This window comes from Paenibacillus sp. CMAA1364 (assembly GCF_054373195.1).
This window is the reverse complement of the sequence record NZ_JBITNB010000005.1, coordinates 86,741-144,411: the sequence shown is the minus strand read 5'-3', so window position 1 is coordinate 144,411 and position 57,671 is coordinate 86,741. Positions and strand designations below refer to the sequence as shown.

Sequence of the window (57,671 nt, the reverse complement as noted above, 5' to 3'; positions counted from 1 at the left end):
AAGAAGTTGTGGATGTGCATGCTTTTCCTCCGTCATTAACGACAACGTTCCTATCATCTGTTGATCCTCCCCATACATAGGTACTGAATAACAAGCAGAACTTTTCAACATCCTATGAAAATGGTCTTCGCCAACTATCGCAATAGGTCGTTCGTATTGAAGACATAAATCAATCGAATTTGTGCCTGTGTCTTCACTAAATCGTACCCCTTCTGTAATGCCTAGCGATCTCACCTTATGCAGGAAGGACAGGTTACCTTTTATCGTCAATATGTATCCGTTGTTATCCGTAATAAATAGCACAACTTCATGATCAGCCATAGAGGATAAGAGTCTATCGATAAATAAGAGGATGATACCCATAACATCCTTGTACTTATATAATTGATCTTCTAACTCCACGTCTGTGAAGCATGTGTGAAACACTGGGGCTAGTATCGGATTAATGCCTATTTGCAAACATCGTTGCTTCGATTCCCAAATCATCGTCTCACCCTTTTTAATATCGTTCTCACAAGACACTGAGTATGAATCTAAAGTAATAGGTACAAAAACCTAATAAAATAATAAAAATGATGATATTGTATCCCTCATTGTACTCCCAAACTTACTTTTTCTCTACATTTTTATAAAAGTGGATTACATATACTTACATAGACATGTCACTTTTGCCAACTACATTGACACGCATAGTAATATGCGTTAAATTGTAGTTCAGAGGTGAGAACTGTGACCCGTAGCACGATTAGTTCGGAATTAATCCGTGGACATGTAGATACCATCATACTTCGTGTTCTAAGTGAGGGCGATAACTATGGATACGAAATCATAAAAACAATAGCGAACGATAGTCAGGGATATTATGAATTGAAGGAACCCTCGCTATACAGCAGTCTAAAGAGACTAGAAACACAACAATTCATCTCTTCTTATTGGGGTGATGAGAGTCAAGGTGGTAGACGTAAATATTACTCGGTAACACCGTCAGGTCTCGACACGTATGCAGCCAATATTGCTGCTTGGCGGATTGCAAAGCCTTTAATTGACCAACTTATAGAAAAGAAGGAGGATGTCTAATGATACGGTTACATCAGCACGTTGATTATTTATTCTCTAAATACAAAGATAATAAACAAACAAATGAACTGAAATACGAGATTACATCCAATCTTGAAGCTAAAGTATCGGATCTCATCGCTAATGGTATGCTAGAAGATCAAGCCATAACCATAGCTATCGACCATATGGATTCCATCGATGGACTTATTGATAGCAACCCGCAAGTCTATGTGCATAGACTTCAGTTAGAGCTAGTACAAATTGCCTTGATATACATCCTAATTGGATGGATACTTACGATTCCCCTAGGCATCATAGGTACAACAACCCTTTTCAACTTATCTATGATGGTGCTTGTCATTCTATGTGGGGTCGTGTTCTTACTGTTACATAGTAATAAGAACGCTCCATGGATGAATAAAGTTACTACTCTTTCAATAGAATATTTCCAACGATACAGACGAATAGCTTGGACCGTGTGGGGTCTGTTCATGATTGCAACATTCATGACTAACGTTGCACTTCGATTCGGAAGCCATATTTGGTTTATGAGGTCAATACACATCAATGGTCCTTATCAGTTTGCAGTCATTATTATTCCTTTTCTGTTGCCCCTGTTCTCCATCATCATCCCCTTACTATTCAACAAGGCCATTACGCTTATGTATAAATACGAAGTAGGTGACGTTTATGAAAAATAGAAATTTCATTATTGTCGGTTTGTTACTCCTTGGTATCATCATTTCTGTTCTCGTCTATGGGGTTATCAACCCCCGATTAGCTAAGAATGAAGAACAATATGCACAGGATCAGCAAGACCCGCTCACACATGATGTGACATCCATATTGAAATATCGTAATAAATACATGGGTAATGCTACAAATAACATACATCTGATGGGATCATTACCCTTAGCTAACATTGACAGGACATTTCAGCAGTTTCCTGATACATTCACCTTCGAAGTGCATTTCAAAGAGAATATATTAGCTATTGATAAAGGGCATCTTGAAAAATCCCTAATCTATAATGCTAGTGCTGCGTTCTCTTTAATCGACAACCTTGATGAAATTCATTTTATCTTCATGGAGGATTCTTATTCTGTTACGCGAAGTGCTGTTGCACAGTGGTATAACGTGGACTTATCTACACTTACAGACGAGCACACATGGAAACAACTCGTTCAAAGTAAGCTTAGTGATGAATCCTATGTCGCCGATGCCATGCGTACGGTGTTCCAATAACACATCGAGCAAATAGAAAGGGAGTTGTCCCATATGCAACCTTTTACGCAACAAGTTATTGAAATCATTCGAGATATTCCTAGGGGAAAGGTGATGACATTCGGTGGAGTGGCTACCTTTGCAGGGAGTCCGCGCGGTGCTAGACAGGTTGTGCGGATCCTTCACTCTATGAGCGATAAATATAACCTTCCTTGGCACAGGGTAATCAATGCCAAGGGAGAAATATCAATTCAAGACGATGAATCGAACTTTCTTCAGAGATCATTATTGGAGGACGAAGGAGTTGAATTCGATATGAACGGTCGCATCGATCTATCCATCTACCACTATATCATTAATATATCCCGGATTTCTTGCTCCGAGAATGTAGACAATGACTGCTCACCTGGCTGAATGACTTCATCAATGAGGTCTTTCTTTTTCTGCTGAAGCTCGTACATCTTCTCTTCCACGGTTCCTTGTGTCACCAGTCGAATGACTTGCACAACATTGGTCTGACCCATACGATGGGCACGATCCGTTGCCTGTTCTTCCACAGCAGGATTCCACCATAGATCATAAAGGATAACGGTATCTGCACCGGTTAGATTCAGCCCCGTTCCCCCAGCCTTTAATGAAATAAGGAATACATCTTCTTCTCCTTCATTGAATCGATTGCACAAATCTACACGCTCAGAGACAGGCGTTTTGCCGTCCAAATACATAAAGGATACATCCTGTTTATGAAGTTCCCGTCTAATCAAGCCAAGCATTTCGGTAAATTGGGAGAAGATCAATACTCTTTTGCCCGCATAACGACATTCTTCAATCGTCTCCAGAAGTTGTTCGAATTTAGCTGAACTACCTTTATAATCTGGCACGAACAGAGCAGGATGACAGCAGATCTGACGAAGTCTGGTTAGCCCTGCTAGAATCTTAATTCTATTCTTCTGGAAGCTATTCTCTTTAAGATGCTTCACGGTCTCATGCTTCAATTCAGCCAAGTAAGCTACATAGAGCTTCTTCTGATCGGGCAGTAAATTCGATATGTGTACCGTCTCGATCTTATCAGGTAGTTCCTTCAACACATCACTCTTAAGACGTCGTAGAATGAAGGGACGAATTCGCTTAGCTATGGCACCTCGAGTTAGATTAGCAAACGTCTTCTTATTCGAGAATAACTCAGGGAATACAACGTCAAAGATCGACCATAATTCTTCAATTGAATTCTCCACAGGTGTACCCGTTAGGGCAAAACGATGCCTTGCTTTGATCCTTTTCACAGCCTTCGCGGTCTGCGTATTATGATTCTTGAAAGTCTGCGCTTCATCCAAAATGAGCGTATGGAAAGTCGTCTCGATATACTCTCCCACATCTCTACGAAGCAGCGGATACGAGGTGATAATCACATCTAATCCAGATAAGTCTTCTAATACTCGACTTCGTTGCCCATGCGTACCATCAATGATGGTTGTGACCAGCATTGGAGCGAACTTCTTCAGTTCATTCCTCCAATTGTAGATCAGTGAGGCTGGTGCAATAATAAGTGCTGGCGTATTTCGCTTCCTAATCTCAGGTAATACCGAGACAATAAATGCAATACCCTGCAATGTCTTACCAAGCCCCATATCATCGGCTAATATCCCACCAAAACGATAGTGAGCCAACGTCTTCATCCATTGATACCCATATTGCTGATAGTCTCGAAGCACACCACTCAGCGATTGTGGAATGGGAAAGTCGAGTAGATCGGGGTTACGCATATTCTCAAGAAGTCTTCGGAATGACTTGCCCATACTCACAGTAGCACCTTTGTCCTGATAGTCCATTACTTGTAGTCCACTTACAACCGGTACTCGAATCTCAGAACCTACCATCTTCCCCGTACCTATGCCCATTTCATTCATGAAATGTAGCATTTTCTGAAACTTCTCACCTTCTAAAGGAGCTAAGGCACCATTTCGCAACCGGTAATATCTTCGCTTCTCTTCTAACGATTTCACAAGATCACGTATTTCATCCTCCGGGATTCCATCGATATCGAATTTAAATTCTAACCAATCATGTCTGGAATCCATATCTACAACAATCTTCGGAGCGTTTAGACCTGGGTGGATTCTCGCTTTCACAGCAGTCGTGGCATATACCTGTAGCAACTTCTCGAGTTGCGGGACAATATGGTATAAGAAGTGATACTCCGCATTCTCATCGGCTAAGAAGTATCCTCTTTCTGCCCTAGTAAAGGCGCTTTGTTCCATAAGATCAAGAATGCGTCTCTCCTGCTCACCATCTCGTACTAGTATCCATTGATCGCCTTGCTGCTCACGATTCTCTTCATTTAAGGGATCAATAATGATTCTCCCATATTCAAACTCCAATCCTGCCAGTAAGCGATCTTTCACACGGTCCAAATACAATTTAGCCTTGAGAGGCGTTCGTACCATTCGTTCAGAGACAACCTTTGCAATATGTACATGCCCAAGCTTCATCAAGCCCGGGATAACCTTGTCCATGTATGGATCGAGTTGCTCCAGTGGTATCCGGATATACGGTTCATTCGATTTCTCCATCATCAATTTTAGCTCCATAAGACGATTACAATCATGAACGGATAACTTCACAAGTCTACTCTGGCATACGATGACACCATAAGACTCCATAATCGTTATATCATCGAACCCATTTATATCTAAGTAATACCCTTCTGATGTAGAGTGATTGAACTCGAATTGAAGCGAAGGGCCTTCCTCTGATATATGGATCCCCTCTACGATTTGATCCCCTTGTACGAGTCTCACTTTAGGCGCCATCTCTAGTCGTTGCAATAACTTATCCCAATAGATTGGTGGAATCGTGATGCTTCGATTACTATAAATAGAAGATTGATCATGCATACCCTCATGGATATTCACAAGAAGTAGTTGTTGAATCACTTCATCATTCTCTGTAGTGAAACTGTGAAGGGATGGGTCGTAGGTGAAATGCTTAGAGAACGTATAAGGTTCGCCCCGTTCAATAGCTCCTAGAAACCGTCTAATGTTCTTCACAACAAACAATCGATTTATTCCAACCTTCATATCAATCCCGAACATGAACTTGTTAATTCTTGTAGCGATGGGTCTACAAGTGAACTCCATTTGAAGAGGTGTTCTTGCATCTAAATAGTTCCGAACACGGGTAGAACGGCGAGCTTTATCTGTAAATAGTTCCAATATGGAGCTAGCCAGTTGATTCTTATCACTCGTAGAATATTGGATAGCGTTCTGCTGAGTTTGCTGTAATTCATGGACCTTCTGTAGTACCGCCGCAATATGTTGGCAGTAGAGATCATATGAAGATAATGTGGGACACGTACACGCTGCATTGACTTCACCATGCATATCCGTTCTTATCGTTACCTGTTCACGGCTTTTACCTTGAACGATTGCTGTGTAGGATCCCTCTTCCAAATCCGTATATGTAAATGTAACTTTATTAGCTCTAACGTAGGCTGCTCCTTTATCAAAGGAGGTCTTTCCACACCATTGCTTAATGAGGTTCGGGGTCAACTCAACATCCATTGGTTATATCCTCCTGATGATAGAACATTATCTTAGTTCTAATGATAACAGATATTCAACCGGTCAACTGCAACTAGGTGAGAAGGGACGAGAAGTTTAATTGTGATTGCGTCTCGATTGGCATGTCTCCATTGGCATGTCTCGATTGAATAGTTGCATATTGTGTATCTACATTCAGCTAGTCTTCTCGGAAGTGATGTTTAGTTGCATATTGTGTATCTAAATACTGTATAACTGCCCCTTTTCACTATACATCCACTTTTAACTGTCTTTTGAGCAACTATTTCTCTCCCATCACCACTTCCAATCATAATAAGCACCATTTATGCAACTATTAGGACAAAGAAACAAGCTGACGTCGATGGAATGAACTGCTCCTATCATAGTAGACAGTAGAAATAACAAAACCTTCTACTACTATAATGATGGGAGCATATCAGAGTATCGATGCCAGCTATGCGTTAAGCCTGTCTTGTTCATAAACCTACCTAAATTACATTACCAATCATCTAGTTAACATAGACTCCCTTTATCTGCGAATAGGCTCAATTCGATACTCTTCGTTGCCAGCCTCTGTTGCTAGGTGTTCCGTATGAATCTCCCACCCCAAGGATAGGACGGATTCCAACCGATTCTTCTCGGCTGCCGTTAGTGCCACCATGACAGCTTCCTTACCCTCTTCTAATTCAAGTGTAGCTTCCTTACCTAGGGCAATAACAATCCAGCTACGGATACCACGAATGGTATTATATTTAATCTGATAACCATCCTGTACGGCCTGCTTGAATTCCTCTGGCTGTTCAAGATTGAATGTTGTCAGTTGCGTGTAATCAAATTCGAATTCACTCTTGTCAATTGGCAAGTCACCTTCCGACACTCTTCTTAGCAACTCTTCATCCGACCAGTTCAAAGCCCGTAAGGACTCTAGTAATAACGCATGCCATTGGGATAACTTCACACGATGTAAGACATCTGTCATAACTAACCCTCCTTCTTTGTTGTGTATATTGTATGGTGTCGGTATCTATCTATTCATCGCCATTAGCGAGTATAGACTCTGCAAAGTGGCAGGCGATAAAATGTCCCGGACTGACTTCCCGCAGATCTGGGTCATCCGCCTCGCATTGCTCTTGGGCATATGGACAGCGCGAACGGAATTGACATCCGCCAGACTTGAAGCCGGCAATCGCACCTTCACCCTTCATGACAATCCTTTCGCTAACCGCATGTGGATCAGGCTCGAGAATCGAAGAAAGTAATACCTTCGTATATGGATGACCGGGATGTTCATACAACTCATCACTTGGAGCAACTTCTACAAGATGCCCACTGTACATGACACCAATCCGATCTGAAATATGGCGCACCATCGATAAGTCATGAGCAATGAACAGATAGGTTAGCCCGAACTCCGACTGCAAATCTTCAAGCATGTTCACGACCTGCGCTTGAACAGATACGTCTAGGGCCGAGATTGGCTCGTCGCACACAACGAATTCCGGTCTTACCGATAGCGCTCTAGCGATTGAAATACGTTGACGCTGCCCTCCACTGAATTCATGGGGGAATCGATAGAGATGCTCCCGCTTCAACCCTACCCTTTCAAGCAACATAGCGACTGCCTCTTTACGTTCTTCACCTTGGTATAATCCATGAATCTTCATAGGTTCACTAATCAAATCGAGTACAGTAAGACTTGGATTCAACGATGAATAGGGGTCTTGAAATATCGACTGAATCCGTCTACGAAACGGCTTCAACTGCTTCTCCCCAAGCTTACTTAGTGGCTGTCCATCAAAGGATACTTCGCCATCCGTGTAATCATATAATCGTAGAAGGCAGCGTCCTACGGTGGACTTACCACTTCCAGATTCCCCTACTAATCCGAATGTCTCTCCCTTATGGATCTGGAAACTAACTCCATCTACAGCTTTATTCACCTCTGTGTCACGGCCCCAAATGTCCTTCCCTTTAGAAAAGTGTCTCTTAAGGTTTCTAACATCAACTAGAATCTTACTCTCACTCATTAGATCTCCCCCTTACATCCCCATCCACAGTCTGCTCATCTTGCAAAGTGTCCGCTAGCCAGCATGCTGAGCGATGACTAGGAGATAATTCGAAATGCGGTGGATGTTCAACGCATTGTGCGAAGGCATGGGGACAGCGTTCCATAAAGGGACAACCCGGGGGTGGATTTAACAGATCGGGCGGTGTGCCTTCTATGGGAATAAGTCGTTCGCGTGATTGTCCATCTCGTTTGGGGATAGAACGAAGCAAACCCTTCGTATATGGATGCTGTGCACGATAGAATATATCTTCCACCGTACCTTCTTCCATGATTAACCCGCCATACATCACAATCACACGGGTACACACCTGTGCAACCACACCCAAATCATGTGTAATCAGTGCTACTGCCGTATGCGTGTTCTCTTTTAACTCTTTGAAAAGATCTAGAATCTGCGCCTGTATCGTTACATCGAGTGCTGTCGTGGGCTCATCAGCGATTAACAGTTCCGGCTCACAAGACAGAGCCATAGCGATCATTACCCGCTGGCGCATGCCCCCACTGAATTCATGTGGATATTGCTGTAATCGCTGTTCGGGATTATGAATTCCGACCTGTTGTAACATGCTTGCTGCTTCGACAAGAGCTTGTTGCTTATTTAATCCTCTATGTCGGCGGATCACTTCGGTTAGTTGTTGGCCAATTCTCTTCACTGGGTTCAGTGAAGTCATAGGGTCCTGAAAGACCATCGCGATCTGATTGCCACGTATCTTTCTCCACTGCTTCTCGGATAAATTTCTAAGGTTCTGACCTCGAAATTGGATGTCTCCTCCGATAATTTCACCCGGTGGTGTAATTAACGACATAATGGCTTTGGCTGTAACACTCTTACCACTGCCGGATTCACCAACAATCCCAATCGTTTCGCCAGCATCAATGTGAAAGCTGACACCACGGACCGCCTGATTCTCTCCACCCTGCGTATAGAATGAAACCTTCAAATCATCGATAGTCAGTAGTCGTTCCGTCATCATGTCTTCACACTCCTATCTCTTGATCAACTTCGGTTCAAAGCCAATTCGTAAAATATCACCCAATACATTAAAACTAAGGACAGTAAGTAGAATCAATAATCCTGGGAATAGTGCTAAATAAGGCGCCTGAGCAATGTAGCCCTGCGCATTGTTCAACATACTACCCCAAGTCGCATTCGGAGGTTGGACTCCAAATCCAAGGAAACTTAGAGAGGACTCCATCATAATCCCAGATGCAATGTTATTCGTTGCCCCAACAATGATCACGGGCAATAATCCCGGAACAATATGTTTGATAATAATTCCGTAGGCACTTTGCCCGGAAGCTTTCGCATATAACACATACTCCCGCTCCTTGATGGCCATCGTCTCAGCTCGGATTACCCGAGCGATACTCATCCACATAAGCAAGGCTATAATAATGATAATGTTACCAACTTTCGGCTTCAAATACACGCTAAGTAGCAATAGAATGAGGAAAGAAGGAATCGACATTACAATATCGAGCATTCGCATTAATAGGTTATCTATCCAGCCACCGAAGTAACCACTAATCACACCAACCGCCACACCGATACCGGTTGCTATAATCATAGAAGCGAATCCTACTAACAGAGAAACACGACCGCCATACAAGGCTCTAGTGAAATAATCACGACCGTAATCATCGGTTCCGAACCAATGGTCTGCTCCGGGTGACGTAAGACGTTGGGTAATATCCAGTGCATTGGGATCATAACCCGATAAAAAGGCAAATATAGCTGCTAGTGAGAACACGATTAGAATCATGAGGGCAGCGACCCCCACTTTATTCGTAAATAGCTCACTTCCAACACTTTTCCACTTACTTCTATTCATGGGGTCACCTCGTTAGTTTGATTCGTGGATCGACAATGTTGTATAGAATATCCGCCGCCAGATTGCCTACGATAAGCATTAAGGAAGAGAATAAGGTAATGCCCATAATGACCGGGTAGTCCATTCCCCGAACTGCTGTCATTCCTAAAGATCCTATACCCGGCCATGAGAATACCGTCTCTGTCACGATGGCACCCGCTACCAACTCACCCATAGACATACCTAGTAGTGTGATGACAGGTAACAGCACATGCTTTAATACATGGCGGAACAGTATCGTTGTCTTATTGGATCCAAACGCATATTGTATCTGGACATAATCTTCTTTGAATTGCCCAATCGTGCTGGAGCGAATGTATCTAACATAGCTAGCTAGAAAGCTAAACGCTAGAACGCTACAAGGCAGAATACCGTGCCTTATGACATCTGTTGCGGATTGCACACCAATGGTGCGCATCCCCATGCTAGGTAGCACCTGTAACTTAATAGCGAATAAGTACATAAGAATGATAGCTAACCAGAATAAGGGGACTGAAATCCCAACATAAGCGATGAAATTGACCGATTTATCAATCCAACGGTTCCGATTGGCTCCAGCAAGAAGGCCCAATGGAATCGCGAGTATAACCGCAAGACCAATGGCGCTCCCCATTAACCCTGCCGTTGCGGGTAACCGCTCCAAGATCTGTTTCAGTACAGGTTGGTGATTCACAAGGGAATAACCGAAATTTCCCTGCACCACTTCTTTGATCCATATGAAATATTGAATGTATGCTGGCTTGTCCAGTCCGAGGTTATGGCGAATACGCTCAATATCTTCTGCGTGCATATTCGGTGTAACAAAGGAAAGCACCGGGTCCCCTGGTGCCAACTTGACCATCGTAAAGCATACAACCGATACAAAAAATAGCATCGGTATGGTTTGCAACAATCTTCGAAGGATGAGTTGTCTCATGTAGATGTTCTCCTAGCTCATTAGTAGCAAAGAAATAAGCTGAGCGAACCAGCTTATTTCTTTGCAGTACTTATTTAAGATAAATTTTGGATAAGTCTTCAAAAATAACGACCGGCTTCAATACTGCTTCTTCAATGCCACCGTAACCTTTGGATATTGCTACGATAGTCTTCGTGTAAGCTATCGGATAGATAGGAGCATCTTCTGCCACTAATTGTTGGGCTTTCTCATAAATAGCGCCCCGCTTCGTGGCATCCCCTTCACCGGCTCCTTCATTAAGTAGTTTATCCACTTCTTTATTCTCATAATGAGAGTAGTTGGAATTACCATCTGAAGAATACAAGATGCGGTAAGCATCGGGGTCATATCCCATAATATAACCTGTAACGGCTAGTTCATAGTCTGTCGTATTCAGATCAATTAACTTCTGTACAAACGCTGTAGAATCCATGTTCTGAAGTTCAACATCAACACCAATCGCCTTCAGCTTTTGTTGTACATACAGCGAGATAGCTTCCTGCGTCTTATTACCACTTTGAACAATAAATCTAAGCTTCAGATTAGTAATTCCCGCCGATTGTAGCAGTTCTTTAGCTTTATCCACGTCATTATCGAAAGATGCTACTTCATTCGTAAAGTATAGGGCATCTGGCGTTAAGAATGACTTCGCTGGATCTGCAAATTCACTAGAGGTGTATGCCGTTTGGATCAGTTCATCACGGCTTAGTGCTAAGGAAAGGGCCTGACGAACTTCCTTTTTAGCTAGAGCTCCTGTGTCACTGTTCGCGTTGAATAACAAATAGGATAGGCGTCCTTCACTATAAGGGAGAATCTCGAAGTTGTTCGTAGCTTCGATCGTTCCGACATCTTGCGGATCTAAATATTTAACGTGAATCTCTCCGCTCTGTAGAGCAAGATTAGCAGCATTTGTATCTTTTGCAATCCGATAAGTAACTGAATCCAAATGAGGCTTGCCACCAAAATATTGATCAAATCTCTCGAGTGTTAAGTATTCACCTGTTTTGTATTCTTTGAATTTGAAAGGTCCGGATCCAACCGGTTCAGCGTTCTTCGTACTCTTCTCCATATTCGCTTCATTCTCAAAGATATGTTTGGGAATTGGGAAGATCTGCACTAAGGTAGCTTCAAATGCAGGGCTGACTTGTGGAAGATGGAATTCTACCGTCTGCTCATCGACCTTAACCGCTTTAACGGGTTGATCATGAATCAATAGGTTCGATCTTAGAAAGCTGTTCTGCTTCTCATCCAAGATACTGTCGATTGTGAACACAACATCATCTGCCGTCAGCTTCTCTCCATCATGCCAAGTTAATCCATCCTTCAACTTCAACGTATAAGTTAGATTATCTTCCGAAAGGGTTAGACTATCTGCCAGATAGAATGTCTCCACACCGTTATTCACTTGAAACAATGGCGCATATAGCGATTGATCAATCGTTAGACTTACGCGATCACCAGCGTATAGTGGATTTAGGATGACCGGATCAGCTGCGACTCCGATAATCAGATTACCGCCATCTTTCGGCTCACTATTTGTAGTTGGTTCTTGAGATCCTGCTGGTTCTTGACCACCAGATGTCGTATTATTTCCACCAGAGCATGCACTAATCACTAACGTTAGTACCATTAAAGCAATCAATCCAGATAATCTTTTATGCATTTTCATTTCCTCCATGTCTATATTTATTCTGTTTGTCGATTATATATCGGAATACTCGGAGTTACAATAACCCTATCATTTTAATTATTCTATTGAAAAGAAGAAAACGATGTATTGTCGGTTACATACCGACTATACATCGCAAATTTTACATCATACATTAAGATATATTTTAGATACTTCTCTTAGTATCTCACATCATACTTACAATATTCATCCCCATGAACATTGCATTTCACTTCTCGCACGCTGACGCGTTTACCCATCATTTTCGTGAGAGCTCCCTCCAAGACGGGTAGTCCTTCACAGAAACAATCATAGAAGACATATATCATTCTCCATAATTGATTTAGATCAATTTAATATATTGTGTTCCACCTTATACTGAGAACAAGCAAGAAGATAACCTACAAGGAGGAATTACAATGAAAACAATGACTTTGCAATTAGAACAACTCACATGCCCAAGTTGCATTAAGAAGATAGAGAAGGCATTAGGTAACCAGGAAGGTATCCACGAAGTAAAGGTTCTATTCACATCCAGCAAGGTCAAAGTGCAGTACGATACGAGTGTTATTGCATCAGAAGCGATCTCTAAGATCGTCACTAAGCTAGGATTTCAGATTCTGAATACAAAATAAGGAGGAATATAGATGTCTAGAAAAAGAAAGGGACAGATTGTTATTATGTCAGGATTGCTCATCGTTGTATCTTTTCTATTGAAAGCTTGGAGACTCCCGGATATTGTCTCGGATAGTCTAATGATTACAGCCGCGATGATCGCTGGTTATCCCATCATGAAGAATGCTCTGCAAGCTATACGTTTTCGCATATTAGGGATCGAGGCACTTGTCACGGTCGCCGTCGTCGGTGCAATCCTAATACAGGAGTTCTGGGAAGCGGCAGCAGTTACCTTCCTGTTCATCTGCGGTTCCTATCTCGAAGCTAGAACGATCGAGAAGACGCGCTCTTCTTTACAAGCCTTGATTGATTTGACTCCTACAATGGCCTCTGTCATGCGTGATGGGATTGAAGTTAAAGTGTCGCCTGATGAAGTGATCCAAGGCGAAGTTGTGCTTGTACGTCCCGGCGAGAATATTCCAGTAGATGGTACTATTCTCAAAGGGAAGGCAACGGTTAACCAAGCTGCTATTACGGGTGAATCGGTTCCGGTTAGCATGGAGAAAGACAATACCGTGTTCAGCGGAACGGTTATTGAACATGGCTATTTGGAGATCATCGCAGATAAGGTAGGGGAAGATACGACATTTGCTCGCATTCTCAATATGGTGGAAGAAGCGCAAGAGTCCAAGGCACCTACGCAGAAGTTTATCGAAAAATTCGCAAGATACTATACGCCTGGTATTTTTATATTAGCCATTATCGTATACATCCTTACAAGAGATATTGAGTTGACCCTGACCTTGCTAGTCATTGCTTGTCCAGGGGCTATGGTCATCTCCGCCCCGGTCTCCATTGTAGCCGGAATCGGCAACGCTGCGAAGAATGGGATTCTATTTAAAGGTGGCGAGACAATAGAGAAGGCTTCTAAGATCGAAGTGGTTGCTTTTGACAAAACAGGTACACTCACCGTTGGCAAACCACAAGTCAATCAGATTCGTGCCTTTCATATGAATGAGAACGATCTTCTTCAATTGGTAGCCCGTGCAGAATACGCCTCAGAACACCATTTAGCCAAAGCAATCATAAACGAAGCCAATATCCGATTCGGATCTGTCATTACACCTGCCGAACAATTCGAAGCTATAGCTGGTAAAGGCGTACGTGCTGTTGTTGACGGGACGGAACTGGTTATCGGTAATCGTAAACTCATGTCAGACTATGACATTTCATACGATCAGGAAGTAACACAATATGTTATTCAAGAAGAAGATAAAGCACAGACTGTAGTGTATGTTGCTAATCACGAAGGCATTCTAGGGCTCATCTCTATTGCAGATGTGTTGCGATCCGATGCGTATAATCTTGTCGATCAATTGAAGAAGTCTGGCGTTCAAACCATCGTGATGCTAACCGGTGATAATGAACGCACAGCCGCAGCTGTCTGTCGTGAGCTTGGAATCGATATGTATTATGCCGAACTACTTCCAGAGGATAAAGTGATGAAATTAAAAGAACTTCAAGAGAAGTATGTCGTAGCTATGGTTGGTGATGGAGTGAACGATGCTCCTGCACTTGCAATCGCAGATGTAGGTATCGCTATGGGAGGATCAGGAACGGATGTCGCTATTGAAACGGCAGATGTTGTTCTCATGTCAGACCGTCTAGCCAAGCTAACATATGCCTTAGAAATTAGCCGTGCTACAATAAGCAATATGAAGCAGAATATTTACTTCGCGGTAGCCATCGTTATAATTCTATTACTAGGCGTATTAACAAGAAGTGTATTCATGGCTTCCGGAATGCTCGTGCATGAACTTAGTGTATTGTTGGTGATTATCAACGCTATTCGTCTAACACGGTTCAAAGGGATCACCGCCAACACACCCATCTCTTCAACACAGATTAGGGGGACTCAACATGGAGTGCAACCATCAAATGAATAATCAATCTTCGCTATGTATCAACAACGTGCCTATTCTAGATGATCTATCAGCGCAAGAGAAAGCCGAAGTGATGAATACATCCATTAGCAAGAAATATAAAAAAGGGGAGAATATATTCTCCCCTGGTCATTCGTCAGCTAATCTTTGGATTGTACATCAGGGTAGCGTCAAGATTTCTCGATTCTCATCTGCCGGTAAAGAACAAATTGTACGTATTCTTCGTCAAGGCGAGTTCACGGGCGAATTATCTCTATTCAGCCATACGATATTGAATAGTACCGCGGAAGCACTAGAGCCTACGGTGATCTGTCAGATACAAGGCACAGTTATAAAAGATCTTATGTTGCGTTCTCCTCAGATTGCAATTAAATTCCTTGAGAAATATACCGAGCGCATTGAAACCGCCGAAGATAAGCTTGAACAACTCATACTCTACGATGTTGAGCAACGCTTAGCACATATCCTATTGGAGATGCTTGAAGAACAAAAAACGGATCATATGGATCCGCCTTCAATTCAAACTCTTATTCTACCCATCAGTAAGAAGGATCTTGCGATTATGATTGGAACGACCCAAGAGTCTTTGAGCCGTAAACTGTCCTATTTCCAAGAACAAGGATGGATTCGCTTGGTAGGCCAACGTCAAATTACTATTCTAGATAAGGAAAGTCTTCAACGATTTAACGAAGATTCTGCAAATGGCCTTTCATGAGTGATCAACGAGTTCAACCTCGTTGGTCTTCTACTCGTTCTTGTTCGAATGCAATCTTCAAATCATCTTCTACGCTTCCATCCCACTGAGGAACACCCGTGCGGTAAGCTGCTCTCCCATTCAAATGACCCGCAACAGGCGAGGTAATAAATACGAATGCAATACCTAACAATAGCTTGATGCTCACGACATGAAGAAAGAACATAAAGTAGAGAAACGTGCCGACGAGCACACAGAGAATACCGAGCGTGGCACTCTTCGTTGCAGCGTGTGATCGTAAATAGAAGTCGGGCATTCGGACAATGCCCACAGCACTTAGTCCGCAGAATAATGCTCCTATTAATATCAATATTACAATCAATAACTCACCGATCATACTAAACATCTCCGTGTTCAATGACAACACCTCTTTCAATATATCTAGCCAATGCGGTTGTCCCAATAAACGTCAGAATACCGATTAATAGAATAATATCCATAAAAGCCTGTGTATGCAGTAACAAGGACAGTACGGCGATGATGGCCAGCACGTTAATTCCTATCGTATCCAATGCAGCGATCCGGTCAGAAGGTGATGGTCCTTTGAACAACCGATAGAAACAAGCTACTACCGCTAAAGACAGAATCACTAGACTCGTTATTAATAAGGCCTGAATCATGAGCGTGTCACCTCCATAATGGCTCGTTCAAACGTACACCTGATCTGTTCTGAGACCTCTTCTACATCCTTAATATCCATGGCATGAATATATAGTGTCTGTCCGTCTGAAGATACCTCTAGTGTCAGTGTTCCTGGAGTCAGACAGATCAGAGAAGATAATATCGTAATTTCCCAATCGGATTCAAGTGCTGTCGTATACGCGAATATTCCTGGCGTAATATTTAACTTAGGGCGCAGAATAGTTCTCATCACCATCAGACTAGATAAGATCAACTCTCGCATGAATATAGCTAACAGCTTAATAATCGACCACACCCGTTGTACGTATATTCGCTCCCTAAAGAAACGTCTCAGCACTAACAGCACTACGATACCTAATAGGAATCCGATAATAAAACGAGATACAGACCAATCATTATTTAGGAACATCCAAAGGAATGAGATCATCAGATTCAATAAAATTTGAAATGCCATATTTATCTACTCCCCATTACAGCTTCGATATAAAGCTTTGGATTTGCCAATACATCGCCAGCTTGCGATACATAAGAATAGACTGTTTCCGCACCAATTCCCATAAATATAACGACAACTAGCAATCCTACAGCAATACTAGTCATGCCTTTTAGATGAATGGGTTGCCGATCTATCTGTTCTTTCTCATCGCCCCAGAATGCCATTCTAAATACTTTGATCAAAGAATATAGAACAAGGAAACTTGAAGCTAGTCCGACCAAGGACAACGTTAGCATTCCTGCATCCAGACCACCCCGGATTAGCAATACCTTTCCAGCAAACCCACTGAGGGGAGGTATGCCCACAAGGGTCAACGCCAACGTAAAGAACATCCAGCCAATGAGGGGATAACGTTTGATAAGTCCACCCATTTCCTTCAATTGGTCGGTACCCGCAATGGTAATGATCATTCCCCCGAGAATAAACATTAATCCCTTGGCAAGTATATCGTGTAATAGATAGAATACCGCACCGTTCAGAGAATCCCCCGTCGACGCCGCTAAGCCAAACACTATAAATCCTACGCTAACAATCACGTTGTAATTCAGAATACGAGGAATGTCATTATAGGCCACTGCCCCAATTCCCCCAAGAATCATGGTAGCTGCAGCCATCCAGGCAATCCATGAATGCGTTAACCCTGGGTCGTGATAAAAGATTAATGTGAACATTCTGAATATAGCGTATATTCCTACTTTGGTTAGTAATGATCCGAATAACGCTCGAACTGCAAATGGTGGTGCACCGTATGACCCAGGTAGCCAGAAGAATAAGAGCAATCCCGATTTCAATGAGAAAACGATAAGGAACATGATCGCAATGACATTGAGTATACCGCCTTGGCCTACCTCCGCTACTCGCGTAGACAATTGAGCCATATTCACCGTTCCAACAGCGGCATATAGATAAGCCACTGCCGCCACGAACATCGTAGAAGAAACAATGTTAATCAATAAATATTTGACCGTTTCTCGTAGCTGTAGCTTAGTTCCACCGAGTGAAATCAATGCGTAAGAGGACATAAGCATGACCTCAAAAAAAACGAATAGATTGAAGATATCTCCTGTGAAGAAAGAGCCATATACACCTACCAGTAGAAAATGAAAGAAGACGTAATAATAGGTTCTCTCCCGCTCCACTCCTATACTACGGAAGGAATACAGTAGTATAGCAAAACTTACGATCGTAGCTGCAAGAACGAGTAAAGCAGCAAACATATCTGCCACAAAGACGATACCATATGGCGGCATCCATCCACCCATATTCAATGTCTGGATACCATCGTGATGAATACGATTGACTAAGATGATACTGACAAGCACATTCAATATGGCACTAATCACACTAATGAATCGTTGCGTACCCACATGATTTCGTAGAAACATGAGAATAACAGCCGTACTTAGGGGTATTAGTATCGGCAATACAGGTAAATTACTCATTGGTCATCCCCCTTAATGCTATCTATATCGTCCGTACCCAACGTCTTGTATGCTCGGTAAGCAAGCACGAAGAAGAATGCCGTTACACCAAAGCTAATCACGATGGATGTTAGAATCAATGCTTGAGGTAGGGGGTCGACATAAGCTTCGGATTGTCCATTCAATATGGGAGCATCCCCTCTTTTCAATCCGGCCATGGTTAGGAGTAACAGGTGAACACCATGCGTGAGCAAGCCCGTACCCAAGATAATACGCAGTAGGCCCTTGGAGAGAATTAGGTAAATTCCAATGGCAAATAATATGCCAACGGCGACAGACATGATCAATTCCATCTTATTCATCCCCCCCTATGGTAAGTATAATATTCATGGTCACGCCAACGACGGCTAGGTAGACACCAAGATCGAACAGAACAGCCGTTGCTAGTTCCGTATCGCCCATGATCGGAAGATGGAAGTGGCCAAATGCATGACTTAGAAAAGGAACACCGAATGCGAAAGAACCAACGGCTGTAAGAATAGCTATACTCAGTCCAACTGCAGTTACGATGCGATAATTGACTGGAAGAATGGCACGTATAATGTCCATTCCAAAGGCAATCGCCATTAGAATAAGCGCGGCCGAAGTCATCAGCCCACCGATAAATCCACCGCCGGGATTACTATGTCCAGCGAAGAACAAATATAAAGAGAAGGTAATGATAATCAAGATAATCACTTTGGATACTGTCCGTAGAATGACATCATTACTCTTGCCCTGCAGTATTACTTTAGACGAAGATTTCACCCTATCTATCTTCTCTGCTGGCTCCATTCTTAATTGTATCAATCCATAGATCGCTAGCGATGCAATGCCAAGAACCATAATCTCAAATAACGTATCAAATCCTCTGAAATCAACGAGAATGACGTTAACCACATTGTTCCCGCCTGCTAGGGCATAACTATTGTCCACAAAGAATTCGGAGATCGAAGCAAACGGACTACTTCCAAATGCCGCAAGTGCAATCAACGTCATGGTTATGCCTACACCCATTGAAATGATTAGATTTGTTGATTTGAAGCGTAAAGTAACTATAGACTTCTTAAGCTCTGGAAGGAACTTGAAGCACAAGAGGAATAACGTTACCGATACGGTCTCTATAATCATCTGTGTCAGAGCTAGATCCGGTGCACGGAAGATCACGAATAACAACGTCACCATATACCCCACAGCACCTGTGAGCAGTATAGCTACGATCCGAGACTTCGCAAAAGGTACCGCAATCGCCGCCAAAAGTAGAACGAAAATCACCATCATCTCATAGAAAGATACTGGGGCATACTGATCCATTCTGAATTGTATGCCATCGGACAAGAGCATCGTGCTTAATAGTGCAACAATGAGGAAGCCGAAGATATACAGTAAATAATGACGAACCGAACCCGTCATATAGCGCTTAGTCAATTGGTTCGATCCACGTTCCAATAATCGAAGCGATCCGTCATAGAGGCGATTGAGTGACACCCGACTTCCCCATTGACGATCCATGATTGCGAAGCGTTTGTATACTCTAAATAGGAGAATACCTACGACAATCACACCTAGGGTCATGAAGATTTCTGGTGTCCATCCATGCCACATTTGAATATGCACCTGGAAGGTATCACCTGTCGCTAGCAGTCCATGATGTATGGATGCCATCGCTGGTTCAATCAGCGAATACGACAAGATATTTGGGAATATGCCAAATACCACCGCTAAAGACCCGAGAATAACGGGAGAAATAAGTAATCCGATCGATGCTTCGTGGGGTGTCTTGTCTAACTTATCTACTTGAAGCTTGCCCGTAAATGTCTTCATCACAAGAATCATGCTATAGACAAAGGTGAATACACTGGCAATCCAAGCTACGACTGCAAAGATGATCATCCCTGATTGTATATTAAATACATCCAAATTTCGTATATTCAACATGGCCGTAAAGAACATCTCTTTACTTAGAAATCCATTGAACGGGGGCAGACCCGCCATGGAGAACGTACCAATAATAGCAATCGTGAACGTGATTGGCATCAGTGACATTAACCCACCGAGCTTACGAATATCTCGGGTATTCGTCTCATGATCCACAATGCCTACGACCATAAAGAGTGAACCTTTAAATATGGCGTGATTAATTAAGTGGAACATGGCAGCCGTTGTTGCCAACGTATAAAAGAGTGATGCCTCTGTACCTGGAAAGAAGGCCGCTGCGGAACCCAGACCCAACAAAGACATGATCATACCCAGTTGGCTAATCGTTGAGTAAGCCAACATCGCTTTGAGATCTGTCTGTTTAATCGCATTAAATGAACCATAGATTAAGGTTATAAGACCTGTCAGTGAGACAATCCAGAACCACTCGGCTTGACCTGCAAAGATAGGACTAACCCTTGCAACCAGATATAGTCCAGCCTTAACCATAGTAGCTGAATGAAGATAAGCACTAACCGGTGTTGGTGCTTCCATCGCATCAGGCAGCCAAATATGAAATGGGAATTGCGCCGATTTCGTGAATGCCCCTAACAAGATTAATAACATGGCTGGAAGAAATAACGAATGTGTCGTCATGACATCGACCTGCCCAATCATCTCACGGATACTAAATGTTCCTGTCATGACATACAGGAGATTGAATCCTGCGAACATGGCCAGACCACCAAAGACCGTAATGAGCATCGACTTAAGCGCCCCGTAACGTGATTTCTCCCGTCGATGCCAAAAGGCAATCAATAGAAAGGAAGAAATACTTGTTAATTCCCAGAAACCATACAACACCATCAAGTTATCTGATAATACGACACCAAGCATGGCCCCCATAAACATCATTAAATAGATATAAAAGTGGCGAATCGACTCGGTCTTTTTTTTCAAATAATAGATCGAATATAAAATAACTAAAGCGCCCATACCTGTGATTAAGAGAGCAAATAACAGACTAAGCCCATCAAGAATCAGCGAGATGTTGATACCTAAGGATGGCATCCAAGATACGGTAGCCATCATGTATTCACCAGTACGCACAACTGGAATCTTCATAAGAAAATACAGGAACAATAGCGCAGGGAATGGTAGAACGAACCAGCCCGTATGGATTCGAGGAAACCGCTTCGTTAGCGGAATGATAACGGCCAGAATAAATGGCACCAGAATTGTTGCGTGCAACACAAAGAGACCTCCAATATAGACTTATTATTCGTTTACACTTGTACTTTATCTAACAGGATAACGCCATTCACTTTGGATAATTCTTAGGTATTGTAATTCACCTTTCCACACCGTCTTAAACAAACCGTTATTGAAATCCGTGTGAAGTTCACGAAAGAAGATACCCGGAAGCGCAGATGACTCAACCGCATCATCACTTAGTTCATATACCAGTTCATATACATCGCCATTATTCACCAAGTAGGCATTCACTCCCGCTTCGTGCGTCTCCTCCAGTAGATCAGGATAACGTTGGACAGATACAATATGTAAATCAATTGGTCCCAGTAACTCTACCAAGTCATTGACAAAGTTACCTCGGGTAATCTCCTGCCAGAAGGTCTGACCGGATTGCCCTATAATGATTTGTGTAACGTTATGTTCTCGAGCTGTATCTACAATGACATCCGTAGTCTTCTTTCCTTCAGGCTTAATTCGCAAAAATTCCCCACCTGATTGCTTCGTAAGTTTCTCCCACACGTCAATATACTGCTCTTTCTCTGAGTTATACTCATGCTCATCTGACATATCGACATTAAGAACTCTAAATGGGGCATCTAGTAATTGCGCTAACTGACTCCCTCTTTGAATTAAACGCTGTCCGTGCGGACCATAATGAACACACACCATGACACTTTCTTGGCTAATCTTCGTTGTCATTTCAATCCCCCCCATCTTCTTTTCGTTCTAAAAAAGCACAAAAAGAGCCCGCTGTTGGCAGGCTCCTCCGATTCAAACAAATATACGATTACTTAGAATTATATCGTTTCGTGGGGAGGTTGTAAAGATAGCAGCCATTTATTATACAAGTATAAACCAATCATGAAATGGGGATCATTCAATCATGTAAAGGAGTGAACCCCATGCTGAAACGAAAAATAACTTGCTCATTCTTCATCTTGTTTCTTATGCTAGCCGTTGGATGGAAGGTGAATGATCTCATTAATGAGAAACCACTTAGAACTTTCGTTCTACCTACTACTCACGATCAATATCATATCCGTTCGGTTAATTTCAATGAACCTGTACATATCAATATGCCCTTTGGGTCTCGTGAATATGTACGGATTATCCATAGAATAGATAAGTAGTGGGCGTCTCGTCACTTCGAAGGCGGATCATTCTTCCGAACGCTGTTGTCCCCAAAAGTGATATGATAGATAATATCTACATTTATCAATTCCGACTGTTGGGAGAATAAACGATCATGAAATCAACCTATACCTTAGACGATATACAATGGCACCAACTCATACACTATGTTGCAGAACAATTCAATGACCTCACGATTAAGCGTGGATTCCAATACTATAAACAAGGACGTGTCCATCACTTCACGATGTCTGATGCTGATCATATTCAGGCTGTTGTTAAAGGTAATGAGGAATACAGCGTTCATATTAACCTTGATTCCTTCACTAGCAATCATTGTAGTTGTCCGGTACCGTCCAATTGTAAACATATGATAGCCGTTCTGCTAGCGTACGCCAATCTACATGAACGGTCTGTTCATACGCTTGTCAATGCCCATTCAACGGCAATGTTCAAGCAAGTTGTGAAGCCTACTTCTAAGACTGCGTCCATTCGTTCGGGAACGGACAATTCCGCTCACAGACCAGAGGTCTCTTCCCAATTGAAGGATCGAATAGAACGAATTCCTACGCTACCTATTTCCGAGTGGCACGATCTATTTCAACAAGTCATTGGTCCCCAAGGGATGAGGATTCCAAACACGCCGTATGCACGAAGTGCTTTGGAATCTATACTCGACTTGAAACCTTCACTATCACCTAGGATGAACCTACTTTATAAGCTCCATGCTCATCTTTTTGTACTCAATAAGCTTGTTACACCCTCATTACAACAGGGGAACAATGCTAACTTTTATATGGGATTACATACACAGATGGCTGCCGATGATATGCAAGCTGCCATAGGTGAGATTCTGTCCCACGAGCTAGTTCTGGAGGAAGAATCAGAACACCAGCATGTTGTTCAAGATACCTTAACGTTGTTGCGTCTGCAGATGTTGACAGAACCTCAGAATCTTCATTATTACTACGATATTTACACACAACTGTGGCTACATTGGCTTCATCCTAATCTGGTTGATCATCAGATGTATCTAGAAGAACTACAACAATTAAATGCTGCCCAGCAAGATCTTGGTTCGAGGCTCTCGAAGCTACCGTGGATGCTATCCCAGATTTGGATGCAATTCTACCTATCGCAAGACGAACAAGCATGGGATCTATTACGACAGGTAGACAAGATCTTTAATATCCATCCCGAGCATGTGTATCCGTTCCTAACGCTATTATCAAAAAGAGAAGATTGGTCTCGCATGAGAGATTGGTTAGTTGAGCTTAGTCCACTCCTTAGTAACTATCGCAACAATAACCTAAGTTATTATTGGATCTGTTGGGAATCTACCCTTCAATATCTTCCGGAATCCGAGCAAGATATGTGGTCAGCGCTGATTGGCATGTTGCCTCACACGAAACATATGTATGAAGAGAAGTTGATGTCATATGGTAAATGGGAGCAATGGATGGACTATCAGTTGAGCATTGGTAGAGACCCATTCGAATTCCGTGTCACCGTTTTCCAACCGATCGAGAAGAATGCACCAGAGTTGCTGCTTCCCTTCTATCATCAAGCTGTAGAACAATATATCCAGCAGAAGAATCGTGCGAGCTATAAACAAGCTGTGAAGTTATTGAAACGGCTATCCAAGCTATACAAAAAGACCAAGCAAGAAGATCGCTGGGACTTGTTCATCACATCATTGGCTAATCGAAATAGCCGACTGCGCGCACTCCAAGAGGAGCTTCGGAGAGGAAAGCTAATATCATGAGCCAATATACTGAAAATATCACACTTCACATCACCTTAAGTGCTTATGGAGATGCGTTAATCTACGGAACGACGAACACCTTTAACTACTTATCGGGTATGTATCTGAAACATCGCCTTTTCGCATGGCATGAGCCGTCTTTTTATGGAACAGCATTAGAAATTCAAACCGTTCAAGATGTCGAACTCGTTGTCCTTCCCTCGGAGCAGGTCATCCCATTCTTCTCGCAACAGAAGCTTCTTCATCATATCGAGTGGGTATGGAGTGAAGAGGTTGCGATATGGATCGAACTTATTCCCTTATTATCAACTTCTATTGAAGAGAAGAAATACATTCCTAGTTATCAAGCCTTTCAATCAGGCAAGTTACAGTGGATTTGGGATCTTGAGGTATTACATGAGAAAGGTCAGGCTATCTTGCAACAGCTTGGAGAAGATTACGCTACGGTAGAGGGACTACACGCAGCATTCTCAGCATCCGTGTCTCAACGCTATTACGGAACAGAAGCCACCGCATCCGACCTACGAAGAGAATTCCCGTTGTTATTTACGAGTGTAGGGGCAACAGCTACTGGCTTAGATGAACAAAGTTGGCTCATTGCTATGGGCTGGAAGGCCGATATAGCCCCATTCCGTCCTATTCTTCAATTGCTAGAGCCTGATGAAGAGGAATTAGGTTGGCGTCTTCAACTTGTTCTGCAAGATAAGCTTGATCCCATCGCACTGACCCCTATTCGTCTTGCACAGGATGGATACGCCTCTGGCTCATGGCCAACGGCATGGTCATCATACATCAGTGAACGGTCTGCTAGTTGGCTCGAAAGATTACGGGCCTGCCTCTCAAAGGAACGATTCAGCGACAGTAACTCCGATGTGTTAAGCCAGTCGTTAACCGATGATGCTGCTTGGCAATTTCTAACGTTAGACAGCGATACGTTGCTTGAAGCCGGATGGCAAGTGCTACTCCCTGCTTGGTGGGAAGAAGCGAGTCGAAAGAAGCCGAAGTTACGTGCTAAGGTTCGTACGGATGAAGGGAGATCGGGTGGCTCTCTATTCGGTCTTGATTCTATCGTAAACTTCGACTGGCGAATCGCGATTGGAGATTCACAACTCACCGAAGAAGAGTTCTCGCTATTACTGGCTCGCAACGAACGGTTGGTTCGCTTCAGGGGACAATGGATCTCGCTTGATCCAGCCCTACTGGCACAAATCCGCCAAGCGATGCGAAGTATGGATAGCTCGCAAGGGTTATCTTTTCAAGACGTATTGCAATTGCATCTGCTCGGTAACGAAGATGAAGCGGCAGATGGTACGTCAGAACAACATGAAGTGTCCGCACGGGTCCAAATGGAGGTTGAGCTCAATGAACATCTGATGAAGATCATGAGCCAGCTTAGAGGGCAAACGCAGTGGCCAACGCTTGCAGTTCCAAGTGGGTTGCAAGCGGAATTACGTTCATATCAGCAGGATGGCTATGCTTGGCTTACCTTCTTGAGACGATTTGGGCTTGGTGCGTGTCTTGCGGATGATATGGGTCTAGGTAAAACAGTACAATTTATAGCCTACTTATTACACATAAAGGAGACGTCAGTGGAAGCAGATTCCGCATTCCCTTCCCTTCTGATCTGTCCAACTTCTGTGCTTGGTAATTGGCAAAAGGAATTATCCCGCTTCGGACCATCCTTAAACATTATGCTTCATTATGGGGGCAAACGTAGTAGCGGCGATGCCTTTATGGATGAAGTGGCCCAAGCGGATATCGTCTTAACCTCCTATGCCACAGCCACATTGGATCAGGAGTTGCTAAAAGAATTCACATGGACATCGATCTGTTTGGATGAAGCTCAGAATATTAAGAATGCTCAAACCAAACAATCCATGGCCGTTCGTAGCTTCCCGGCTAGACACCGAGTCGTACTTACGGGTACGCCAATTGAGAATCGACTCTCCGAACTTTGGTCCTTATATGACTTCATCAATCCAGGTTACTTAGGTAACGCCCGAGCATTCAACAACCGCTTTATTAACGCGATTGAGAAAGATCATAATGAACAGCGAACAATGGATTTACAGCGGCTCGTTAAGCCCTTTATGCTTCGTCGGAAGAAAAAGGATCCGGCTATTCAGCTAGATCTACCTGATAAGAATGAGATGAAGACCTATATTCATCTTACTGCCGAGCAGGGTGCACTTTATGACACGACGGTTAGTGAGCTCATGCAGCGCATGCAAAAGCTTGAAGGTATCGAACGCAAGGGAGCTATTTTGGGTGCACTTACACAGCTTAAGCAACTATGTGACCATCCGATACTCTTAACGAAGGAAGCCATACCCGTGGCAAAGAACGATGATAACGAAACCGTGGAGATTGAAACATTGATTCATCGCTCTGCTAAGCTGGAACGGCTTCTAGCTATGGTGAGGGAGTTACGAGAAGAGGGAGAGCGTTGTCTCATATTTACGCAATATATTGGTATGGGACAAATGCTGAAGCGAGTTCTCCAACATGAGCTACAAGAACCTGTACTTTACTTGAACGGAAGCACGTCCAAGTCGGCACGTGATGTCATGATTGATCAGTTCCAATCACATACACTGCCGCCGGAGGAGCAACCATCTGTCTTCATTCTTTCGATTAAAGCAGGTGGTGTGGGTCTTAATCTAACCGCAGCCAACCATGTGTTTCACTTCGACCGCTGGTGGAATCCGGCTGTAGAGAATCAGGCCACAGACCGTGCCTTCCGAATAGGACAGACCAAGGACGTACAGGTGCACAAGTTCATCTCCCTTGGCACATTAGAGGAACGTATTGATGAGATGCTAGAGAACAAGCAGCAGCTTAGCGATAACGTGATCTCAAGCTCGGAAGGTTGGATTACGGAGCTATCGACCGATGAGCTACAAGACCTCTTCTCTTTACGTCGAGGGTTAGGTAGTTCGTAAATGTATTCATATCTTCTTCGGTGGATAGGTGTCATCTCAATTCATGTAGGAATAGGCTACCGGGGTGGGTAGCCTATTCCTACGTTTGGAGTGAATATTCTATCCCGCACACCTCGTACAGCATGAACCAAACTAAGGTGTGATGCACTGGTATGCGAACACCTGCACTTTCACAGCAATTTAGCTCTTAGTCTAAACAAACTTCCAATCTAACTAGTAGGTGGGACGAATCCTCACCTCTTGCGCTTTCCCCGAATGTACATGTGAGTTCCTATCCTAGCAACCATCGCGGTTGCACATTCAAAGGCACACCGTTCTCAAAGTAATGCCTTTTCCACTTCTATCGGTTCTCGTGCGCGTGTTCCTTTATTCAGAAGTTACTGGCAAGGTCATCTCCAACTCGGGAATATACTCTACTTTTATATGTCCATCTTCGCCTATTTCGTTTACATTTGCAGGGTAATCTTTGTAAACATAATGAAACGGTTTTAAAGTTATTGATTTTGGAATAGATTCAAAAGGTTCGAATTGAGTATCTTCTATTAAAATATTACCGTTCATTGCACTTGATCCTTGCCCGCCAGTTATATGCACTTGTTCTCCTTGTTCATTAAATAAATGGTATCCAATTGAATTTCGAGGGTACAACGATGAAATTTTCATATCTTCGTGCAATTCTATCCGTGTAGTGATGTTAGTTGTTATTGGTGTAAATTCAATTTTCTCAAGCTTTAAATTTATCTCCTCATATTTACGATTTATGGAAGGGATAAGCACTACATTGTTCTGAGTGTTCATTTCTACTGGAATATTCAATTGAAATGGTTCTTGAATTCCCGAGACTTCTAAATTCAAAGAGATTTCAAATTTCTGTGGAAATGTCTCCCCTCCTTGATTTCTCAGATCTGAAAATCCCAGAATCAATGAATTGGCATCCGGACTTGGATCCATAACAACCCCAGTACGATTACCTCCGCTTGTAGTCGAATAGAGTGTGGAAGACTCCCCTTTAATAGATAGATTCACATCTTTAATTGATTCTATTAGGGTTTCCTCAGACGAAAGATTATCTGAAACATCACGTTCAATTCCGATCGATACACGAGTACCATCGAACGATACGGCCGTTGCCTGTATTGTCAAGCCATCATGAGTATCGCTTGCATTAGGAACGGTAAAGAGCCCGTTTTCATCTGCAGCTTTTAATCCAAGATCACCAGCCAATTGAAATATACTATCCATCCCTGGAATCCGTTTAATAGATGCTGCCATCGTCGGTGAAATAAATCCAGTAGCTGTTACGACAGTAAAAATAATAATAGCTGCTGCCGTAGCTATCATTGCCCTGCGCCAACCCTTTCGCTGATGAGTATCGGTTAGCATTTTCATATTCTCCTTTTCATAACGTTCCATAATACGATCCGTTAAATCAATTTCAACTGGGGTTTCTACAATCAATTTTTTCAGCCTTATCATTTTATCATCTTCCAAATCGGTATGACTGTTCATGTTTTCCACCCCCCTGTTCTTTTTCAAAAGTTAATTTTTTTGCGAATACGTTCATATAGTCAACTTTGGTATTAACTTACTTGGAGGTTTATTTATCGAAAATGTTACAACCTGTAAGAACTTTGTATTTGTCAGTGTATGCACTACAAAATTTACTGAATCGGACAAAATCTCAGCAATTGGACTATTTAATAAATTTTTCAGTATAGGATCTCCATAAAGAGGTAATTATTCACACAGTCAATAATCAATACGTATGAGCAATTATTCAACCTATAGCACAATACTTGCAGGCACTTTGGGTAGCCATACAACATAGAAAGAGGGTCTACTTTAAAGGACGGTGGGGTCGAACGGCGGATGTATTCTACTCTAACGGAAGTGGCAGGCCTTATTCTACCTGAAATGTCACTTCTGGAATTTTAACGGAAATGGGCGACCTTATCTGACTCTTCCCTCTGATATCGGTCTATTTATTTACATATAAAGGCGTGTATTTCCGTTACAACTTCATTTTGGTGTATTTTTATAGAATAGTGTCGATGAGTTCCGTTAGAAAAATGGAATGGTGGCTCATATAGGTGTCCGAGTATTCCTAAGACGATACGCTGTACGATATACACCTCAACAAGTTGCGAACATACAGGTCACACAACGAAAAGGATGCCTGCCTGCATCATTGCAGACAAGCATCTCCATTAGTTCAATTACTTCGGATGGAAGAGCCTGCACGTTTACAGGAATAACATCCAGTCACACCATGCGTAAACCTACATCCAACTAGCTAATTGTAGCTGAGTGTGTTGATCCCGCCACCATACCCTTCATAATCTGATCCTGTAGCAGAAGATATACTACAATCGTAGGAATGACAGCTATCGCCATCGCGCTCATGGTTAGGCTATAATCGGTTCCGAATCCATCTAAGAATAAGGCAAGGCTGCATGACAATGTCTTTAACGCCTGTGAGTTAATGAATACAAGGGCAAATGATAAGTCATTCCATTTACACACCACAATTATTCGCAGATAGTTTTCATTTATCAGTATAGGAAATGAATAGTTAAGAGGACAAGCCTATTGCGCGATTCGCCCGTTGCTGGAAGATTGGAATCAGCAGTACACAGATAACGGTTACGACAATAATAATAGAGAATCCCATCCCACCCATTTCTTTCAGAGGCAAAGTGAGACTAAGTAGGACGCATCTGGTAGCTACCAAGATACCTTCTCTCCAAACGAGGAAAGCCACTTGGTTAGTAGGGCTCGCATGTTGAATAAATCGAAACTGCTGAGCGTTCCAGACCGTCATGAAGTAGAACATTCCTATGGAAGTTAGCAGGTTAGAGACAATAAGTGCAACTGGATATTGAATTAATACGATGATAAATCCGACAGCCATCAGTATCATCCCAATCCATAACCAACGCATCTCGTCGATCTTTATTCTCCGATACATCCATAATCCCAACAAGGAGCACATCGTATAGACCATATTTAATAAAGCGATCAGAAGTTTGTCTTGTGTGACAGAGAAAGTGAACAGTAGCGAAAATAGATTCTGAAATTGCAGAAAGATACCTGCTGCTAGAAAGGATAATATAATCCACTTGGATCCAGGACGGCCGAAGGCAGTACGGAAGTTATACTTACCAACCTTAGATTCGTTGTACTGCATGTCTACCGAAGATAAGGTAATTCTAGGCATAAAGAATGAGAAGATAAGCATCATGACTACAAAGATAAGCATCAAGATGAATGACCCCACATACCCATACCCATCGATAACCTTCGCGGCTACAAAGGGAATGGCAACAGATGTGAACTGCGTGATGACCATTAACGTGGCAAAGTAAGGCGCATATTCACTCCCTTTGCCCCTTAGTGCGATACTAAGACTTTGTGATGCCTGCGACAACCCGAACATAGCACCTACGGGTATACCCAATAATAGTATCCACAGTAGGCGATTATCGAATGTTACCATGGATAAATACATGAAAGCAGCGGCTCCGCATAACGCGGAGACCGCCAAAGGTAAGCGTATGGTGAACCGATACAACAGCTTGGTCGCAGACGCAAAAGATATCCCCCATGTAATAAACATGGACATATTATAAAGAGATACTTCCGCTATCGAATGGTTATACTCCCAAATAAATAAGTTGACGAATATCCCGATATAGCTAGCGATAATCGAACTGATCGTATTCATGATCAGTAGCTTACGCATATCCGTAGACATATGCCCTATCCTCCCGCCAGATGAATTTCACTATTTCACAGCACCAGCAGTAATCCCGCTCGCGATTTGCCGTTGGAAGATGATATAGACAATGAGTACGGGAACGATCGTGATCAAGAGCGCCGCGAACAATGGGCCCCACTCTGTACGATATTGCATTTCGGCTTGCATAATGCCAATCTCTACAGGCAGTGTATACTGATCCGGATCGTTAATCAGTATCGTACCCACGATATATTCATTCCAGATGTTCAGGATATTAACGATCCCAATCGTAATTAATCCAGGCTGAGATAACGGGAGCATCACTCGAAAGAACGTTCCATAATAAGAAGCACCATCCACGATGGCAGCCTCTTCTAGCTCCTTTGGTAATGACTTGAAGAAACCTACGAGCACGAAGATACCAAAGGCAAGTAAGCTAGAGGAATATACAAAGATCAAGCCAATCTTCGTATTAATTAATCCCAATGAATTCATTAAGAAGAACAAAGGAATGAGTGCCAATACAAATGGAACCATCATCGAAGAGATATACAGAAGGAACAAGGCATTACTTCCTCTGAACTTATATCTAGCTAGTACATAAGCAGTCATTGCTGAGAGCAATAATGCTAGACATGTCGATCCCAACGTAACAATAACGGAATTGGCGAAATACGTACTAAAGTTATATTTACTCCATACATAAGAGAAGTTAGACCATATCAAGGGGAACTCAGGTAATGCCCACGGTGCGTTGAAGAAGAATTGCTCATTATCCTTTAATGAATCTAGTAAAGTCCATACAAGCGGGTATATAACCGAGACCGCCCATAGAGCCAATATGAGAAACATAAACAATCTAGCGATCGGATGCTTAATCTTTTTATTCATTATGATGTGATCCCCCCTTAGCTCATCTCAACGGATTCATGATGCATTAACCGTTGAAGTAGGATTGTTGTAATTAAGGACAGGATCAAGATAACGAACCCTATCGCAGCACCATAACCGAAATGGAATTGACGGAATGCCATTTGATACAAATAAGAACCCATTACCTGTGTACTGTTATCTGGTCCACCTTCTGTCATAAGCCATACAATAACGAAGGAACCATTCAACGTTGTCATCATAATGTTCAGAATAGATACCTTGATCTGCTCCCATACAAGCGGTACGGTAATACTCCAGAACTGTTTCCACTCCCCCGCTCCCTCAATGTTTGAAGCTTCATAATACGATTCGGGAATACTCTGAATGGCAGCAATAATAAGAATCATATAGAATCCAATCCCTGCCCAAATGGATGGAGGTAAGAGCATCCATATCGTATGATTAGGAAATCCTAGCCATGTGATGTCTACCTTATCTTTGGTGAACAGAGAGAGGAATGCATTTAAGAATCCGATTTGCGGATTATAAATGAAGTTCCACAATACGCCAATGACTACAACGGAAATGACATTCGGAATGAAAAAGATGGATCGAAGAAATCCAGCCATTCTAAACCCAAAGCGAGTAAGCGCTACCGCAAAGAAAGTCGCAAGAATCATAATGCCTACTACTTTACCGGCAACTAAAAAGTAATCATTACCGATGGCTCTCCAAATGATAGGATCTTGGAACATTTCCTTGAAATTGTCGAACCCAACAAATGTCTTGACGTCGGACATACCTGACCATTGGAAGAATGAATAATACAAACCCTGTACTACAGGATAGATTGTAAATACGCAAAAAAACAGTAGCGTAGGGATGATGAATGATGCGATAAATACATTCCTTTGCCATTTTGCAGTCCCTAAGTTCATGTGATTATCCCTCCGAGTAAACTCATATAAAGTGATCGGGGCACCTCGCCCCGATCACCGTCCACTTGAATTATGCTGGATTCCGTTTATTTATTTACCTTTTTCACCACATCTGTTACACGTTTAACCCATTCTTCAGGAGTAATCTTCTTAATGGTCAATGCGTCTGTCGCATCCATCATTGCCTTATCTACATCTGCGTTATAAGTGATGGTTGGGATAACGATCGTGTTTGGATCAGTCAAATATTTAGCTGCATCTTTTACATGGCTCGGAGCATTAGAACTACTGATATCACCTTTGATATTCGAAGGTGCGCCACTTAATTCAGCCCACTGGGAAGCTTGCTCTTTAGAGAAGATGAATTGAAGGAATGCCTTCGCTGCATCTTTATTCTTACCATTCTTAGAAATAGCTACTGTAGCTGTGGAAGTGTTAGCAACGACTTTGCCACCTGCTGATTGTGTTACGGAAGGAATGAATCCGAAGTTGAAGCCATCAGGAACATCTTTGGCCATTTCGTTTGGCAACCAAAGTCCGTTCGGGATGAAGGCATCTTTATTCTGCAAGAATAACATTTGTGAATCCGTGTGATTGATTTGAATCGAAGCTTTATCGATAAAGTCTTTATCGCGTAATGCAACAATCTGATTCAGAGCAGCTAGAACCGCAGGCTTCTCGAATGCTTCTACTTTATTAGCAGCCATATCTTGAAGAATACTGAAATCATCGTTGTTAGCTGATACGATCGCAGGGAATAGAACAGACCCGTTGATATAGTACGGGTATTTACCTGTATGAATAAAAGGTGTAATTCCATCGGCTTTAATCTTCTCACTTACAGCAAGGAAGGAATCGAAATCAGTAGGTTCAGACCATCCCTTTTCAGTGAAGAGGGTTTTGTTCCAGAACACACCCCATGAGTTAAGAACCAATGGAATATTGTATACTTTGCCATCAAATTGTTGGGCGGGTTGCGCTAGAATATCACTAATGAGATCACCATCGACATTCTTCGCATCCTTCAACCACTCCGTCAAATCTTCAAGTTGGCCATCTTCGACCATTTGGCGATCATTCAGACCCGCTCCATCGATATATACGAAATCAGGTGGGTTGGAACCAATCCAGCGGGGTTTCATCTGGTCATTGATCTTTGGACCACCAAATTCTTTAATGTTAAGATCAGGATTGGCAGCTTGGAATTCAGAGATAACTTTCTTCCACCACTTATCCCCATAACCACCAACGAAGTATTGGATTTCAAAGTCTCCCGTTAATTTAGCAGGTTCTGGTGTAGTAGGTTCTGGCGTTGCAGGTGTTTCGACTTTAGGCGGTTCTTCCTTAGGTACGTTGTTAGCTACATTACTCGAACCACATCCCACTAACGATAGAGCCATTATTGCTGCAAGACTTAACGATAATACTTTCCTCTTCATTCTCATGAAAATAAACCCTCCCCATAATGATTAAATTACGCTTATTTATGAGTTCATATTTGAACCCTTTTGCGCTTAGTTTCATCATAAAATGGGCGGGCTTAAATCACTATCGAATATCTTCCATGAATTCTTTGCTATCTTATTTTCTTGCAATTTTACATAGTAATGTTATGGATGGCTTTTAGATTCTGCGAAATGTTGGAGTTGATCTAAGGCAGATTGGGGAGTAAATCCTTCGAACAAGACCGCGTCACCTAGCTTACGGGTATAATCTAGAACGGCTTGCCATGATGGCTGTTGCAATGGATAGAACTTCGCCTTACCTAAAGCTTCTAGGTCTTCCTTCATGTGTTTGTCCTGTTCTCCTAACGTATTGCCTACCGTCTTAGTAACAGGGAGGAAGCCTTCGCGTCTAATCATCTGTTCATACGTCTGATCATCATATAAGAAATCTAGGAATTTAGATAATGCTTCTTTGTTTGTATGATCTGTCTTAAAGGATACAAGCACATCCTGTACTCCAAAGGTCATGGGCGGCAAGCCATCTTTAACAGGAATTGGACCTTTTCCCCATTCCAAAGCTGGGAATTCCCTGGGGACAACGGAGGTGAAGTAATTACCTGATATCATCATCGCAAGCCTTCCCTCACCCAATATCCGGTGCTTCTCATCCCGCGTAGTGATCGTTGGCTCAGAGTCAGTCAAGCCCTCATCATACAACTTCTTAAGAAAGGTTAATCCCTCAATATTATTAGGGGCATTAATCTTCCATTCATTACCTTCAGTCCATGATCCACCTGCTCCAAAGAAGGCGTACGACAACGACGCCTGTGTTTCGTTATCACTAAGATCCATACCGAATGCTTCGGACACCCCTATGGATCTGAGCTTTCGTGCCGCATCCACAAGTTCAGACCACGTGCTTGGGGGAGTGAGTATGCCTGCTTTGCGAAAAAGCTCCTTGTTGTAATATAAGTTGCGTGTAGTAGCTACATACGGGATGGCATATTGCACCCCGTTCATTTGATCCATCTCAACTAAATGAGGGTCCAATTTACTTGCTAATTCGGGGGAGATAATCTCATCGAGATTATTAAGCAGACCATCCTGCGCGAAATGTGCATACACATTCGTATTCAAAAGATCCGGTGGTTGATTCTTACTTATCATGGTTGTATAGATTCCATCGAGAATATCCCAGTTGACTACCTGCAATTCTATATCGATCAGTGGATTCCTGCGTCCGAACTCTTTTACGAGCTTCTCTAACAACGGTCTTGTCTCTGTGCTATATTCAGAAGCGACAAAACGGATTAATGCGCGCTGCTCTACTGGTGTTACAAATGGTTCGTGACTTGTATCGATACAAGCAGATAATATACATGACATCAGCGCAAAGATAATAGCTATCCTAATAGGGCGTACTCGATAGAAATATTGCTTCATAAGGTTATCTTATCCCTTTCAAAGAGAGATTCACTTACTATCAATAAGCGGAAACAACAACTTCTGATTCTCTGTCGTATACATATTGGCTTTCGTGATAACATTAGACTCAATGTGAATGATGGGGTCAACAAGTTCATTATCTATTAGATGAATGGCTGTCTTTACACTTAAATAACCCATATTAAAAGGCCTTTGTACAATGGTAGCTGCCATTACACCAGACTCTAACAATTGCACCTCACCACTGGTACTATCGAAGCCCACTAGATCAATGTTATCAACTCGGTTCTCCTCTTTCAATGCCCTTCCCACGCCTTGTGATGCCGTTTCATTCAATGTAATAAACGAATTGTATGGGATTCCACTCCCTAATAGTTCCTTAGCGATCTGGTATGCTCTCTCTTCAGATCCATCTGCATAGTAAACTCCTCTCAGACCATCCTTGTAATCTAAGAGTGTGGCTTGTATCCCTTGCAATCTTTCTGTTGTCACAATTGAATTCGTATGATTACTAATAATAGCAGTCACCGGTTGACCCTTTGCCATCTCAATAACGGTCTGAGCAGCCAAACGACCTGATTCGATGTGGTCAGTACCTACCACAACAGGCGATGGAGACATATCCGTAGACATATTCATAATGACCACTTCAATACCTTCTGCACGCGCGCTAGCAAGTGATTTCCTCATTCGTTCATCTATAATAGGAGCGATGACAATGGCATGGGGTTTACGTTCAATGGCTGCTTCTAATATTTCATACTGGGTATCCGCATCTCCTTCTGATAACGGACCTTCTATATTAAGATTAATACCTCTCTCTTTCGCCGCCGCTTCAGCTCCTCTATGAACAGCCTGCCAAAATTCAAAACGTACATTTAAGGTCTTCAGAATTACGGTCACATTCTTCTCTTCGTGGGTTGTATAAAGATACTTCTTCGAAAAGAAGGCAGAGCATACCACTATAATAATCACTGCTAGAATGAGCCGTCGAATCCGTTGTTGCATCGTCATCAGCCTGCACCTCTTAATCAAGTTTAGGGATCGTTATTGTGATACATGTACCTTCTTCGATTTCACTACGTATGTGAACACCATATTCATGGCCGAAGTACAGCTTGATCCGTTCATTGACGTTACGAATGCCGATACCTTGTAGTGGTTCATCACCGTCCTTGCTTACCAATAAGCGATCTAACTGCTCTGGTGTCATGCCAGATCCATTATCCTCAATTTGAAAGATGATATGATCTTCCAACTGCATTCCTCGTATGGTAATCATGCCATCATTCATCCCATACATATTACGGATACCATGATAAATAGCGTTCTCAATAAATGGTTGTAGCAATATTTTGAGCGTCTTATAATCCTGAATCGACTCATCCACATCAATCACATAGTGAAGTTCATCGTAATAACGCATCTTTTGGATCAGTAAATAGTTGCTAATATGTTCAATCTCCACTCGAATAGGCACCAGTTCTTGATCCTTCGTAATGCTTGCACGAAACATCTTCGCTAAAGCGGATGTCATCAGTACGACCTCTTCATGTTGCTTCTGCTCACCCATCCACACGATGGAATCTAGTGTATTGTAAAGAAAATGAGGATTGATCTGAGACTGAAGGAACTTCAACTCACTCTTGCGTTTGTTCTCCTCATTCAGAATGGTCTCCTCCATTAACGACTTGGTTCTTCTGACCATCAAATTAAAAGACCGACCCAACTGGCCAATTTCATTCATTTGTCTTATTTCAGTCTGAATATCGAAGTTCCCCTTCTCCACCTGCTTCATGTCTGATTGCAGTACTTTGATGGGCATCGATAAGCGATGTGAGAGCCATATGGAGATCAAGATAGGAATGACTAAACCGTAAAGTGAATATAGGATAATTGAATTTCGTAAATCGCCTTTGCTGGCGATAAGTTCATCCGTGTAGGCAACACCAACAATCCGCCAACCGAAGTTCGTGTCTTGTACGGAATAGATTCGTTTTCCTTCCTCATTATCCACAATAAAAGATTGACCGCTTGGAACTTGCAGAACATCTGCCATTTGTTCAGTCCTCAGTTTACTGTCAATAAGCTGTTGCTGGGGGTGGTAGACGATGTTCCCATGATTATCTACGATAAATACATACCCTTTCTTTCCTAGATTAATATTATTGCAAATATCATTAATGACACTTAGATTGAGATCAACAAGGAATACACCTTCCGCCGTAATGCCATCTGTGCTCTTAAGCTCCCGACTTAAAGATACGACCCAGCGATATTCGTTCTCGATCAATCTTTGCACATGGGGAGCAGAGAGAACAGATCGGCCACCCGCTTCTTTTGCCATCTTGTACCATTCTTGTTCTGTCAACTGGGTATTGGGATTCAGACTTGTGATTCTTCGGTCAGAGACGAATCTACCATTGTATCCAAAGACCATAATCGATGCGATATCCTTGCGTGTATACAAGATCGCTTGAAACAGATCTGAGATCTGTTTCTCATAGATCCTGCGATCTTCTACACTGATGAAGCTATTATCAGATATGTAATATTTCACGTCTTTATTCGTAAGTGCCAATAACGAGATATTATCCATATTATCAATATAGGATTGAATATTAACATTCACTTGATTGATAATTTCCTTGATATATCCCTTCGAGTTCCCTTCTACAGCAGCAACGGACACTTGATAGTTCGCTAGGCTGGTTAACACGATCGCAGCTAATATCATGATCGTGAACGCCAAAGATATGTTCGAACGAAGGGTTTTCAAAGGAAATAATGAAAAGGGGACATGATCTTTGAGCATATTAGCTTTCGCTCCCCTTAATTTCACGATCTCGATAATCCTTCGGAGTGATCCCAGTATGCTTCTTGAATAACATACTGAAGTAGTTCGGATCTTTGTACCCTACTTGTTCGGCGATTTCGTATAATTTCAATGTAGAATTATGAAGAAGTTCTTTTGCCTTTGTGACGCGCACTTTTGTTAAATATTCAATGAATGTTTCTCCAGTATGCTGCTTAAATACGAGACTGAAGTAACTTGTACTCATCAGAACATGGCGACACAAATCTTGCAGTGACATCTTCTCATTCGCATAATTGGCATCTATATACTCAACCCCACGATGTATTTGCAGATTCGTTAAATGATTGCGGTTGTTGGCAATGGTGGAAATAATCGAGCATACAACTTCCCTCATCCATACTTCCACTTCGTCTAGCGTCTTAAATTTATACATATCCATTACATTTATAGGTTGATTCAGTGGATGTTCCTGCTTATGAATAACTAGCTCTTGAATGGAATCCATCAGAGATAGGACGACCTTCTGCAACTTCAATAGACAAGCGTCAACGGGCGCCAATGAGTTCTTAAGTTCAATCATGCCCTTGTCGATGACTTCGTAAGCTTCTTGCAGCGCACCTGTCTTCACAGCTGTAACTAGCTTGCGATCCCAATCCAAGACCAAAGGGACAGCATTCGAAGCCTTACCTTCAATATCCATAATACCGAGCACACGATTGCTTCCAAGCAGAAAGCGATAATCCAGCGCGGACAACGCACTTTTGTAACTAAGCGGTAGACGTTCCGCATCTGCACATATTCTCCCAATCCCGATCGTAACCGTGAACTTTAAATACTTCTCAATATGATAACGAACCTGCTCCGCTAAGAAGAACACCTGCTCATATAAAAGGCTCTCATTGTCTTGCCCATGTACTATAGCAACCATTCGTTCCTCACGCGTTCGAAAGGTCAGTATATCTTCACGTTCTAGCGTTTCTTGGAAAATATCAAATGCAGAGAATCTCAAAAATTCAGCATCCAGTTCATACGATCTAAGCTCACGATCCCCAAAGTTATCGATATCCACTACCATGACCAAGTAACTTGGCGATGCTTCTGGAAGATTGAAGTAAGTAAACCGTTCTTTTATTTCGAATTTTCCCAATCCTACAGCAACTAATCGTTCAAGGAACCTTTCTTTAAGAAGCGGAAGACTTTGTTTCAACTGATGGTTTAACCTGCTAAGGTCTTCACGTCGTTGTTTCTCTTCGTCCATTTCAGCTTTAATACGATCAAGAAGCGTGCGTATCTCTTGCGCTGTAATCGGTTTCAAAATAAAATCGGACACTTTCAATCGAATCGCTTGTTGTGCGTATTCAAATTCATCAAATCCTGTCAGTATGATCATCTTGATGTAGGGAAACTGTGCAGATATTAAGCCAGCTAGTTCCAACCCATCCATAAATGGCATGCTAATATCAGAAATAACTAACTCCGGCTTATCTAGTTGCACAGCATCCCAAGCCTCTTGCCCATTGGCATAATCACCAATCAATTCGAAGCCATGTTCGTTCCAATCAATCGTATTCCTCAACCCGATTCGGACTAACGCTTCATCATCGACAATCATTACTTTGTACATCGTAGACTCTCCAATCCATTGGAATAGGGCGAGGATTTATAACATATTAACCCAATTATGCTATAAAACCCGTCTACTTACAATCTATTGATTCAAGGAATGTAACTTTCTTCATAAACAGTTGTACCTATCTTTGCTATAATTATTTCTTTTAAATATGCTGTCGTATGGTACTTAACACTCCCCCTATAGGTGAGATTACGTATATATTCAAAATCAGGATGCACAACCTCCTCCGTCAGAAACGCTGATGTCTGACTTCCAGGTATTCTTGTACGATTAAGCGATTCTATCATTTGTTCCGCAGTTCTAATCCCAATCCCATGACCGAAATATTGATTATCCCCCAATAAGACTGCATTCTCTCCTTGCCACTGCGGACTCTCTGGTGCATGATCCCTATTCCTAAAGTAAACAATATCCCCAGGTATGGCTTCATTCTGATGATTGATGATAACTAAGCGCAAATCACTATCATATTGCCAATCCCTAATGAACAACGCATCGAAGTATTCATTAAATATATCCTTAGCAATTGTCATTAACGTTGCCTTATACAAGATAATCACCATCGCTGTCGCGCATTCAAAGGCATATAGATGTCCATTTTTGAAAATATCCGTAATTCCATCTGAAGGTAGCACACCTTGCTTCAGCTTGAATCCCCCATCATTCGTACGTGTCCACATTTGTTCATTGCAGCGAGAGTTTCTAAAAACAGCAAAGCCAACATCACTAGCATCCAATTCCTTAGCCGATGCCACAATGTTAGCTCTCATTTTGAACTCAAATTCCGTATTTAGAATCATTCTCTGACCCCCATAACATAATAAATGTATATAGGTTATTCTATTCGCTGATCACGTGTTCGTGCCTATTATAATATTTGGTTCGTATTACCCTCCCTCTCTATCCCGATAGTATCTAGGAGAATAGCCAGTTATTCTTTTGAACACACGTGAGAAATAAAAGGGATCTTTATAACCAATCGCTTCGCTTACTTCTTTGATGGTGAGCTCGGTGTTAAGTAGAATGCTTTTCGCTTGAGCAATTTTTAGCTGATGTAGAAATTCATTTAAGGGATACCCTGTATATTCATGAATGATTCTTCGTAGTGTTGATACTGAAATATGATGTCTTGCGGCCATCACCTCAGGTTTGTAGGATATGTGGAGGGCATTGGAGAAGTCGTCAATTACTTTTAGAACCAAGCTAGATCTATTGCCCAATTCACTTTGGTCGGCTTGAGCTACAAGTTCATATAAGAAAGATTCAAGCATTAGAGAAGTCCGATCAAGATTACTTGGGACACCACTCTCTATAAGCATGAACATCATCTCCATCTTCTGGATAAAGGGTTCTCCTATCTCTGCCTGTTTCAACACCGTCGGGTTCGGTAGCCAGTGGCTTAACCACTCGTCTACTCTTTGTCCTTCCACACTAAAATAATATTCATCCCAATACCCATCATCATGTGGACCATAATTAAATATAGCTCCTGGATATAAGCAGAACCAACTTCCAGCCTCAACTATCTGCCGCTCACCATCATCCACCTGATAATAACCGCTACCCTTGGTAATGATTACGAAGGCCCAGTGATTAAATTCAGCTTGCTCTCTTTGAAGTGTTCTGGCTGGTAAATGACCTGCATTGATGATCGTTAATGACTGAATTCTTTTCTTACTATTATCCACGATTGGATTAAATAGCCGTATCGGCCTATTGCTGACCATATAGTCCATGTAATTTGTCATACTACCCATTCTCCTTGAATTATATGTATGTTAAATTGAATTTAGTTGATTGTATAGAACATATTATCGTAGTATACTCCAAGTCAATTGTACCAAACCCATCCCAAATGCGAAAGGATGTAAACGTAAACAATGAATAAAATCAAAATAGGACTGATTGGTAATGGATCGATCTCAGAATCACATTTGCAAGCATATCAAGCGAATCCAAAAGTAGAGTTATGGGCAGTATGTGATTTGAATGAAGAGAGAGCTCAGAAATCAGCTGTAAAATATAATATCCCTCATGTATATACAGATTATCGAGACCTCCTCGCGAATGAGGAAGTACAGGCTGTAAGCATCTGTACTTGGAACAATTCCCATGCCGAGATCAGTATCGCTGCACTTGAAGCAAATAAGAACGTATTGTGTGAGAAGCCACTGTGTAAGACCGTAGACGAAGCATTGCGTGTTGAAGAAGCTGTTCGCAAGACAGGTAAGTTGCTTCAAGTAGGTTATGTCCGTCGTCACGCTTCTAATATATCTGTATTGAAGAAATATATTGATGCAGGTGATCTTGGAGAGCTATACTTCGCTAAAGCGAGTATGATTCGTCGACTTGGTAATCCAGGTGGCTGGTTCTCCGATAGTGAGCGTTCTGGTGGGGGGCCACTTATAGATATTGGTGTGCACGTCATTGACCTGTGTTGGTACTTGATGGGCAAGCCAAAGGTGAAATCGGTTAGTGGTAATACTTACACTAAATTAGGTAACCGCTCCAATATCGAGAATTATGACTTCTACAAAGCCGCAGACTATGATGCAGCACATAATGATGTCGAGGATATGGCTAACGCACTTGTGCGTTTTGAGAATGGCGCTTCGATATTGGTTGATGTCAGTTTCTCACTCCATGCGAAACAAGATTCGGCTCAAATCAATGTTTATGGAACAAAGGGTGGTGCTGAGATAGAACCTACACTCTCCATCGTCACAGAACAACATAATACGATCATTAATATTGAACCTCAGATTACCCAGCCTTCATTCGACTTTACTGGAAGCTTCCAGAATGAAATCAACCATTTTGTCGATAGTTCTTTAGGTCTTATCGAGACGAATAGCCCGGTCGAAGACGGTGTGGAAATGATTAAAATACTCAATGCGATATATCAATCGGCTGCAGAGGGACGAGAAATACAATTCTAAATTTGAAGGAGGATATTACAGATGAAATTGAATAACAAAATTGGTGTTATCGTAGATAGTTTCGGTGTAGGTGTTATGGAAGGACTTAAAAAGGCTAAAGAAGTCGGTGCTGATGGCGTACAAATCTATGCTGTATCTGGCGAGATGGACCCCGCTGTACTAGTAGGTGCCAAACGTAAGGAGCTTCGCAGTTATATCGATGGACTAGGACTTGAGATTTCAGCATTGTGCGGCGATTTAGCAGGTCATGGATTTCAAGATGCCACTGTAAACCCAGAGAAGATTGAAAAGTCTAAGCGTATTCTTGACCTAGCTGTTGAGCTTGGAAGTAATATCGTAACGACTCATATCGGTATTGTTCCGGATGATCAGAATAGCCGAATTTATGATTCCATGCAACGGGCATGTGATGAGCTAGGTGTATATGCGAAAAGTCTGAACGCTTACTTCGCTATTGAGACAGGTCCAGAAACAGCTGCTCACTTGAAAGGCTTCCTAGATACATTAAGCACAAATGGTGTGTCGGTTAACTTCGACCCTGCAAACATGGTCATGGTTACGGGAGACGACCCTGTAGCAGGTGCCAAGTTGTTGAAGGATTATATCGTTCATACCCACGCTAAAGATGGTAAGCGTATGAGTGCGATTGATCCTAAAGACGTGTATGGCTTCTTAGGATACAGTGGTATGGATCATGCCAAAATCGCAGAGATGGCCGCATCAGGTGCTGGCTTCCTAGAAGTACCACTTGGTGAAGGTTCCGTTGATTTCAATGCTTATTTCGCTGCATTACAGGAAATTGGCTATGAAGGTTACTTGACGATTGAACGTGAGGTAGGAACAAATCCAGAGGAAGATATCCGTAAAGCGGTTACCTTCATTCAAGGATTCAAGGGATAACTCAAACAACACATATTCTTAAAAAGAGGAGCAAACATCCATGAAATTGGGCATTAGTTCTTATAGTCTATATCAAGCCATGGACGCCGGAAAGATGACGATTCAAGACGTCATTGCATGGGTTGCTGACATTGGCGGTCAACATATCGAAATCGTTCCGAACCTAGGATTCGACTTCAACAGTAATCCAGAACTCGAAGATCAAATACGTGAGAAGGCCGCTGAGGTAGGTATAGACATCTCCAACTATGCCATCGGAGCGAATTTCATTACGGACACCGATGAAGAGTATGAAGCCGAAATTCAACGTGTCATCAGTGAAGTGGACCGCGTGAATCGACTTGGAGCAAAGCTTATGCGTCATGATGTCGCTTCAAGAAGCGACACGACCATTGCACGATTCAATGAAGATTTGCAACGTGTTGCTCATGCTTGTCAACGAATCGCTGATCATGCCAACACCTATGGGATTACGACAAGCTTGGAGAATCACGGATATTATGTTCAAGCGAGTGACCGTGTGCAGTCTATCATTCATGCAGTTGATCGTCCGAACTTCAAGACGACACTGGATGTTGGTAACTTTGTGTGTGTCGATGAAGATCCAATCTCCGCCGTTCGTAAAAATATGAAATATGCCTCTATGGTTCATATCAAAGATTTCTATATTCGTCCTTCATACCGCAATCCTGGGGATGGTTGGTTCAAGAGCGAAGCAGGTAACTTCCTTCGCGGTGCGATTGCCGGACAGGGCGACCTTGATATGTACGAAATTCTACGTATTGTTAAGCAGTCTGGTTATGACGACTACATGTCTATAGAATATGAAGGCATGGAAGATTGCCTCAAAGGAACCAAGATTGCCTTCGATAACGTTCAACGGATTTGGAACGAAGTCTAACGCGATTCATAGCATATAATAAAAGGTGATCCTGACTGGGTATTGTAACATCCAGTTGGGATCACCTTTATTGGTTAATGCGTGAAGAATGCCAGTTGAATAAAGAATAGAATAGCGAATACATAAAAGATCGGATGAACATCCCGCCATTTGCCACGAACAACCTTCAGAATAGGGTAGATAATGAACCCCACACCAATTCCTGTAGCAATACTATATGACAAAGGCATGAGCACAATAATCAGAAAGGCTGGGAAGGCTACGTCTACATCCACCCATTCAATCTTGCGAACTACACTCATCATCAGGAATCCAACGATAATTAACGATGGTGCCGTAATGGCTGGAATCGCAGCCAGCACCGAAATAATAGGTGAGAACAATAACGTGAGTCCTAGTAATATACTTACGGTTACTGCTGTTAATCCCGTTCTACCCCCAACAGCTACCCCTGCACTAGACTCAATATAAGCCGACGTTGGACTTGTACCTAAGACAGCACCAGCAGTCGTACCCACAGCATCTGCAAGAAGTGCGCCTCTTGACCGAGGGAACTTCCCATCTTTCATTAGACCTGCCTGTTCTGCAACACCAAGCATCGTTCCGGTCGTATCGAACAACGTTATTAATAAGAATGTATAAATAACGGAATATAGCCCATTGGAGAATACACCCTTAATATCCATCTGAAAAGCCGTTGTGGAAAGTCCACTTGGCAGTGCCATGAGTTGCTGTGGTAATTCGAGCAGACCCATGAACCATGCAATAATGGATGTAATCAGCATTCCTACGAATAAATACCCTTTTACACTATAGGACATAAGAATGAGGGTAATAACCAGTCCAATAATCGTCAATAGCGTCATTGGTTCAGTTAATGAACCTAACGTTAGTAGCGTAGCAGGTGAATCAACCACTATCTTTGAATTCTGTAATCCTATAAACGTAATGAATAACCCTATCCCTACCGTAATGGCATACTTCAAGCTAGCAGGAATCGCATCGAGTAGCATATAGCGGAACGAAGTCAGTGATAATATGATAAATAAAATACCTGCTATAAACACAGCGCCAAGTGCTGTCTGCCATGTGACACCGCCACCACCTACTACGGTGAAAGCGAAATAGGCATTCAGTCCCATCCCCGGAGCAATGACAATCGGATAGTTCGAAGCAAGCCCCATAATCAAAGTTCCTATGATACTAGCTAATACAGTTGCTACGAAAACACCATGAAAATCCATTCCCGATTGGCTAAGTATACCTGGGTTGACGATAACGATATATACCATCGTAAAGAATGTTGTAATACCCGCCATGATCTCGGTAGGTATTGTGGTACCTCGTTCTTTTAATCCAAACCACTTCTCCATATTCCCCGTTGCCTCCCAAAATAATAAAATAAAAGAATCCTAACTGAAGTATAGAATGCGCCTAAATAAGGCTATTCTATACTCGTAGTTAGGATTCTTGGTTCCTAGTAGAGACCCTCAAACCATATTATTGAGGATATACGAGTAGTATACTTTCATAGATTAATTCCTTTTCTCGAATATGTCAAGGATTTACGAATGTTTTGTCGCCAATTTCCGAACATTATAGTAATATCCTTTTATTATAGTTCGTATTTTCGCTATAAGTTCCAAAGTGCACGTTCATCCATCCGTTCTCGAATAACATGTTGACGCTCCTTAGCAACATCAAAAGCCCCGATCTATAAAGACCGGGACTGTTGATTCTACCTCACCATATTAGGCTTATACATCCAAAATTTCTTCTACTATGTTCAATAATTCTAATGGACTAAAAGGCTTAGGAATAAATCTACTTATTCCCGCTTCTAACGCTTGTGTTCTATCTGCGTCTTGTGCTTTTGCTGTCAGCATCAGAATAGTCATACTAGCTTTTTGTTCTGCTGACAAGCGTTCTAACACTTCTATCCCAGTCAACTCAGGCATCATATAATCTAGAAGCATTACATCGTAATGAGTCAGGCTTAACTTCTCCAGAGCTATTCTTCCATCCTCGGCAATATCTATCTGTACATCCAAATCTTCTAGCGTATCCGTGATTAACATACGTAATATTTCATCATCATCTACAACCAATACCTTTTTCATAATTCCTCCGCATATTTCATTATATAAGAATCTTCTGCGCCAATCGTTCCACTCTGGATAGCAAGTCCGATATATCAAACGGTTTAATAATGTAATCATCCGCACCAAGCTGAAGAGCATGAATAATATCCGTCTGGTTCGTTCTTCCGGTTAGCATAGCGATGACAATATTACGTTCTGGATATTCATCACGAAGCCTTCTTAACACCTCGACACCATCCATTTGTGGCATAATACCATCAAGTAAAATGATATACTTTTCTTGTTCTGCAAACCAATTGGATTGCATAAATTGTATACCACTTTCAAATCCCTTCACCGATACTTCAACGTTAGTATTCGGTTGCCATTGGCTTAACTGGGAGACAACAATTTCTCTGATAAACCGATCATCATCTACAATAATGATATTGATTTTCTGTTCATTATGGTAACTCACCATTTGTTTTGAGAAGATCACGGTCTGATTTCTACCCGATTGTTTTCCAATATATAGCGCCTGATCCGCTTCTTTTACGAGTTGATCTTGATATAAATTATCTTCTGTGCTCTGGGTTATTCCTGCTGTGAATGACACTTGAAACGTCTTCTCTGCTGCACGGAATACGTAAGATGAGACTTTCTCATGAATCCGCTTGAGAAGCCCTGAACCTTCTTCATTAGTCGTATTCGGTAGAAGTAGTGCGAACTCCTCACCGCCATAACGGCACAGAATATCTTCGTTTCGCTTGTTCTCCACAATGATATTAGCAAAAGTCCTCAATACCTCATCACCTAACAGATGACCATGGGTATCATTCACCTTTTTGAAATGATCCAGATCCATGATTACGATGGTGAATACACGTTCTGATCGCTCATAATCTGATATCAGTTGGTTTATTGTGTTATTGAAATGTTTGCGATTGTACGCCCCTGTTAACTCATCGATAATAATCGACTGCTCCCATTGCTTCTTAAATCGAAATCGGTTATTTATTAATGCAACTAACAATTCTTGATCTATCGGTTTGGAGAAGAAGTCCATCGCTCCCGAACGATACGCATATATTCTACGCTCACTCGTATCCTCACTGCTTATCACAATAATAGGCGAATGACTTTGATGTGCCTTCTCTACGATGATCTTAAGAACATCTAATCCATTCTTATCCGGCAGATTTATATCTAACAGAATCATATCCGGTTTCCAGTCGTAGAATAGCTTGAGTCCCCGTTCAGCGGTTAACGCAATGTTCACTGGATAACCATGCTTCTCTAATGCTGTCTTCAGATAAGCAGCTAAATTGACATCGTCATCAATAATGAGAATCCGATTCTCTTTATAATCTGAGTGTTCCATCGGTTGAACATCCACTCCATGGGTTGCAGCTATTTCATCATATACAATGGGCATGGTAATGACTAAATTCTTTAGCATATCATACCATTCAGCTTGCTCGAACTGGCGTGTACCCTCTTCTAAGAATAGATGTAGCAATCTATTGGCTTCTATCTCTATGGCAACCATCCCTATCGTACCCGCTGTTCCTTTGAGCGTATGTAGGAAGCGGTAGATTTCAATCTCCTCTACCCATGGTTGTATTTCCCATATGTCGAAAGTATCCTTGATGCGTTGTTTAACAAGATGCTTATATTTGTCTGTAGTCAATGGATATCTCCTCTGAAGTCAAATTTTTCATCAGTATTGATACATGAACTTATCTAGAATTAACTTGTTTGAATATTCATAATATCTTCAATCATGTCAGCTAACTTGGAAGAGATATAGGGTTTGATTAAGAAATGCGATACACCCCATTGTAATGCCTTTTCCTTTTCTTCAAAAGCACTTGAAATGATGATAGGAATATTCTGAAGATTAGCAGAAGATTTCATCGCTTCAATCACTTCCCAACCCGTCATTTCCCGTTCCAACTTCAAATCTAATACAACAATGTCTGGCGGATGATCTTCCATCACTTGAATAGCACTGTTACCATCCATGCATAGCGTTGTTCGGAACCCTCTTTCGATAAGTTCATCTTGAAGCATAACAGATAGATTGCGGTCATTCTCTACAAGCAAAACATTTAAAGAGCTTGACCCATATATTTCTACTGGATTAGGTATGTTCGTAAGTACTGATGTACTCTCATAGATCGGAAGGACCACTGAGAACGTACTTCCGTTTCCTAGACTGGATTGTACGCTGACTTCTCCTTGATGTCTGTTAACGATCTCTTTAACAATCGCTAAACCTAATCCAGTCCCACCAATCTGTCGGCGATCAGAATTGTCGACACGGAAGAATTTGGTAAAGACATCCGAAAGAGAGTGCTCTGGAATACCTAATCCTTCATCTGTAATATCAATTAATATATTGTTGCCCTCTTGACGTGTGGATATCGTAATCTCACCACCAGAAGGGGAGTACTTGATTGCATTACTCACCAGATTGATGAGTACTTGGAATAATTTATCCCGATCTCCAAGAACCGTTACTTGCTCCTGAGACGTGTTCAAGATAATACTATGATGATCTGTAGCTGCTTGTTGAAGATCTTTCACCTCTCCAACAATATCCATGATATTTAATGGTTGTAGATCATAGAATTGTATGCCTGATTCCATTCGTTGCAAGTCAAGAAAGTCATTCACCAATTCTGTCAATCGTTTGGCTTCTTGGTGTATTGTCGACATGTATTTACGCTGCCGCTCTGGCTTTAGTTCCCGATGTATTAGCAATTCCGAGAATCCAAGGATGCTAGCTAACGGCGTTCTTAATTCATGGCTGACCGTACTTACAAATTCCGATTTCATTCGATCAACCTCATGCTCTTTCGTAATATCACGATGAACAAGAAGAATACCGAATTTCTGCTTGTTATGATATATAGGTTCCCAGTACATTTGAATACATCGAGATTCTTCATTCTTCAGTAAATAGTTCATACTATGTGTATGTTCAGCTTCACTATTTAGGGCATCTTCGATATATTTAACAACGGACGTAGGGTCCTCAATCAGCGTGTCTAAGTGCACCATGAAATCATTAAATGGCATTCCCTTCAAATCAGAATCCTCATAAGATAGATCCATCAGCTCACAGAACTTCTTATTGACTTGAAGTGACTGGCCTTCCAGATTCATCAGCTGGACACCCTCTTGAATGGTATTCAGCATATCTTGCGTAATCTGACGTTGTTCTTCTGCCGCTTCAAATATTTCCAACTTCTCAAGAGATAACGAGATTTGACCAACTAAATCTAGTATCTCCTGTTCCTCACGTTTATCAATGGCTCTGCCTACACGCGTTAATGCCATACAAGCCATAATATCTCCATTCGCCTTATAAAAAGGAATGAACATATCATATGCGTGGACTTCACCACTGATGTATCCTCGTTCGCCAAGTGTGGCATCTCTTACTCTTAAATGGAATTGCATACTATATAATGTGCGGATAGCCAGGCTCTGATCAAATCCATCTAAGAATTGCGTCGTTTCTTCTTGAGAAATGCCATATGCCGTATGATCTCGTAACTCATTCATCAATAGCAGAATACCTTTATCTGTCTTCGTAATTTCTACGACATTACGGATAATGCTATCCAGCAGTTCTCTTTTATCCAATGTATTAGATAAAGATTGATTCAACGAATTGCGTTTATTCAGGAATATTTCATTCTCTTCCATCTTGCTTAATGCCTTTTGAAGCTCGTCTTGTTGTGTCTCTAACTCATCCTGCTGAGATTGGAGTTCTTCATTCTGTGCAAGTAGCTCCTCTTCACTCTCTTTAATCTCATATATCATACTATTGAGTGATCTGGACAGGTGTCCAATCTCGTCTTTACGATTGCTAATTTCGGGCAATATCGTCTCGCCATTCGTGTAATTCCTTGCGTATTGGGACAATTGTTGTAGCGGTTTCCCAATATCTCTAGATAATCTCCGTGTGATAGCGACGGATAACAGTAAGACACTTATGATATAGATGATGAAATAGACACCCTGTAGAATTAAATTACGAAATAACTTTTCATGCTCTGCAGTAATCTGCATTCGAATCTGGTTCTCTGACTTATTCGCATACAAGATGATTTCGTTGACAGGATTACTCGCTCCTGTTGTCACTAAGGCACGTAATGATTCATAATCACCTTGCTCTGCGAAGGCAGCTGCTTGGGGTAGAAATTTAATTAAATACTCATTAAAAAATCTCTGCACACGATCAACTAGATCTCTTTCTTCTTGACTTAAAGCCCTGCTCTCTAACACAGATACAGATTTATCCAGATCATTCTTCGCTTGAAAAATTTGTTCGTACTCATATTTATCCACATAGGCGAAATACCCTCTAACGCGTAAAATAATTTCATTCGTATGTGTCGCAATTTCCGCAATTTGTTTCTGATTCTCACTCAGTGTACGAGTTGCATTATCATAATTGTTAACGATCTTAAATGTACTCCAAGGTACAATGACAGCGCCAATTAAGATAGGGATGAAACTAACAATCATCATCGCGGTAATTCTTCTTTTAATACTTTTTTTGATATAATCTAACAATCTAATCATCTAGGTGTCTCCCTTAAAATCTATCTAGTATTTCACATATTGCTAGAATCTATTATACCAAAGCAATCCTCATACAAACCAGTCCGAAAAGTGTTGCTTCAGATATTTTAATTTAATTTCTGTTTGAATAACTCCGCCACCTTCATGACCATTGAAAGGGTATATCTCTACTTGTTTCTCGCTCATAATTCGATTATATGTTGCAAAATACATTTGTGGAGGACATATCTCATCTTTCAGCGCTACGGAAGCAAGAACTTTGCATGAAATTTTATCTGCCATATTCATCGTATCGAAATAACTTAGATTTTCTAGTGCCACATCTGCTTGTGTGGGATGTTTCTTAATGAAATCACCAATACTTGTAAATGCGCCATGACAACCATCCACACGACTTACAAGATCACTATTGCTAGGGACATCAACCATCGCAAGTACAGGTCTTGGGTCCAGTGCACAGACTGCCATACCAAGACCCCCGCCCTGACTTCCACCTTCTATTACAATTTTGGAGACATCCACTTCCTCTTGTTCACAAGCAAAATCTAGCGCTCTCAAACAATCCATATACACGTAGCGGTAATAATAGTCGTCCTTATTCAGAATTCCCTTACTAGCAACATTCTGTGAGTACCCATGATTAGAAGTCGCTAGACTACCTGTTATGCCACCTTGATCACGGCAATCTACGGAGAGCACTGCTAACCCCATATTGATCCAATGCATGAATTCAGAAGGTTGCCCTCGATTCCAATTAAACCCGTGATAATGAATAATGCATGGATACTTCTCCTCGGGCCCAAAATTAGGAACAATATACCAACCATGGATTCTCGTATTATCCATACCAGAATATGAAATTGAATAAACTTTAACATATGTACTAGGATAATCAACCAGACTTCTTTCTCCCTGAAGCTCGGTAGACTTGGCTTCTTGTATCGTCATGTCCCAGAATTCATCGAAGTCATCCTTCTTCGTCAATGAAGGGATGTAGTCGTACAAATTCTTCATTTTATCGTCCATATAGCTCATTATCTTTAAATCCCCCTTATAAAAAAAGGCCTTGTCGCATTCGCCAAGGCACATTGTACATTATCATTATATTGTATTGAACCCGCCTTCAGATCCAATAAGACACGTTATTAAAGTCTATACCCGTAATATACCACGGAATGCCCTTCCAGCATAGTAGGATTCTGCTCCATTATGATAGGTAAAGACCGTGTCATAACGACGATCACAGAAGATCGCTCCACCCCGTTCTCTAATATTAGAAGGGGTTGTAACCCAGCTCGAAGTCTTCGTGTCGAAATTTCCTAGTTTCTGCAACTCTTGGTATTGTTCTTCCGTTAAAAGTTCTATTCCCATATCTGCTGCCATATCCATCGCATTGTTCTTGGGTTTATGTTCTTTCCTTGACTCTAAGGCTTCACGGTCATAACAAATACTTCTACGACCTTTAGGACTCTCCGCCGAACAATCACAAAATAGGTAATCACCTGTTTTCTCATCATGCCCAATAACATCCGGTTCCCCTCCGGTTACTTCCATTTCATGAAGTGACCATAGCTTCGTAGGATTAGCTTCAAACTTTTCTTGTACCTTAGTCCATTCCAGATCGGTATGACGGTTCATGTTCTTCTCAAAACGCGTCTTTAATGTTTGAAGTAATTGTTCACGTTGTTCTGGTGATATCTTTTTATCATGACTGGTTTCCTTGTGATCTATCATGTTAGTTGCCTCCTATTGGTATTACTCCAGTTTAGAATATATTCTCATTCGGATCGTGTACCGACGTTCTCTATACATAGATCAATTATACATAAAAACGTATGAATCAAAAAATCAACTAGTAAAATCACATATGTAATTGGAGCATTACCACATGGGTAAGCCTCCAATGATTACGAACCTATTATTTCTTTCGAGCTGGAATAATGCTTTGCGGATTGCGAAATACATTATTAGGATCATATTTACGCTTGATTCTTTGTAGTCTTGGATAGTTCGTTCCATAATAGACTGGCCCAGAATGTTTAATCCCTTGGTCTGGTACATTTATATAAGACCCGACAATAAAGTGCTGCAACTTGCGACGAGTATTGCGGACTAACGCGATATTCTTAGCTGCATTGGAAGGTTTGGTCCATGAACTGTTCCATTCCACATAGAACTTTGCCTTACGCCAGAAGAATGCTGTTGCCTTAGGTGAGACACGACTCACAGCTCCGCCCCAATTCAGGAAGTAGAATCCTGCTGTTGAGTTAGGCTCTGCCTTTTCAAGAAACTCACGCATGATCTTAAAGGCTTTATCGGGAAACGGACGCTGTCCGTAGCCGGAAGAGAACTGATTACTGTATTTTTGAGTAAGCACTGGATCAGGTGCTAATAAGTACTGCACAACTTTGGTGTAAGGCAATGACTTAATCGTCTTTTCCATTGGCGTTCCGACCGATGTGATCGGTTGTAATAGTCGAATAGCCTCTGATTGTGATCCCAGGAACACGCCTTCCATTTCAACATTACCACCGATTTTGGGTCCCACGTTTATTTCGCTACCCAACCTCGTATCCACGCAAGGCGCCCATCTCTGCCATGCTTTCAATACCTTCTCGAACTGATTCCAGGGCCAGATGACCTTGAATACGGTTGCGGTTTCAGGAGATCGTCGCACTTTCAATTTGTATTTCGTGTATATCCCAAAGTTCCCACCGCCCCCGCCACGCGATGCCCAAAGGAGATCGGAGTTTCGCTTTTTGCTAGCTTGAATGACTCTTCCCTTTGCGTCTACCATTTCCACACTGATCAGGTTATCGCTGATTAAGCCGATCGTCCGCTGTAACGGCCCGATTCCACCTCCAAGGGTGATACCACCAATTCCAACAGTAGGACTGTCGCCAAACGGAGACATGAACCCCTTTGCAGCAAGCGACTTGGCTATCCTACCCACCGTATTACCTGTCTCAACGACGGCAGTTCCATCCTTTTTATCCAACTTAATATTCTTCATCTCGCTTACATCTACGATAATGCCCCCGTTGACCTGTGACAGGTTTCCTTCGAGTGCATGCCTTCCGCTTCTGGGCCGAATAGGCACACCATTCTCACGAGACCACTTTATAGCATTTGCTACATCCTTCGTATTTTGGGCAAAAACAAATACTTTAGGCAATCTATTCGTATGTGGATCCCAATTTCTACGTGCCGATTCATAACCTTTATCACCCCGGAAGATAACCCTTCCCGTTAGCTTTGTTGTTGACTTCACCAATAGCAGCCCCTCATCGATAAATTAATCGAATATTTACCTGATAGAAATCCGATTTTGATTATCTTATGTAGTACACAAGTCTAGGGTATGGGCTAATATGTGGTTGAATGGTTTTATTCACGTGCTAGGTACGAACCATCCTGAAAGTATAGATCTGCAATCGGTACGCTATACTCTACTTGATGTAAGAGGAATTGTAGCGGTCAGGATCATGGAATGTTTTTTATATTATGTTTAATCATCACAGCTTCATTTTAAAAAATAAAAGAGCTGCCGACTGGCAACCCTCCAATTCATACGAATTCTCTTATGCTTTTCAAGATAATCCTCCTTCTTATCTACTTTATTCTCGAATTCGTTGTCTACGCATCCATTGCGTAGCCACCCATTTCTCACCTTGGATAACAGGCTTACCACTGTGTAGCGTTAGTTCATTTAATATATGATTATTATAAAAGTATTCGAAGTAAACAGCAGAACCTATAACTGGTTTAACTGTGATACCTAAGTTGGGAAGTGTTGTTTCTCCTCCTTCTTCTACATCATTTAAGTAGATAACTAAAGTACTAATTCGATTGTTGTAACTAGAAGGATGATCAAGCCCAAAGAAGTCATAATGTTCTTTATACTCCTGTCCAACTTCATAATGTAAAATTTGTAGTCCTTCCGCATGTGCAATGGGTACCTGCATTAAGCTGGATATGCGATTCTCAATTGTATTAATAAATAAGCTTTCGTCTTTATCAAAAAACATACTTTTACTAGTACGAATCTGACTAACTTCTTTATTTACTAATTTTGATTTCTCAAGACGAGATGCAGCAGAGTCAATAAGTGCTTGGCATTCTTCATTACTTAGTACATGATCGAACTTCATTATTAAAGGTTCTTCATTTAAAATTGTGGCTGTAATGATGTGATTGTCGATCGAATAGATAGATTGAATGGATATAATAGAAACTTCTGTATTCATATGAATAATCAATCTCCTCTATAACTTCTAAATGATGACAAAAAATTGAACCTTTAAACTAAGTTTGTATAGTTTCCATTAAATACAAATATACTATAAAAACAATTTAAATGTATGAATATATTTCGATAGATATGGTTCAGTCTATCCTTTATAAAAGGGTGAATTCGATACACAAAGAAAAACAAGCGTATTTCTATCTCTTAAGATTGAGAAAGATAATAGGCAAATTCCAATGGTCTGCTATATATTTTACGTTTAAAATACTTAAGATCTTTGTATATATCTTTTTGAGGTTTTCCATTAAGTTCAATAATCCATAGCTTCCTTTGTTCGTCTAATACAAAATCGACACTCAATTCTCCCAATGAACCCATACGAATTTCTGCTTCTTGTGCGGCCTTTACACTTACTTCATACAAAGTTAAAAGGATTTCATTCATTTCTCCCGGCGAAGATAATTTCGGAAGAATCTCTTCGAAATTATAAATGGCTTCACACATACTCGTATTAAAGTAATTTTCATAAGCTACTCTGCATGTTATAGCGGAAACCGTCCATTCACCAACAATATTCTTTTGAACAAGAGCCCGGATATCAAAATACTGTTGATCAAGTTGGCTTATACGAATTCCTTGCTGAACCATATACTTTTTTTGACCGAGTAGTTCATCCATTTTTTCCTGAATGCCTTCACTCTTTCTGCAAATATATGTTGGGGATAAGCTATGCAAAGAAATATGCGTATCTCCATTATCCATTAATTCAACCTTATACACAGATTTTCCCTTAAAACCGTAAAAGGGCTTAATGTAGAGTAACCTATATTCTTTTAATAGTTCTGATATAATCACTTCATTATTTAAAAAGGTGTCTGGCACATAAAGTTTCAGATTTGACTCTTTCAATACGTTATAGAGATCCCATTTATTAAAAAAGTTGATATTGTTAAAGCATTTGTTCTTACCAATCGCCTTCTCTAGCCGTTCAATAGTCATTAACTTTTTGTTAAAACACCGGTTATAGACGACATTAGGAAATGGGAACGAACTTTGCTTCCATACGCCGTTTTTCAAGCTGAGTCCAATAATACGTTGTTCCTTCCATAGAATGTCTGCCGAAGTAAAGGCATAAAGTTTCAGATTTAGATTGTGATAACGTTGATAAAGCTTCAAAGTCCTCCTTCTACTACTCCTTTTAGTTACCAAGATACCTATTAGTGCGCGACTACCCAATATTATCAACCCCCCCGCCATTCAAGCCCTTTTTACTATCTAATGCTAGCGTCGACATATGGTATGGGACAATATCACGGGGAGTAAAAATTCAGTAAATGTACTACTCTATTCGCACATTTTTCAAGTCAGATATGCTATAACCCTCTCATTTCTAATTAAATTTGAATATGATGAACCAGATTTGAGAATAAGGAGATGAGATTATGGGAAGATGTAACTGTCCTCCAGGACCACCTGGACCAGAAGGACCCTCTGGACCACCTGGGAAAACAGGAGCTAGCGGAGTTACTGGCGCGACTGGAGCACTAGGTCCGGCTGGGACAGCTGGAGCTACTGGCGCGACTGGAGCACTAGGTCCGGCTGGGACAGCTGGAGCCACTGGCGCTACCGGAACACAAGGGCCGGCTGGGGCAGCTGGAGCCACTGGCGCTACCGGAACACAAGGGCCGGCTGGGACAACTGGAGCCACTGGCGCTACCGGAACACAAGGGCCGGCTGGGGCAACTGGAGCCACAGGCGCTACCGGAACACAAGGGCCGGCTGGGACAACTGGAGTTACTGGCGCTACCG

At 41.8% G+C, this 57,671-nt stretch carries 49 protein-coding genes, 2 pseudogenes and 1 riboswitch (1 of these 52 cut by a window edge); of the genes and pseudogenes, 14 read left to right on the top strand and 37 right to left on the bottom strand.

Annotation, left to right across the window (positions count from 1 at the left end):
• Positions 1 to 486 carry the 5' end (the start) of an ATP-binding protein gene (locus ACH8E3_RS06000; protein ID WP_458631706.1) on the bottom strand. 1,089 nt of this gene lie to the left of the window's left edge, so the window shows 486 of its 1,575 coding nt (coding positions 1–486); it begins with the start codon at positions 484 to 486; its stop codon lies off the left edge, out of view.
• 243 nt (positions 487 to 729) lie between these two features.
• Here ACH8E3_RS06000 and ACH8E3_RS05995 point away from each other — a divergent pair, with 243 nt between their 5' ends.
• The 4 genes from ACH8E3_RS05995 to ACH8E3_RS05980 are packed head-to-tail and all read left to right on the top strand — an operon-like array spanning position 730 to position 2,697.
• On the top strand, positions 730 to 1,077 hold the full coding sequence (locus ACH8E3_RS05995; protein ID WP_458631705.1) for a PadR family transcriptional regulator: 348 nt from the start codon (positions 730 to 732) through the stop codon (positions 1,075 to 1,077).
• Complete coding sequence (locus ACH8E3_RS05990; RefSeq protein ID WP_458631704.1) at positions 1,077 to 1,760, top strand: permease prefix domain 1-containing protein; 684 nt, start codon at positions 1,077 to 1,079, stop codon at positions 1,758 to 1,760. The genes ACH8E3_RS05995 and ACH8E3_RS05990 overlap by 1 nt, the downstream gene beginning before the upstream one ends.
• Positions 1,750 to 2,304 (top strand): DUF4825 domain-containing protein, encoded by a 555-nt coding sequence (locus ACH8E3_RS05985; protein WP_458631703.1) that lies wholly within the window; start codon positions 1,750 to 1,752, stop codon positions 2,302 to 2,304. Before ACH8E3_RS05990 ends, ACH8E3_RS05985 begins: the two co-directional genes overlap by 11 nt.
• Positions 2,305 to 2,337: 33 nt before the next feature.
• Entirely contained in the window at positions 2,338 to 2,697 is a 360-nt protein-coding gene (locus ACH8E3_RS05980; RefSeq protein ID WP_458631702.1) for an MGMT family protein, read from the top strand.
• Here the strand turns inward: ACH8E3_RS05980 and ACH8E3_RS05975 are convergent.
• The 8 genes from ACH8E3_RS05975 to ACH8E3_RS05940 all read right to left on the bottom strand — a co-directional run bounded on the left by ACH8E3_RS05975 (position 2,631) and on the right by ACH8E3_RS05940 (position 12,714).
• Positions 2,631 to 5,843 carry a DEAD/DEAH box helicase gene (locus ACH8E3_RS05975; protein WP_458631701.1) on the bottom strand — a complete coding sequence of 1,071 codons (3,213 nt, stop codon included), beginning with the start codon at positions 5,841 to 5,843 and terminating at the stop codon, positions 2,631 to 2,633. The genes ACH8E3_RS05980 and ACH8E3_RS05975 overlap by 67 nt on opposite strands.
• Before the next feature lie 529 nt (positions 5,844 to 6,372).
• Positions 6,373 to 6,822 carry a hypothetical protein gene (locus ACH8E3_RS05970; RefSeq protein ID WP_458631700.1) on the bottom strand — a complete coding sequence of 150 codons (450 nt, stop codon included), beginning with the start codon at positions 6,820 to 6,822 and terminating at the stop codon, positions 6,373 to 6,375.
• A 49-nt stretch (positions 6,823 to 6,871) separates the two neighbouring features.
• Positions 6,872 to 7,870, bottom strand: a complete 999-nt coding sequence (locus ACH8E3_RS05965) for an ABC transporter ATP-binding protein (RefSeq protein WP_458631699.1) — start codon at positions 7,868 to 7,870, stop codon at positions 6,872 to 6,874.
• The gene (locus ACH8E3_RS05960; protein WP_458631733.1) at positions 7,863 to 8,882 is read right to left on the bottom strand and encodes an ABC transporter ATP-binding protein; all 1,020 of its coding nucleotides are present in this window, start codon (positions 8,880 to 8,882) and stop codon (positions 7,863 to 7,865) included. Before ACH8E3_RS05960 ends, ACH8E3_RS05965 begins: the two co-directional genes overlap by 8 nt.
• A gap of 15 nt (positions 8,883 to 8,897) precedes the next feature.
• Positions 8,898 to 9,743, bottom strand: coding sequence for an ABC transporter permease (locus ACH8E3_RS05955; protein WP_458631698.1), 846 nt, complete (start codon positions 9,741 to 9,743; stop codon positions 8,898 to 8,900).
• A gap of 4 nt (positions 9,744 to 9,747) precedes the next feature.
• A complete protein-coding gene (locus tag ACH8E3_RS05950; RefSeq protein ID WP_458631697.1) occupies positions 9,748 to 10,698 on the bottom strand; it encodes an ABC transporter permease in 951 nt (316 codons plus the stop codon).
• Between the two features lie 70 nt (positions 10,699 to 10,768).
• Positions 10,769 to 12,379, bottom strand: coding sequence for an ABC transporter substrate-binding protein (locus tag ACH8E3_RS05945; RefSeq protein ID WP_458631696.1), 1,611 nt, complete (start codon positions 12,377 to 12,379; stop codon positions 10,769 to 10,771).
• Between the two features lie 185 nt (positions 12,380 to 12,564).
• A complete protein-coding gene (locus tag ACH8E3_RS05940) occupies positions 12,565 to 12,714 on the bottom strand; it encodes a V4R domain-containing protein (RefSeq protein ID WP_458631695.1) in 150 nt (49 codons plus the stop codon).
• A 90-nt stretch (positions 12,715 to 12,804) separates the two neighbouring features.
• Here ACH8E3_RS05940 and ACH8E3_RS05935 point away from each other — a divergent pair, with 90 nt between their 5' ends.
• Genes ACH8E3_RS05935 through ACH8E3_RS05925 form a run of 3 tightly spaced genes read left to right on the top strand, consistent with a single transcriptional unit; the run spans position 12,805 to position 15,658 of the window.
• A complete protein-coding gene (locus ACH8E3_RS05935; RefSeq protein WP_458631694.1) occupies positions 12,805 to 13,020 on the top strand; it encodes a heavy-metal-associated domain-containing protein in 216 nt (71 codons plus the stop codon).
• 12 nt (positions 13,021 to 13,032) lie between these two features.
• A complete protein-coding gene (locus tag ACH8E3_RS05930) occupies positions 13,033 to 14,946 on the top strand; it encodes a heavy metal translocating P-type ATPase (RefSeq protein WP_458631693.1) in 1,914 nt (637 codons plus the stop codon).
• Positions 14,921 to 15,658: a Crp/Fnr family transcriptional regulator gene (locus tag ACH8E3_RS05925; RefSeq protein ID WP_458631692.1), complete on the top strand. Its 738-nt coding sequence runs from the start codon at positions 14,921 to 14,923 to the stop codon at positions 15,656 to 15,658. The genes ACH8E3_RS05930 and ACH8E3_RS05925 overlap by 26 nt, the downstream gene beginning before the upstream one ends.
• Positions 15,659 to 15,671: 13 nt before the next feature.
• Here the strand turns inward: ACH8E3_RS05925 and mnhG are convergent, their stop codons facing one another.
• Genes mnhG through ACH8E3_RS05890 form a run of 7 tightly spaced genes read right to left on the bottom strand, consistent with a single transcriptional unit; the run spans position 15,672 to position 22,165 of the window.
• A complete protein-coding gene (mnhG, locus tag ACH8E3_RS05920; RefSeq protein ID WP_458631732.1) occupies positions 15,672 to 16,043 on the bottom strand; it encodes a monovalent cation/H(+) antiporter subunit G in 372 nt (123 codons plus the stop codon).
• Complete coding sequence (locus ACH8E3_RS05915) at positions 16,036 to 16,317, bottom strand: Na(+)/H(+) antiporter subunit F1 (protein WP_458631691.1); 282 nt, start codon at positions 16,315 to 16,317, stop codon at positions 16,036 to 16,038. Before ACH8E3_RS05915 ends, mnhG begins: the two co-directional genes overlap by 8 nt.
• Positions 16,314 to 16,793, bottom strand: a complete 480-nt coding sequence (locus ACH8E3_RS05910) for a Na+/H+ antiporter subunit E (protein ID WP_458631690.1) — start codon at positions 16,791 to 16,793, stop codon at positions 16,314 to 16,316. The genes ACH8E3_RS05915 and ACH8E3_RS05910 overlap by 4 nt, the downstream gene beginning before the upstream one ends.
• 2 nt (positions 16,794 to 16,795) lie before the next feature.
• The gene (locus ACH8E3_RS05905; protein ID WP_458631689.1) at positions 16,796 to 18,277 is read right to left on the bottom strand and encodes a Na+/H+ antiporter subunit D; all 1,482 of its coding nucleotides are present in this window, start codon (positions 18,275 to 18,277) and stop codon (positions 16,796 to 16,798) included.
• Positions 18,274 to 18,609, bottom strand: a complete 336-nt coding sequence (locus ACH8E3_RS05900) for a Na(+)/H(+) antiporter subunit C (RefSeq protein ID WP_458631688.1) — start codon at positions 18,607 to 18,609, stop codon at positions 18,274 to 18,276. The genes ACH8E3_RS05905 and ACH8E3_RS05900 overlap by 4 nt, the downstream gene beginning before the upstream one ends.
• Before the next feature lies 1 nt (position 18,610).
• Positions 18,611 to 21,466: a Na+/H+ antiporter subunit A gene (locus ACH8E3_RS05895; RefSeq protein WP_458631687.1), complete on the bottom strand. Its 2,856-nt coding sequence runs from the start codon at positions 21,464 to 21,466 to the stop codon at positions 18,611 to 18,613.
• A gap of 45 nt (positions 21,467 to 21,511) precedes the next feature.
• On the bottom strand, positions 21,512 to 22,165 hold the full coding sequence (locus ACH8E3_RS05890; protein ID WP_458631686.1) for a universal stress protein: 654 nt from the start codon (positions 22,163 to 22,165) through the stop codon (positions 21,512 to 21,514).
• Between the two features lie 203 nt (positions 22,166 to 22,368).
• On the opposite strand from ACH8E3_RS05890, the gene ACH8E3_RS05885 reads away from it, so the two are divergent.
• The 3 genes from ACH8E3_RS05885 (at position 22,369) to ACH8E3_RS05875 (ending at position 27,304) form a co-directional block, all read left to right on the top strand.
• Entirely contained in the window at positions 22,369 to 22,596 is a 228-nt protein-coding gene (locus tag ACH8E3_RS05885; protein WP_458631685.1) for a hypothetical protein, read from the top strand.
• A gap of 116 nt (positions 22,597 to 22,712) precedes the next feature.
• Positions 22,713 to 24,362 carry an SWIM zinc finger family protein gene (locus tag ACH8E3_RS05880; protein ID WP_458631684.1) on the top strand — a complete coding sequence of 550 codons (1,650 nt, stop codon included), beginning with the start codon at positions 22,713 to 22,715 and terminating at the stop codon, positions 24,360 to 24,362.
• Positions 24,359 to 27,304: a DEAD/DEAH box helicase gene (locus tag ACH8E3_RS05875; protein WP_458631683.1), complete on the top strand. Its 2,946-nt coding sequence runs from the start codon at positions 24,359 to 24,361 to the stop codon at positions 27,302 to 27,304. The genes ACH8E3_RS05880 and ACH8E3_RS05875 overlap by 4 nt, the downstream gene beginning before the upstream one ends.
• A gap of 366 nt (positions 27,305 to 27,670) precedes the next feature.
• On the opposite strand, the gene ACH8E3_RS05870 is transcribed toward ACH8E3_RS05875, so the two are convergent.
• From ACH8E3_RS05870 to ACH8E3_RS05815, 12 genes and pseudogenes are all read right to left on the bottom strand, one after another.
• A complete protein-coding gene (locus tag ACH8E3_RS05870; protein WP_458631682.1) occupies positions 27,671 to 28,813 on the bottom strand; it encodes a DUF4179 domain-containing protein in 1,143 nt (380 codons plus the stop codon).
• Positions 28,814 to 29,593: 780 nt separating this feature from the next.
• Positions 29,594 to 29,818: pseudogene (locus ACH8E3_RS05865) on the bottom strand (carbohydrate ABC transporter permease); the annotation flags it as partial.
• A gap of 58 nt (positions 29,819 to 29,876) precedes the next feature.
• Complete coding sequence (locus ACH8E3_RS05860; RefSeq protein WP_458631681.1) at positions 29,877 to 31,058, bottom strand: MFS transporter; 1,182 nt, start codon at positions 31,056 to 31,058, stop codon at positions 29,877 to 29,879.
• Between the two features lie 30 nt (positions 31,059 to 31,088).
• On the bottom strand, positions 31,089 to 31,934 hold the full coding sequence (locus ACH8E3_RS05855; RefSeq protein ID WP_458631680.1) for a carbohydrate ABC transporter permease: 846 nt from the start codon (positions 31,932 to 31,934) through the stop codon (positions 31,089 to 31,091).
• A gap of 17 nt (positions 31,935 to 31,951) precedes the next feature.
• Complete coding sequence (locus ACH8E3_RS05850) at positions 31,952 to 32,854, bottom strand: carbohydrate ABC transporter permease (protein ID WP_458631679.1); 903 nt, start codon at positions 32,852 to 32,854, stop codon at positions 31,952 to 31,954.
• An 86-nt stretch (positions 32,855 to 32,940) separates the two neighbouring features.
• Positions 32,941 to 34,299: an ABC transporter substrate-binding protein gene (locus ACH8E3_RS05845; RefSeq protein ID WP_458631678.1), complete on the bottom strand. Its 1,359-nt coding sequence runs from the start codon at positions 34,297 to 34,299 to the stop codon at positions 32,941 to 32,943.
• Between the two features lie 165 nt (positions 34,300 to 34,464).
• Positions 34,465 to 35,742 (bottom strand): extracellular solute-binding protein, encoded by a 1,278-nt coding sequence (locus ACH8E3_RS05840; RefSeq protein ID WP_458631677.1) that lies wholly within the window; start codon positions 35,740 to 35,742, stop codon positions 34,465 to 34,467.
• Positions 35,743 to 35,772: 30 nt separating this feature from the next.
• On the bottom strand, positions 35,773 to 36,759 hold the full coding sequence (locus ACH8E3_RS05835; RefSeq protein WP_458631676.1) for a substrate-binding domain-containing protein: 987 nt from the start codon (positions 36,757 to 36,759) through the stop codon (positions 35,773 to 35,775).
• A gap of 13 nt (positions 36,760 to 36,772) precedes the next feature.
• Positions 36,773 to 38,587: a cache domain-containing sensor histidine kinase gene (locus tag ACH8E3_RS05830; RefSeq protein WP_458631675.1), complete on the bottom strand. Its 1,815-nt coding sequence runs from the start codon at positions 38,585 to 38,587 to the stop codon at positions 36,773 to 36,775.
• On the bottom strand, positions 38,562 to 40,187 hold the full coding sequence (locus tag ACH8E3_RS05825; protein WP_458631674.1) for a response regulator: 1,626 nt from the start codon (positions 40,185 to 40,187) through the stop codon (positions 38,562 to 38,564). Before ACH8E3_RS05825 ends, ACH8E3_RS05830 begins: the two co-directional genes overlap by 26 nt.
• A gap of 92 nt (positions 40,188 to 40,279) precedes the next feature.
• On the bottom strand, positions 40,280 to 40,996 hold the full coding sequence (locus tag ACH8E3_RS05820) for a protein-glutamine gamma-glutamyltransferase (protein WP_458631673.1): 717 nt from the start codon (positions 40,994 to 40,996) through the stop codon (positions 40,280 to 40,282).
• 87 nt (positions 40,997 to 41,083) lie between these two features.
• Complete coding sequence (locus ACH8E3_RS05815; protein WP_458631672.1) at positions 41,084 to 41,944, bottom strand: helix-turn-helix domain-containing protein; 861 nt, start codon at positions 41,942 to 41,944, stop codon at positions 41,084 to 41,086.
• Between the two features lie 132 nt (positions 41,945 to 42,076).
• Here ACH8E3_RS05815 and ACH8E3_RS05810 point away from each other — a divergent pair, with 132 nt between their 5' ends.
• Genes ACH8E3_RS05810 through ACH8E3_RS05800 form a run of 3 tightly spaced genes read left to right on the top strand, consistent with a single transcriptional unit; the run spans position 42,077 to position 44,936 of the window.
• On the top strand, positions 42,077 to 43,135 hold the full coding sequence (locus ACH8E3_RS05810) for a Gfo/Idh/MocA family protein (protein WP_458631671.1): 1,059 nt from the start codon (positions 42,077 to 42,079) through the stop codon (positions 43,133 to 43,135).
• A 21-nt stretch (positions 43,136 to 43,156) separates the two neighbouring features.
• Positions 43,157 to 44,035, top strand: a complete 879-nt coding sequence (locus ACH8E3_RS05805; RefSeq protein WP_458631670.1) for a sugar phosphate isomerase/epimerase family protein — start codon at positions 43,157 to 43,159, stop codon at positions 44,033 to 44,035.
• 40 nt (positions 44,036 to 44,075) lie between these two features.
• Positions 44,076 to 44,936, top strand: a complete 861-nt coding sequence (locus ACH8E3_RS05800; RefSeq protein WP_458631669.1) for a sugar phosphate isomerase/epimerase family protein — start codon at positions 44,076 to 44,078, stop codon at positions 44,934 to 44,936.
• A 74-nt stretch (positions 44,937 to 45,010) separates the two neighbouring features.
• Here ACH8E3_RS05800 and ACH8E3_RS05795 read toward each other — a convergent pair whose 3' ends face one another.
• The 9 genes from ACH8E3_RS05795 to ACH8E3_RS05755 all read right to left on the bottom strand — a co-directional run bounded on the left by ACH8E3_RS05795 (position 45,011) and on the right by ACH8E3_RS05755 (position 57,038).
• Complete coding sequence (locus ACH8E3_RS05795; protein ID WP_458631668.1) at positions 45,011 to 46,309, bottom strand: NCS2 family permease; 1,299 nt, start codon at positions 46,307 to 46,309, stop codon at positions 45,011 to 45,013.
• 65 nt (positions 46,310 to 46,374) lie between these two features.
• A riboswitch (purine riboswitch) is annotated at positions 46,375 to 46,473 on the bottom strand.
• 220 nt (positions 46,474 to 46,693) lie between these two features.
• Positions 46,694 to 47,056, bottom strand: a complete 363-nt coding sequence (locus ACH8E3_RS05790) for a response regulator (protein WP_458631667.1) — start codon at positions 47,054 to 47,056, stop codon at positions 46,694 to 46,696.
• A gap of 19 nt (positions 47,057 to 47,075) precedes the next feature.
• Positions 47,076 to 48,707 carry a diguanylate cyclase gene (locus ACH8E3_RS05785; protein WP_458631666.1) on the bottom strand — a complete coding sequence of 544 codons (1,632 nt, stop codon included), beginning with the start codon at positions 48,705 to 48,707 and terminating at the stop codon, positions 47,076 to 47,078.
• Between the two features lie 59 nt (positions 48,708 to 48,766).
• Positions 48,767 to 51,616, bottom strand: a complete 2,850-nt coding sequence (locus ACH8E3_RS05780) for an ATP-binding response regulator (RefSeq protein WP_458631665.1) — start codon at positions 51,614 to 51,616, stop codon at positions 48,767 to 48,769.
• A 69-nt stretch (positions 51,617 to 51,685) separates the two neighbouring features.
• Positions 51,686 to 52,651: an acetylxylan esterase gene (locus tag ACH8E3_RS05775; protein WP_458631664.1), complete on the bottom strand. Its 966-nt coding sequence runs from the start codon at positions 52,649 to 52,651 to the stop codon at positions 51,686 to 51,688.
• Between the two features lie 117 nt (positions 52,652 to 52,768).
• A complete protein-coding gene (locus ACH8E3_RS05770; protein ID WP_458631663.1) occupies positions 52,769 to 53,350 on the bottom strand; it encodes a DUF4256 domain-containing protein in 582 nt (193 codons plus the stop codon).
• 184 nt (positions 53,351 to 53,534) lie between these two features.
• On the bottom strand, positions 53,535 to 54,887 hold the full coding sequence (locus tag ACH8E3_RS05765) for an FAD-binding oxidoreductase (protein WP_458631662.1): 1,353 nt from the start codon (positions 54,885 to 54,887) through the stop codon (positions 53,535 to 53,537).
• Positions 54,888 to 55,233: 346 nt separating this feature from the next.
• On the bottom strand, positions 55,234 to 55,863 hold the full coding sequence (locus tag ACH8E3_RS05760) for a 2OG-Fe(II) oxygenase (protein ID WP_458631661.1): 630 nt from the start codon (positions 55,861 to 55,863) through the stop codon (positions 55,234 to 55,236).
• Positions 55,864 to 56,066: 203 nt separating this feature from the next.
• Positions 56,067 to 57,038: a YheC/YheD family endospore coat-associated protein gene (locus ACH8E3_RS05755; protein WP_458631660.1), complete on the bottom strand. Its 972-nt coding sequence runs from the start codon at positions 57,036 to 57,038 to the stop codon at positions 56,067 to 56,069.
• A gap of 266 nt (positions 57,039 to 57,304) precedes the next feature.
• Here ACH8E3_RS05755 and ACH8E3_RS05750 point away from each other — a divergent pair.
• Positions 57,305 to 57,671: pseudogene (locus ACH8E3_RS05750) on the top strand (collagen-like protein); the annotation flags it as partial.

What these genes read in the sequence shown, in the direction of transcription:
- ACH8E3_RS05890 (WP_458631686.1), bottom strand. Translation starts at nt 22,165, where the DNA reads ATGACAACGAAGATTAGCCAAGAAAGTGTCATGGTGTGTGTTCATTAT.
- ACH8E3_RS05835 (WP_458631676.1), bottom strand. Translation starts at nt 36,759, where the DNA reads ATGACGATGCAACAACGGATTCGACGGCTCATTCTAGCAGTGATTATT.
- ACH8E3_RS05770 (WP_458631663.1), bottom strand. Translation starts at nt 53,350, where the DNA reads ATGATAGATCACAAGGAAACCAGTCATGATAAAAAGATATCACCAGAA.
- ACH8E3_RS05810 (WP_458631671.1), top strand. Translation starts at nt 42,077, where the DNA reads ATGAATAAAATCAAAATAGGACTGATTGGTAATGGATCGATCTCAGAA.
- ACH8E3_RS05840 (WP_458631677.1), bottom strand. Translation starts at nt 35,742, where the DNA reads ATGAAGCAATATTTCTATCGAGTACGCCCTATTAGGATAGCTATTATC.
- mnhG (WP_458631732.1), bottom strand. Translation starts at nt 16,043, where the DNA reads ATGTTTAGTATGATCGGTGAGTTATTGATTGTAATATTGATATTAATA.
- ACH8E3_RS05790 (WP_458631667.1), bottom strand. Translation starts at nt 47,056, where the DNA reads ATGAAAAAGGTATTGGTTGTAGATGATGATGAAATATTACGTATGTTA.
- ACH8E3_RS05980 (WP_458631702.1), top strand. Translation starts at nt 2,338, where the DNA reads ATGCAACCTTTTACGCAACAAGTTATTGAAATCATTCGAGATATTCCT.
- ACH8E3_RS05780 (WP_458631665.1), bottom strand. Translation starts at nt 51,616, where the DNA reads ATGATTAGATTGTTAGATTATATCAAAAAAAGTATTAAAAGAAGAATT.
- ACH8E3_RS05960 (WP_458631733.1), bottom strand. Translation starts at nt 8,882, where the DNA reads ATGACGGAACGACTACTGACTATCGATGATTTGAAGGTTTCATTCTAT.
- ACH8E3_RS05875 (WP_458631683.1), top strand. Translation starts at nt 24,359, where the DNA reads ATGAGCCAATATACTGAAAATATCACACTTCACATCACCTTAAGTGCT.
- ACH8E3_RS05800 (WP_458631669.1), top strand. Translation starts at nt 44,076, where the DNA reads ATGAAATTGGGCATTAGTTCTTATAGTCTATATCAAGCCATGGACGCC.
- ACH8E3_RS05850 (WP_458631679.1), bottom strand. Translation starts at nt 32,854, where the DNA reads ATGAACTTAGGGACTGCAAAATGGCAAAGGAATGTATTTATCGCATCA.
- ACH8E3_RS05885 (WP_458631685.1), top strand. Translation starts at nt 22,369, where the DNA reads ATGCTGAAACGAAAAATAACTTGCTCATTCTTCATCTTGTTTCTTATG.
- ACH8E3_RS05855 (WP_458631680.1), bottom strand. Translation starts at nt 31,934, where the DNA reads ATGAATAAAAAGATTAAGCATCCGATCGCTAGATTGTTTATGTTTCTC.
- ACH8E3_RS05775 (WP_458631664.1), bottom strand. Translation starts at nt 52,651, where the DNA reads ATGAGCTATATGGACGATAAAATGAAGAATTTGTACGACTACATCCCT.
- ACH8E3_RS05985 (WP_458631703.1), top strand. Translation starts at nt 1,750, where the DNA reads ATGAAAAATAGAAATTTCATTATTGTCGGTTTGTTACTCCTTGGTATC.
- ACH8E3_RS05900 (WP_458631688.1), bottom strand. Translation starts at nt 18,609, where the DNA reads ATGGAATTGATCATGTCTGTCGCCGTTGGCATATTATTTGCCATTGGA.
- ACH8E3_RS05930 (WP_458631693.1), top strand. Translation starts at nt 13,033, where the DNA reads ATGTCTAGAAAAAGAAAGGGACAGATTGTTATTATGTCAGGATTGCTC.
- ACH8E3_RS05950 (WP_458631697.1), bottom strand. Translation starts at nt 10,698, where the DNA reads ATGAGACAACTCATCCTTCGAAGATTGTTGCAAACCATACCGATGCTA.
- ACH8E3_RS05990 (WP_458631704.1), top strand. Translation starts at nt 1,077, where the DNA reads ATGATACGGTTACATCAGCACGTTGATTATTTATTCTCTAAATACAAA.
- ACH8E3_RS05915 (WP_458631691.1), bottom strand. Translation starts at nt 16,317, where the DNA reads ATGATTCAGGCCTTATTAATAACGAGTCTAGTGATTCTGTCTTTAGCG.
- ACH8E3_RS05805 (WP_458631670.1), top strand. Translation starts at nt 43,157, where the DNA reads ATGAAATTGAATAACAAAATTGGTGTTATCGTAGATAGTTTCGGTGTA.
- ACH8E3_RS05970 (WP_458631700.1), bottom strand. Translation starts at nt 6,822, where the DNA reads ATGACAGATGTCTTACATCGTGTGAAGTTATCCCAATGGCATGCGTTA.
- ACH8E3_RS05760 (WP_458631661.1), bottom strand. Translation starts at nt 55,863, where the DNA reads ATGAATACAGAAGTTTCTATTATATCCATTCAATCTATCTATTCGATC.
- ACH8E3_RS05825 (WP_458631674.1), bottom strand. Translation starts at nt 40,187, where the DNA reads ATGTACAAAGTAATGATTGTCGATGATGAAGCGTTAGTCCGAATCGGG.
- ACH8E3_RS05935 (WP_458631694.1), top strand. Translation starts at nt 12,805, where the DNA reads ATGAAAACAATGACTTTGCAATTAGAACAACTCACATGCCCAAGTTGC.
- ACH8E3_RS05975 (WP_458631701.1), bottom strand. Translation starts at nt 5,843, where the DNA reads ATGGATGTTGAGTTGACCCCGAACCTCATTAAGCAATGGTGTGGAAAG.
- ACH8E3_RS05820 (WP_458631673.1), bottom strand. Translation starts at nt 40,996, where the DNA reads ATGATTCTAAATACGGAATTTGAGTTCAAAATGAGAGCTAACATTGTG.
- ACH8E3_RS05860 (WP_458631681.1), bottom strand. Translation starts at nt 31,058, where the DNA reads ATGTCTACGGATATGCGTAAGCTACTGATCATGAATACGATCAGTTCG.
- ACH8E3_RS05905 (WP_458631689.1), bottom strand. Translation starts at nt 18,277, where the DNA reads ATGAGTAATTTACCTGTATTGCCGATACTAATACCCCTAAGTACGGCT.
- ACH8E3_RS05965 (WP_458631699.1), bottom strand. Translation starts at nt 7,870, where the DNA reads ATGAGTGAGAGTAAGATTCTAGTTGATGTTAGAAACCTTAAGAGACAC.
- ACH8E3_RS05925 (WP_458631692.1), top strand. Translation starts at nt 14,921, where the DNA reads ATGGAGTGCAACCATCAAATGAATAATCAATCTTCGCTATGTATCAAC.
- ACH8E3_RS05880 (WP_458631684.1), top strand. Translation starts at nt 22,713, where the DNA reads ATGAAATCAACCTATACCTTAGACGATATACAATGGCACCAACTCATA.
- ACH8E3_RS05910 (WP_458631690.1), bottom strand. Translation starts at nt 16,793, where the DNA reads ATGGCATTTCAAATTTTATTGAATCTGATGATCTCATTCCTTTGGATG.
- ACH8E3_RS05940 (WP_458631695.1), bottom strand. Translation starts at nt 12,714, where the DNA reads ATGATATATGTCTTCTATGATTGTTTCTGTGAAGGACTACCCGTCTTG.
- ACH8E3_RS05870 (WP_458631682.1), bottom strand. Translation starts at nt 28,813, where the DNA reads ATGAACAGTCATACCGATTTGGAAGATGATAAAATGATAAGGCTGAAA.
- ACH8E3_RS05795 (WP_458631668.1), bottom strand. Translation starts at nt 46,309, where the DNA reads ATGGAGAAGTGGTTTGGATTAAAAGAACGAGGTACCACAATACCTACC.
- ACH8E3_RS05845 (WP_458631678.1), bottom strand. Translation starts at nt 34,299, where the DNA reads ATGAGAATGAAGAGGAAAGTATTATCGTTAAGTCTTGCAGCAATAATG.
- ACH8E3_RS05955 (WP_458631698.1), bottom strand. Translation starts at nt 9,743, where the DNA reads ATGAATAGAAGTAAGTGGAAAAGTGTTGGAAGTGAGCTATTTACGAAT.
- ACH8E3_RS05945 (WP_458631696.1), bottom strand. Translation starts at nt 12,379, where the DNA reads ATGCATAAAAGATTATCTGGATTGATTGCTTTAATGGTACTAACGTTA.
- ACH8E3_RS05815 (WP_458631672.1), bottom strand. Translation starts at nt 41,944, where the DNA reads ATGACAAATTACATGGACTATATGGTCAGCAATAGGCCGATACGGCTA.